General features: G+C 39.4%; 66 protein-coding genes and 1 tRNA gene (1 of these 67 running past the window's edge). 28 read left to right on the forward strand and 39 right to left on the reverse strand.

Annotation, left to right across the window (positions count from 1 at the left end; translation table 11 throughout):
* Positions 1–156 precede the first annotated feature (156 nt).
* Both HYW21_02135 and HYW21_02140 read right to left on the reverse strand, forming a co-directional pair.
* Positions 157–1,449 carry a hypothetical protein gene (locus tag HYW21_02135; GenBank protein MBI2548125.1) on the reverse strand — a complete coding sequence of 431 codons (1,293 nt, stop codon included), beginning with the start codon at positions 1,447–1,449 and terminating at the stop codon, positions 157–159.
* Between the two features lie 28 nt (positions 1,450–1,477).
* Positions 1,478–2,839: a saccharopine dehydrogenase NADP-binding domain-containing protein gene (locus HYW21_02140; GenBank protein ID MBI2548126.1), complete on the reverse strand. Its 1,362-nt coding sequence runs from the start codon at positions 2,837–2,839 to the stop codon at positions 1,478–1,480.
* Positions 2,840–2,923: 84 nt separating this feature from the next.
* Here HYW21_02140 and lysS point away from each other — a divergent pair, with 84 nt between their 5' ends.
* The 3 genes from lysS to HYW21_02155 are packed head-to-tail and all read left to right on the forward strand — an operon-like array spanning position 2,924 to position 6,720.
* Complete coding sequence (lysS, locus tag HYW21_02145) at positions 2,924–4,495, forward strand: lysine--tRNA ligase (protein ID MBI2548127.1); 1,572 nt, start codon at positions 2,924–2,926, stop codon at positions 4,493–4,495.
* Positions 4,495–5,952: a M20/M25/M40 family metallo-hydrolase gene (locus HYW21_02150; protein ID MBI2548128.1), complete on the forward strand. Its 1,458-nt coding sequence runs from the start codon at positions 4,495–4,497 to the stop codon at positions 5,950–5,952. The genes lysS and HYW21_02150 overlap by 1 nt, the downstream gene beginning before the upstream one ends.
* A gap of 30 nt (positions 5,953–5,982) precedes the next feature.
* The gene (locus HYW21_02155) at positions 5,983–6,720 is read left to right on the forward strand and encodes a methyltransferase domain-containing protein (GenBank protein ID MBI2548129.1); all 738 of its coding nucleotides are present in this window, start codon (positions 5,983–5,985) and stop codon (positions 6,718–6,720) included.
* An 18-nt stretch (positions 6,721–6,738) separates the two neighbouring features.
* Here HYW21_02155 and lgt read toward each other — a convergent pair whose 3' ends face one another.
* Positions 6,739–7,506, reverse strand: coding sequence for a prolipoprotein diacylglyceryl transferase (gene lgt / locus HYW21_02160; GenBank protein ID MBI2548130.1), 768 nt, complete (start codon positions 7,504–7,506; stop codon positions 6,739–6,741).
* Positions 7,507–7,661: 155 nt separating this feature from the next.
* Here lgt and HYW21_02165 point away from each other — a divergent pair, with 155 nt between their 5' ends.
* Complete coding sequence (locus HYW21_02165; protein MBI2548131.1) at positions 7,662–7,889, forward strand: Lrp/AsnC ligand binding domain-containing protein; 228 nt, start codon at positions 7,662–7,664, stop codon at positions 7,887–7,889.
* 13 nt (positions 7,890–7,902) lie between these two features.
* Here the strand turns inward: HYW21_02165 and HYW21_02170 are convergent, their stop codons facing one another.
* Positions 7,903–9,153: a dihydroorotase family protein gene (locus tag HYW21_02170; GenBank protein MBI2548132.1), complete on the reverse strand. Its 1,251-nt coding sequence runs from the start codon at positions 9,151–9,153 to the stop codon at positions 7,903–7,905.
* A gap of 85 nt (positions 9,154–9,238) precedes the next feature.
* Here HYW21_02170 and HYW21_02175 point away from each other — a divergent pair, with 85 nt between their 5' ends.
* Together HYW21_02175 and HYW21_02180 are read left to right on the forward strand one after the other, a co-directional pair.
* Positions 9,239–9,724 (forward strand): hypothetical protein, encoded by a 486-nt coding sequence (locus HYW21_02175; protein ID MBI2548133.1) that lies wholly within the window; start codon positions 9,239–9,241, stop codon positions 9,722–9,724.
* A 1-nt stretch (position 9,725) separates the two neighbouring features.
* Complete coding sequence (locus tag HYW21_02180; GenBank protein MBI2548134.1) at positions 9,726–10,010, forward strand: UPF0175 family protein; 285 nt, start codon at positions 9,726–9,728, stop codon at positions 10,008–10,010.
* A gap of 1 nt (position 10,011) precedes the next feature.
* Here HYW21_02180 and HYW21_02185 read toward each other — a convergent pair whose 3' ends face one another.
* The 4 genes from HYW21_02185 to pyrB all read right to left on the reverse strand — a co-directional run bounded on the left by HYW21_02185 (position 10,012) and on the right by pyrB (position 13,269).
* Complete coding sequence (locus tag HYW21_02185) at positions 10,012–10,833, reverse strand: dihydroorotate dehydrogenase electron transfer subunit (protein ID MBI2548135.1); 822 nt, start codon at positions 10,831–10,833, stop codon at positions 10,012–10,014.
* A gap of 71 nt (positions 10,834–10,904) precedes the next feature.
* A complete protein-coding gene (locus HYW21_02190; protein ID MBI2548136.1) occupies positions 10,905–11,816 on the reverse strand; it encodes a dihydroorotate dehydrogenase in 912 nt (303 codons plus the stop codon).
* Positions 11,817–11,836: 20 nt separating this feature from the next.
* A complete protein-coding gene (locus HYW21_02195; protein ID MBI2548137.1) occupies positions 11,837–12,328 on the reverse strand; it encodes an aspartate carbamoyltransferase regulatory subunit in 492 nt (163 codons plus the stop codon).
* Positions 12,329–12,342: 14 nt separating this feature from the next.
* Complete coding sequence (pyrB, locus tag HYW21_02200) at positions 12,343–13,269, reverse strand: aspartate carbamoyltransferase (protein MBI2548138.1); 927 nt, start codon at positions 13,267–13,269, stop codon at positions 12,343–12,345.
* A 352-nt stretch (positions 13,270–13,621) separates the two neighbouring features.
* On the opposite strand from pyrB, the gene HYW21_02205 reads away from it, so the two are divergent.
* On the forward strand, positions 13,622–14,173 hold the full coding sequence (locus HYW21_02205) for a transposase (GenBank protein MBI2548139.1): 552 nt from the start codon (positions 13,622–13,624) through the stop codon (positions 14,171–14,173).
* Between the two features lie 158 nt (positions 14,174–14,331).
* Here the strand turns inward: HYW21_02205 and HYW21_02210 are convergent, their stop codons facing one another.
* The 4 genes from HYW21_02210 to HYW21_02225 form a co-directional block, all read right to left on the reverse strand.
* Positions 14,332–15,561 (reverse strand): homocysteine S-methyltransferase family protein, encoded by a 1,230-nt coding sequence (locus HYW21_02210; GenBank protein ID MBI2548140.1) that lies wholly within the window; start codon positions 15,559–15,561, stop codon positions 14,332–14,334.
* A gap of 123 nt (positions 15,562–15,684) precedes the next feature.
* Positions 15,685–16,464: a hypothetical protein gene (locus tag HYW21_02215; GenBank protein ID MBI2548141.1), complete on the reverse strand. Its 780-nt coding sequence runs from the start codon at positions 16,462–16,464 to the stop codon at positions 15,685–15,687.
* A gap of 78 nt (positions 16,465–16,542) precedes the next feature.
* Positions 16,543–18,006, reverse strand: coding sequence for a radical SAM protein (locus HYW21_02220; GenBank protein MBI2548142.1), 1,464 nt, complete (start codon positions 18,004–18,006; stop codon positions 16,543–16,545).
* Positions 17,996–18,640, reverse strand: coding sequence for a methyltransferase domain-containing protein (locus HYW21_02225; protein ID MBI2548143.1), 645 nt, complete (start codon positions 18,638–18,640; stop codon positions 17,996–17,998). The genes HYW21_02220 and HYW21_02225 overlap by 11 nt, the downstream gene beginning before the upstream one ends.
* 106 nt (positions 18,641–18,746) lie before the next feature.
* Here HYW21_02225 and HYW21_02230 point away from each other — a divergent pair, with 106 nt between their 5' ends.
* Positions 18,747–19,247 carry an Lrp/AsnC family transcriptional regulator gene (locus tag HYW21_02230; GenBank protein ID MBI2548144.1) on the forward strand — a complete coding sequence of 167 codons (501 nt, stop codon included), beginning with the start codon at positions 18,747–18,749 and terminating at the stop codon, positions 19,245–19,247.
* Between the two features lie 5 nt (positions 19,248–19,252).
* Here the strand turns inward: HYW21_02230 and HYW21_02235 are convergent, their stop codons facing one another.
* The gene (locus tag HYW21_02235) at positions 19,253–19,546 is read right to left on the reverse strand and encodes a hypothetical protein (protein ID MBI2548145.1); all 294 of its coding nucleotides are present in this window, start codon (positions 19,544–19,546) and stop codon (positions 19,253–19,255) included.
* Complete coding sequence (locus tag HYW21_02240; protein MBI2548146.1) at positions 19,543–20,895, reverse strand: hypothetical protein; 1,353 nt, start codon at positions 20,893–20,895, stop codon at positions 19,543–19,545. The genes HYW21_02235 and HYW21_02240 overlap by 4 nt, the downstream gene beginning before the upstream one ends.
* A 118-nt stretch (positions 20,896–21,013) precedes the next feature.
* Between HYW21_02240 and HYW21_02245 the strand changes: the two genes are divergently transcribed.
* Both HYW21_02245 and HYW21_02250 read left to right on the forward strand, forming a co-directional pair.
* Complete coding sequence (locus tag HYW21_02245) at positions 21,014–21,160, forward strand: hypothetical protein (GenBank protein MBI2548147.1); 147 nt, start codon at positions 21,014–21,016, stop codon at positions 21,158–21,160.
* Between the two features lie 276 nt (positions 21,161–21,436).
* Complete coding sequence (locus HYW21_02250) at positions 21,437–21,778, forward strand: hypothetical protein (GenBank protein ID MBI2548148.1); 342 nt, start codon at positions 21,437–21,439, stop codon at positions 21,776–21,778.
* Here the strand turns inward: HYW21_02250 and HYW21_02255 are convergent.
* The 3 genes from HYW21_02255 to HYW21_02265 form a co-directional block, all read right to left on the reverse strand.
* Positions 21,775–22,509: a radical SAM protein gene (locus HYW21_02255; protein ID MBI2548149.1), complete on the reverse strand. Its 735-nt coding sequence runs from the start codon at positions 22,507–22,509 to the stop codon at positions 21,775–21,777. The genes HYW21_02250 and HYW21_02255 overlap by 4 nt on opposite strands.
* A 242-nt stretch (positions 22,510–22,751) precedes the next feature.
* Positions 22,752–23,180: a dUTP diphosphatase gene (gene dut, locus HYW21_02260; protein MBI2548150.1), complete on the reverse strand. Its 429-nt coding sequence runs from the start codon at positions 23,178–23,180 to the stop codon at positions 22,752–22,754.
* 153 nt (positions 23,181–23,333) lie between these two features.
* The gene (locus tag HYW21_02265; GenBank protein ID MBI2548151.1) at positions 23,334–23,822 is read right to left on the reverse strand and encodes a hypothetical protein; all 489 of its coding nucleotides are present in this window, start codon (positions 23,820–23,822) and stop codon (positions 23,334–23,336) included.
* 130 nt (positions 23,823–23,952) lie between these two features.
* Between HYW21_02265 and HYW21_02270 the strand changes: the two genes are divergently transcribed.
* On the forward strand, positions 23,953–24,930 hold the full coding sequence (locus HYW21_02270; protein ID MBI2548152.1) for a methylenetetrahydrofolate reductase: 978 nt from the start codon (positions 23,953–23,955) through the stop codon (positions 24,928–24,930).
* Here HYW21_02270 and HYW21_02275 read toward each other — a convergent pair.
* From HYW21_02275 to HYW21_02330, 12 genes are all read right to left on the reverse strand, one after another.
* On the reverse strand, positions 24,914–25,153 hold the full coding sequence (locus tag HYW21_02275) for a hypothetical protein (protein ID MBI2548153.1): 240 nt from the start codon (positions 25,151–25,153) through the stop codon (positions 24,914–24,916). The two genes, HYW21_02270 and HYW21_02275, sit on opposite strands and share 17 nt — an antisense overlap.
* Before the next feature lie 81 nt (positions 25,154–25,234).
* Positions 25,235–25,840 (reverse strand): M48 family metallopeptidase, encoded by a 606-nt coding sequence (locus HYW21_02280; protein MBI2548154.1) that lies wholly within the window; start codon positions 25,838–25,840, stop codon positions 25,235–25,237.
* Positions 25,824–28,847 carry an HsdR family type I site-specific deoxyribonuclease gene (locus HYW21_02285; protein ID MBI2548155.1) on the reverse strand — a complete coding sequence of 1,008 codons (3,024 nt, stop codon included), beginning with the start codon at positions 28,845–28,847 and terminating at the stop codon, positions 25,824–25,826. Before HYW21_02285 ends, HYW21_02280 begins: the two co-directional genes overlap by 17 nt.
* A complete protein-coding gene (locus HYW21_02290) occupies positions 28,834–29,376 on the reverse strand; it encodes an HNH endonuclease (GenBank protein ID MBI2548156.1) in 543 nt (180 codons plus the stop codon). The genes HYW21_02285 and HYW21_02290 overlap by 14 nt, the downstream gene beginning before the upstream one ends.
* Positions 29,373–29,870 carry a hypothetical protein gene (locus HYW21_02295; protein MBI2548157.1) on the reverse strand — a complete coding sequence of 166 codons (498 nt, stop codon included), beginning with the start codon at positions 29,868–29,870 and terminating at the stop codon, positions 29,373–29,375. Before HYW21_02295 ends, HYW21_02290 begins: the two co-directional genes overlap by 4 nt.
* Complete coding sequence (locus HYW21_02300; GenBank protein MBI2548158.1) at positions 29,867–30,706, reverse strand: phage antirepressor protein; 840 nt, start codon at positions 30,704–30,706, stop codon at positions 29,867–29,869. Before HYW21_02300 ends, HYW21_02295 begins: the two co-directional genes overlap by 4 nt.
* Before the next feature lie 90 nt (positions 30,707–30,796).
* Positions 30,797–31,990, reverse strand: coding sequence for a restriction endonuclease subunit S (locus HYW21_02305; GenBank protein MBI2548159.1), 1,194 nt, complete (start codon positions 31,988–31,990; stop codon positions 30,797–30,799).
* The gene (locus HYW21_02310; protein ID MBI2548160.1) at positions 31,987–32,313 is read right to left on the reverse strand and encodes a hypothetical protein; all 327 of its coding nucleotides are present in this window, start codon (positions 32,311–32,313) and stop codon (positions 31,987–31,989) included. The genes HYW21_02305 and HYW21_02310 overlap by 4 nt, the downstream gene beginning before the upstream one ends.
* 32 nt (positions 32,314–32,345) lie before the next feature.
* Complete coding sequence (locus HYW21_02315) at positions 32,346–33,200, reverse strand: hypothetical protein (GenBank protein MBI2548161.1); 855 nt, start codon at positions 33,198–33,200, stop codon at positions 32,346–32,348.
* 38 nt (positions 33,201–33,238) lie between these two features.
* Entirely contained in the window at positions 33,239–33,907 is a 669-nt protein-coding gene (locus HYW21_02320) for a helix-turn-helix domain-containing protein (protein ID MBI2548162.1), read from the reverse strand.
* Positions 33,885–34,076, reverse strand: a complete 192-nt coding sequence (locus tag HYW21_02325) for an SEC-C domain-containing protein (GenBank protein MBI2548163.1) — start codon at positions 34,074–34,076, stop codon at positions 33,885–33,887. Before HYW21_02325 ends, HYW21_02320 begins: the two co-directional genes overlap by 23 nt.
* A gap of 374 nt (positions 34,077–34,450) precedes the next feature.
* Complete coding sequence (locus HYW21_02330; GenBank protein ID MBI2548164.1) at positions 34,451–36,217, reverse strand: SAM-dependent DNA methyltransferase; 1,767 nt, start codon at positions 36,215–36,217, stop codon at positions 34,451–34,453.
* 276 nt (positions 36,218–36,493) lie between these two features.
* Between HYW21_02330 and HYW21_02335 the strand changes: the two genes are divergently transcribed.
* A complete protein-coding gene (locus HYW21_02335) occupies positions 36,494–37,108 on the forward strand; it encodes a metalloprotease (GenBank protein ID MBI2548165.1) in 615 nt (204 codons plus the stop codon).
* 210 nt (positions 37,109–37,318) lie between these two features.
* A complete protein-coding gene (locus HYW21_02340; GenBank protein ID MBI2548166.1) occupies positions 37,319–38,248 on the forward strand; it encodes an IS1/IS6 family transposase in 930 nt (309 codons plus the stop codon).
* 310 nt (positions 38,249–38,558) lie between these two features.
* On the opposite strand, the gene HYW21_02345 is transcribed toward HYW21_02340, so the two are convergent.
* Together HYW21_02345 and HYW21_02350 are read right to left on the reverse strand one after the other, a co-directional pair.
* Positions 38,559–38,644, reverse strand: a tRNA-Val gene (locus HYW21_02345).
* A 175-nt stretch (positions 38,645–38,819) separates the two neighbouring features.
* Positions 38,820–39,536 (reverse strand): hypothetical protein, encoded by a 717-nt coding sequence (locus HYW21_02350; GenBank protein MBI2548167.1) that lies wholly within the window; start codon positions 39,534–39,536, stop codon positions 38,820–38,822.
* A 242-nt stretch (positions 39,537–39,778) separates the two neighbouring features.
* Here HYW21_02350 and HYW21_02355 point away from each other — a divergent pair, with 242 nt between their 5' ends.
* Complete coding sequence (locus HYW21_02355) at positions 39,779–40,954, forward strand: AAA family ATPase (protein MBI2548168.1); 1,176 nt, start codon at positions 39,779–39,781, stop codon at positions 40,952–40,954.
* Between the two features lie 143 nt (positions 40,955–41,097).
* Positions 41,098–41,496, forward strand: coding sequence for a hypothetical protein (locus HYW21_02360; protein MBI2548169.1), 399 nt, complete (start codon positions 41,098–41,100; stop codon positions 41,494–41,496).
* A 196-nt stretch (positions 41,497–41,692) separates the two neighbouring features.
* Here HYW21_02360 and HYW21_02365 read toward each other — a convergent pair whose 3' ends face one another.
* Both HYW21_02365 and HYW21_02370 read right to left on the reverse strand, forming a co-directional pair.
* Positions 41,693–42,298, reverse strand: coding sequence for a hypothetical protein (locus tag HYW21_02365; protein MBI2548170.1), 606 nt, complete (start codon positions 42,296–42,298; stop codon positions 41,693–41,695).
* Positions 42,299–42,347: 49 nt separating this feature from the next.
* Positions 42,348–42,884: an RNA-processing protein gene (locus HYW21_02370; GenBank protein ID MBI2548171.1), complete on the reverse strand. Its 537-nt coding sequence runs from the start codon at positions 42,882–42,884 to the stop codon at positions 42,348–42,350.
* A 100-nt stretch (positions 42,885–42,984) separates the two neighbouring features.
* On the opposite strand from HYW21_02370, the gene HYW21_02375 reads away from it, so the two are divergent.
* Positions 42,985–43,800, forward strand: coding sequence for an NAD(+)/NADH kinase (locus HYW21_02375; protein ID MBI2548172.1), 816 nt, complete (start codon positions 42,985–42,987; stop codon positions 43,798–43,800).
* Here HYW21_02375 and HYW21_02380 read toward each other — a convergent pair.
* Genes HYW21_02380 through HYW21_02390 form a run of 3 tightly spaced genes read right to left on the reverse strand, consistent with a single transcriptional unit; the run spans position 43,797 to position 44,847 of the window.
* Positions 43,797–43,985, reverse strand: a complete 189-nt coding sequence (locus tag HYW21_02380; protein MBI2548173.1) for a hypothetical protein — start codon at positions 43,983–43,985, stop codon at positions 43,797–43,799. The two genes, HYW21_02375 and HYW21_02380, sit on opposite strands and share 4 nt — an antisense overlap.
* A gap of 41 nt (positions 43,986–44,026) precedes the next feature.
* Entirely contained in the window at positions 44,027–44,590 is a 564-nt protein-coding gene (locus HYW21_02385; GenBank protein ID MBI2548174.1) for a DUF99 family protein, read from the reverse strand.
* Positions 44,587–44,847 (reverse strand): hypothetical protein, encoded by a 261-nt coding sequence (locus HYW21_02390; protein ID MBI2548175.1) that lies wholly within the window; start codon positions 44,845–44,847, stop codon positions 44,587–44,589. Before HYW21_02390 ends, HYW21_02385 begins: the two co-directional genes overlap by 4 nt.
* Positions 44,848–44,957: 110 nt before the next feature.
* Here HYW21_02390 and HYW21_02395 point away from each other — a divergent pair, with 110 nt between their 5' ends.
* Both HYW21_02395 and thiI read left to right on the forward strand, forming a co-directional pair.
* A complete protein-coding gene (locus tag HYW21_02395) occupies positions 44,958–45,863 on the forward strand; it encodes a hypothetical protein (GenBank protein MBI2548176.1) in 906 nt (301 codons plus the stop codon).
* 85 nt (positions 45,864–45,948) lie between these two features.
* Positions 45,949–47,133, forward strand: coding sequence for a tRNA 4-thiouridine(8) synthase ThiI (thiI, locus tag HYW21_02400; GenBank protein ID MBI2548177.1), 1,185 nt, complete (start codon positions 45,949–45,951; stop codon positions 47,131–47,133).
* Between the two features lie 155 nt (positions 47,134–47,288).
* On the opposite strand, the gene HYW21_02405 is transcribed toward thiI, so the two are convergent.
* Positions 47,289–48,047: a hypothetical protein gene (locus tag HYW21_02405; protein MBI2548178.1), complete on the reverse strand. Its 759-nt coding sequence runs from the start codon at positions 48,045–48,047 to the stop codon at positions 47,289–47,291.
* Positions 48,048–48,125: 78 nt separating this feature from the next.
* Positions 48,126–49,922: a phosphoenolpyruvate carboxykinase gene (locus tag HYW21_02410; protein MBI2548179.1), complete on the reverse strand. Its 1,797-nt coding sequence runs from the start codon at positions 49,920–49,922 to the stop codon at positions 48,126–48,128.
* Between the two features lie 351 nt (positions 49,923–50,273).
* Here HYW21_02410 and HYW21_02415 point away from each other — a divergent pair, with 351 nt between their 5' ends.
* From HYW21_02415 to HYW21_02460, 10 genes are all read left to right on the forward strand, one after another.
* A complete protein-coding gene (locus HYW21_02415; GenBank protein MBI2548180.1) occupies positions 50,274–50,648 on the forward strand; it encodes a hypothetical protein in 375 nt (124 codons plus the stop codon).
* A 151-nt stretch (positions 50,649–50,799) separates the two neighbouring features.
* Entirely contained in the window at positions 50,800–51,126 is a 327-nt protein-coding gene (locus HYW21_02420; GenBank protein MBI2548181.1) for a winged helix-turn-helix transcriptional regulator, read from the forward strand.
* Positions 51,123–51,629, forward strand: coding sequence for a hypothetical protein (locus HYW21_02425; protein ID MBI2548182.1), 507 nt, complete (start codon positions 51,123–51,125; stop codon positions 51,627–51,629). Before HYW21_02420 ends, HYW21_02425 begins: the two co-directional genes overlap by 4 nt.
* Before the next feature lie 60 nt (positions 51,630–51,689).
* The gene (locus HYW21_02430) at positions 51,690–52,289 is read left to right on the forward strand and encodes a hypothetical protein (protein ID MBI2548183.1); all 600 of its coding nucleotides are present in this window, start codon (positions 51,690–51,692) and stop codon (positions 52,287–52,289) included.
* A gap of 83 nt (positions 52,290–52,372) precedes the next feature.
* Positions 52,373–52,588, forward strand: coding sequence for an SHOCT domain-containing protein (locus HYW21_02435; GenBank protein ID MBI2548184.1), 216 nt, complete (start codon positions 52,373–52,375; stop codon positions 52,586–52,588).
* 10 nt (positions 52,589–52,598) lie between these two features.
* A complete protein-coding gene (locus HYW21_02440) occupies positions 52,599–53,045 on the forward strand; it encodes an isoprenylcysteine carboxylmethyltransferase family protein (GenBank protein MBI2548185.1) in 447 nt (148 codons plus the stop codon).
* Positions 53,046–53,074: 29 nt separating this feature from the next.
* Entirely contained in the window at positions 53,075–53,464 is a 390-nt protein-coding gene (locus tag HYW21_02445; GenBank protein ID MBI2548186.1) for a DUF302 domain-containing protein, read from the forward strand.
* Positions 53,465–53,467: 3 nt separating this feature from the next.
* On the forward strand, positions 53,468–53,794 hold the full coding sequence (locus HYW21_02450) for a DsrE family protein (protein ID MBI2548187.1): 327 nt from the start codon (positions 53,468–53,470) through the stop codon (positions 53,792–53,794).
* Between the two features lie 112 nt (positions 53,795–53,906).
* Positions 53,907–54,281: a hypothetical protein gene (locus HYW21_02455; protein ID MBI2548188.1), complete on the forward strand. Its 375-nt coding sequence runs from the start codon at positions 53,907–53,909 to the stop codon at positions 54,279–54,281.
* 26 nt (positions 54,282–54,307) lie between these two features.
* Positions 54,308–54,517, forward strand: coding sequence for a hypothetical protein (locus HYW21_02460; protein ID MBI2548189.1), 210 nt, complete (start codon positions 54,308–54,310; stop codon positions 54,515–54,517).
* 84 nt (positions 54,518–54,601) lie between these two features.
* Here the strand turns inward: HYW21_02460 and HYW21_02465 are convergent, their stop codons facing one another.
* Positions 54,602–54,707: the 3' portion of a cupin domain-containing protein gene (locus tag HYW21_02465; GenBank protein MBI2548190.1), read on the reverse strand. It continues 212 nt past the right edge of the window; only the last 106 of its 318 coding nucleotides appear in the window; the start codon falls outside the window, past its right edge — the gene reads right to left on this strand; its stop codon occupies positions 54,602–54,604.

Below are 54,707 nucleotides of genomic sequence, written 5' to 3' on the forward strand. Positions count from 1 at the left end.
ATTTTGGTTCGCTTAATTGCTTTTTTCTTAGTCGATTAAGAAGTAAAAACGCTAGAACAAAAACTTTTGCTTGCTGCTTATACAATGAAATTCATCTCTTGGCTAAAGCCAAGTAGGTTTCTTTCATGCAGCAAGCCTAAATGGAGTTTATGGAGTTTACAAATGCGGTCTGAACTCAGCTAAATCGTTTCTCATCCCAACCTGTTCTCGAAGCATTGGATGGAAAATCCTTCCGTCACGAACAACCATGCCGTTTTCAGGAAGCGTTGTTCCCTGCGACACAGCTCGTATGATATTCACAAGATAGGGAAAGATCATTCTAAAATATGCATCAGAGGCTGCTTTTGCGGTTGTTGTTCCTCCGGGAATCATACCTATAGTATTGTAGAGAACACGAGCCCCGTTGCTTTGTTCACGAGGAGAAGAGGCTTCAAAAGTATGTCCATCTGGACCAACCCAATAAAATGCATTGGGGTCTCCCCACTTTGTTTCAAAGGAATAACGAACACCACCAATAACCGGATCTCCTTCACCATCTGGTGTACTGGATCTATCTTGATCACAAGTATCATCGATAAATACTGCACCCTCTTTCATTGCTGCTAAGACATTTCTGGTAACAATTCTTGGATCACCAGGATTCCAAACGCTCGCATTGATAATTCCATCATATTGAGGTGCTACATCAACCATTTTCACTTCATCTCGAGTGATATCTTTGTAAAGAAGATCAAAAGACAAACCTGCAATCCTGAACTCACGACTCGCTCCACTTGAAACCAATCCGTTTGATCCTCCAATAATTGCAAAACGTAATCCTCTTTCTTGGTCACCAATTTTTCCATACGCATGAGAAATCTGATCGTAATTTGCTCCGTGAACCTCAGGAAAAAAATGAAAGGGATGACTATTCGCATACCCTTGTGCTCGGTGAGAAAGATTAACACCTTCTAAGAGAAGATGTACACCGCCAACGCCAGCATAATACCCAAGGTTAACTCCACGACGTTGTTCACCGGTTCTTCCATCCAGAACCCAGATGGTTTCTGGTGAATATGCCGTAACTCCTCCTCGTCCGAGTAATGCGCGCAACTGCTCTGGTCCTTGCCCTTTTTCAACATGAGCATAAAAGAAATTGACTCCATCAGGAAGAACGCCCTCTACTGGTCGTTGTTTGACATCAAGAAGTATATGACCTGTTTCCATAACCTCGTCTAAGTCAACGATTCGTGCACCAACAGCTTCATAATCCTTATCGGCGTATCCTGATTTTTCTCCCGCATCTTTTTCGACCATTACTTCAAGATCAACACGATCTCTGCCATTATCCCACGGTGCATTTTTTAGAAGAGGAACATTCGGTGGTGAAACGGCAACACGAGAGTCACCAGCTTTCATTGATTTTACAACACCTAGTCGAACAACACCATCGGTAATTTCTCGTACCATGCTCCCATCCCCCATTTATTTTTAACCATTATACTCCTTGTTCCCTTGTCTCCTGGAAATGAACAACGCCTCTTCCGAGCTTTTCTAAAAGAGGATGGTAAATCTCCGGCAATGTTGGGATATGGACTCCAGACAAGCCTCGAAGGTTACCTTGAAGTACAAGTTCTGCTGCATAAGCAACAGGTAATCCTACGGTAATTGCCATTGCAGTATCTCCATGAGGGATACCTTCTTTGATAAAAGAGGAGTTTACCTGCTCTCTCTGAGAACCGTATGATGCAAGAAGGGTATGATGCATGACAACCAAATCTGTTTGGCCCGGGGCATATTGTAACTTTTGGTTCACCAAACTCACGAGTGCATCAAAAGGAACATGAGCATCTGCGCTGAGTTGTTCATCTGAGAAGATACCAAGCCACTCCAGACGTTGCATGACCAGAGAGGAAGCATCAATACCGAGATATGCTGCAGCTGTTGCTGGTGTAAACGATCCATTTCGGCCCCCGTGTCTAGCGTGCCTATACTTTTCAGAGAAAATATCTCGATAGGTTTTCACGCTTTCCTCTGTCTTTTTGGCAGTACCATCAAAACATCCAAGTTTCGTAAGTGCCTGTACCGTTTCGCTCCAGCCAGCGTAACGAAGCGTTCCACGGAAAAAAGTTTCTACTTCCCCAGTAAGACCATACGTATCAACGTATGGTAATGAATCGCGATTATAATAGGCTTCAAATGTCCTTCCATCAGGAAGCGTTACGGTAAAGGTTTCAGTGTATAATCTACCTTCTGGAAGCTCTACGATGGTACCAGAACGCATAAATCTTGCTGGGTTTTTTGTTGCCGTAAGCATTCCCCGAGGACTCCAGCTCAACTGATAACTCAAAGGATTATTTGTAGGATCTGAAGGAAGCCCTCCACAGTAGGACTCAAAAGAAAGGACTCTTCCGCCTCGTTGATGGACGTCAGCAATCATTCTCATGGCACTCATATGGTCAATGCCTGGATCAAGACCAACCTCATTGAGAAGTAAAACTCCTGCACGTTCTGCAGCTTCTGACAATTGACGCATCCGCTCTCCTGCATACGAAGGTGTAATGAGATGGATTCCTTTATCAATGCAAACCTCTGCAATATCGGGGTGCATTGGAGGGGGTAGGAGACTAATAACAAGATCTGCTTTTTGACCATCAGATAGAATAGACCACAGATCACCGGCATCGCTAACCCGCGTTTCTAATGCGTGTCCTTCAATTCCCCTTATTCTTTCTGCAATACGTCCAGTAGCTTCTGGATTAGAGTCAACAACCAGAAGGTCATAAGAATGCGCTAATTGTTCAATTGCAGGTCCGGCCACCTGCCCAGCACCTAAAACAAGGACCTTTTGACGAACCATGCTATCGGAAATTGCGGGTTATTTATAAATATTTTGACAATCAAAAACAAAATTATTAAATACCCTCTTTGGTTTCTGGACACTATGCCGGGACAAAGTGAAGAAGAGATTATGGCCCATCGAAGAGCCCTTATCCAACAAATACGTGCTAGCGGAACAAATCCGTATCCTTATCGTTTTGCTTTGACACATACAACCGCTGATGTTCGAGCTGCATATGACGAAAGAGTTAATCCCAGAATTTCTCTTGATGACCGGGTACTTGTCGCTGGACGAGTGATGGTGATCCGTCGCAAGGGTCGCCAAACCTTCATGGATATGTATGACCAGGGGGGGAAATTACAGATTTCTGTTCGTAGTGATAGGGTTGGTAATGACGACTACACAAGAATCAGACAACAGATTGACAGAGGCGATATTGTTGGCATTGAAGGCAAGGTTATGAGAACAAGAACTGGAGAACTCACCGTCGATGCTGACCAAGTAACGCTTTTAACCAAATCATTACGACCACTTCCTACACCAGAGTACACAACCGCTGCTGGAGAAAGAAAAGGAGGCCTTGTAGACCCAGAGCTCATGTATCGACAGCCTGCGCTTCGTTTGATTATGCACCCAGGAGCACGTGACATTCTTTTGAAACGCGCCAAGGCAATAAGTTCTATGCGTGAAATTCTTGAACGCCATGGCTATACTGAGGTTGAAATACCTACCTTACAACCCGTGTATGGCGGTGCAGCTGCACGACCGTTTGTGACAACGATCAACGCATATCGCGGGATGGAGTTGTTTCTCAGTATTTCTCCAGAACTATATCTCAAACAACTCGTGGTCGGTGGCTTGTTTAACGGAGTCTACACCATTTGTAAAAATTTCAGAAATGAAGGCGTTGATCGAACCCATAATCCTGAATTTACCATGATGGAATGCTATAAAGCTTTTTGGGATTACGACGACCTCATGAAATTAACCGAAAACATGTGGGCAGAAATTTTTGACCGTGTTAATGGTTCTCCTACGGTTCGTTATGCTATGCCTCACCATCCACTTGGAAAGCAAACCCTTGATTTTACGCCTCCTTGGAAAAGAGAACGGTTCACTGATCTTATTGCTGAAAGGACTGGATTGGATGTTGAAAAGATGGATGCAGAAGAACTTCGTCAACGAGCAAGAAAACCCTATAAATCTGGAAAACCGTATCTCCAACTTGATGATCAGGATACCAAGAGCTGGGGTGACATGGTACAACTACTTTTTGAGGCGTATGTGGAAGACACCATTATTCAACCAACCCATGTTATCGACCATCCGCGTGAAAGTACACCCCTGTGCAAAGGCCATCGTCAGGATCCACGTCTTATTGAACGATTCGAACCATTTGTCTATGGTGTTGAAATTGGAAATGCCTACTCTGAATTAAATGATCCTCTGCTTCAACGTGAATTGTTAGAAGCCCAAGTCAGACAGTTCCGCAGCGGAGATCAAACAGTACCAAATCGTGTCGATGAACCCTTTTGTCGCGCAATAGAATATGGAATGCCACCAACTGCTGGTCTTGGCATAGGCATCGACAGATTAGTAATGTTCTTAACAGGCTCTGATTCCATTCGAGAGGTAATTGCTTTTCCATTCATGCGACCCGAGGGAAGCCCTTAATGACTACTACTGACCGACGTATAGAACGTGCAATGCACGGACTTAACACAAAGATAGAAGGAGAATTCTTTCCTTTCTTGCGGATAAAGACCATTAGTAATCCTGAGTATGGTCTGCATGACCGTGTGGTTGAAGGTGGAGAATATGTGGCAAAACTGTTAAGGAAGCGGGGGTTTCACGCTGAACTTGTTGATAACACGCCACATCCCTTTGTGGTTGCCAGACTAAACTCTTATGATTCTTCCAAGCCAACGGTTTTGCATTACTGCCACTTTGATGTGCAGCCTGCCTCGCGTGATGATCCTGGAGAAAAATGGATCACTGATCCGTTTGAGCCGTTGGCAAGAACAGAAAAAGTAACCCTCCATGGAGGAAGAAAAGTTACTGATACCAGAATTTATGCACGGGGTAGTGTGGATGACAAAGGCCCATTGATGGCACATCTTTGGGCACTTGACGCCTATAATGGTGATCTGCCGGCAAATATTTTCTTTATTGTCGAGGGGACTGAAGAATGTGGGGATGAAGGCGGCCTGGAAGCGTATATTCAAGATAACGCTCATAATATCCTGCCTACTGTGGTTACGCTTTTTGATTCCATAACCCATGTACCTGGCATCCCTATGATAACCACCTCATTACGTGGAGCAATTGCTGGAGAGTATACGGTCACAACAGCCAATGCTATCCAACATTCTGGTATTGATTCAGGAAATGTTCTTCCGAATCCAATAGATTATGTTATGGCCGTCTGGGGTAGATTAAAAGGTCCTGACGGGCGCGTGCTCATACCGAGGTTTTATGAAGGAAGAACAACGCTTACCCCTGAAATGCGTGCAGGGTTTGAAGCCCTTCCTTTCGATCAAACAGCATATCAAAAAAGTAAGGGAGCACGCTGGTTGCAGCCAAGTGATGAACCAGTATGGGAACGGTTATGGTTTGAGCCAACCTTGGAAGCCCATCGTTTGCGTCCAGGGATGGATGGCTCAATGATTCCTCCTGAGCAGTCACTAAAGTTTACTATCAGAATAGCTCCAGGCCAAGACCCACGGTATCTAGGAAAGTTAGTAGAGCAAGCCATTCGAGGTGCAGCTAGAGAATACAGAATTCCTGAGGGGAGTTTAACTGTTGCGATGAATCTTGCTCATGCACTCCCTGCGTTTAGTGAACAACAAGGACATCCAATTATCCATCTGATGGAAGAGGCTCTGAAGTCTGGTTTTGGAGTAGATGATTTCCACTATGTTGGTGGTGGTGGCAGTATTCCTCAGGCTTATGCATTCCAACATCACATGAAATGTCCTGTTATTGTCAGTGGCCTTGCAGAACCTGGAAGCAATTATCATGGAACCAATGAGAACATTCTCCTTAAATATGGTCTCCAAGCAGGGATTCGATCACATCTACAGTTTTATGAAATGCTTGCGGCTTACCATACAGTTAAAAGTCAGCGTTAGTTTACTTTACTATTTACTATAATCTATCATATGGCAACTAAAAAACTCCTCTACACCAAGAAAAAGGTATTTTATGTGAAAGATAGTGCTCAAGATTACCACACCCAGTTTGGCGTCATTAAAGCAAAAGATCTTCAACAAAAGGATGGTTCAATCGTTACATCCAACACGGGAAAAGAGTTCGTGGTGCTTACGCCCCAATTTATTGATCTGTACGCGAAGATCAAACGAGATGCACAGATCATTCCTCTAAAAGATGTTGGTGCTATTATAACAACAACCGGAATGGGTGCTGAAACTCGTGTTCTTGACGCTGGTGCTGGCAGTGGCGCATTGGCTTGTTTCTTCGCCCATCTGGTGAAGGAAGTGGTAACCTATGACATCCGAGATGATTTTATCAAGATTGTAGAACAAAACATAACAACACTTGGCCTAAAAAACATAACCGTGAGAAAGCAAAACATCTATGATAGCATATATGAAAAGGATACTGCATTTGATGTTGTTTCTCTTGATCTTCCGGAACCATGGAAGGTATTGCCGCACATTCATCAAGCCTTAACCATCGGTGGCTTTCTTGTTTCTTATAGTCCAACAATCCCCCAAGTTCAAGACTTTGTCAATGCCGTACATACGTACGACAGATTAATTCATCTCAAGACCGTTGAGATTATCCAGCGAGAATGGGATGTTGAGGGGAGAAAAGTTCGACCAAAGAGTATTGGCATCGGTCATTCAGGATTTCTGAGTTTTGTTCGGTTTGTCTAACGAGTTGTTACAATTCCCTTATCTCTGCGAGCGAGTAGAGATTTTGTAAATAAAAACAGTCGCAACAATGGCCATGACCAGCGAGAAGTATTGTCCGGTACTTATACCAAATAGAATTCTTGGATCGTCTCTCCAAAAGTTCGTGATAAAGCGCAAAACGCCATAAAGCCAGATGAACAGCCAGAAACGTAAACCCTTAGGAAGGTTCTTTGATTTCCATGTCCAGAAAAGAATGCCAAATATAAAAAGGTTTTTGAGAGATTCATACAGTTGCGAGGGATGACGACATCCTTCAACGCCTTGATATTGCACACACCACGGTACGGTTGTTACCGTACCAATCAGCTCAGCATTGATAAAGTTGGCAATCCTTCCAAATGCCAATGCCAAAGCAGCGGGAATAACGAGAATATCTGCAAGCTCGTAAAAATCTACCTTGTATTTACGACAAAAGAGGTATCCTGCAATAGCAACACCTATCAATGCTCCATGAAAAGACATCCCTCCATGCCAGAGATAGAAGAGTTCTAGTGGATTCTCCAGAAATGAACCAAGATTGTAGAACAAAAAAAATCCGAGACGTCCTCCAACGATAACGGCAAGGGTAAGATAAATCATGAAATCTAGCAGATTTTCTTCAGTTATGTTCTTGATCTCTTGCTTTTTTGACAAAGAACGAAGCATAACATAGGCAACAAGAATGCCAAAAACATAGACTAATCCATAATAGCGAATTTGTAGAGGACCAAGGTTAACCAATACGGGATCGATGTTGTGATAAAACATACAGGTAAAAAAAATCGTAGACTATATATGTGTTTCGTTCTCTGGTAATGCCTTCTGGTAATGTCGGTTTTTGGAAACTATGGCCACCTAAGACCGAAATGTTTTTATGTACGTCTCTCTTTATACTTACCGTAGATCAACAAGGAGGGATAGCTATGTTAGCCTATGTGTTGATAAAATTAAAACGAGCTGAGGAAAAAACCTTGAAAGAGGAGTTAGAGAATTTTCCTGAAGTGGAAGAATCTCATGTCCTCTTCGGTGAATGGGATATGATTGCCAAAGTGAATGTAGAATCACAAGAGCAATTGGCCTCGTTTATGATTGAGAGAATGCGTCGCTTAAACGGCGTAGCACTAACAAGTACGTTAATTGTTGCTGCGTGATTCCTTTAGGGTTTTACGAACGGTTCTGAAAGAAGGGTGTGGCTTTTGTTGTTGTTATCTTTCCATTTGCATAAATAAGTTTTCCATTAACAACGGTTATCACTGGCCATCCCTGAAGGACAAGCCCTTCAAACGGCGTCCAGGTACATTTGCTCAAAAAAGTCTTTCCAGTAACCTGTTGTTTTACCTGAAGATCAACAACAGTAAGATCAGCGTCATAGCCTTCTTTGACATATCCCTTAGTGCGTAAGCCAAAGATGTAGGCCGGTTTTATGACCATCATCTCCTGAATTCGGTGAAGGCTTATTTTTCCTTTACCCACTGCATCAAGCATGAGCGGAAGAGCCGTTTCAACACCAGGAACTCCAAACGGAGGATTTATACTTTTCTTCTCTCCTCGTGTGTGAGGGGCATGATCTGTTCCAAGAGTATCAATCGTTCCATCACTGACAGCATGCCAGAGCGCTTTTTGATCTGCTCGGGTCTTTAAGGAGGGTTTCATCACCGCAAATCCATGCAAACGATCTTGATCATTGTCCATCAAGAACAGGTGATGCGGAGTAGCTTCTGCATAAAGAGGGGCTTTTTTGTCACGATGTTTTTTTGCATGACGAATCATAGCAATTTCTTCTTTACTACTCACGTGGCAGATGTACAAGGTTGTTCCATAGTTACGAGCAAGAAGTATTGCTTTCTGGACATCTTTTCCTTCTGCATGCACACAAAGTACTTTCTTTGCTTTGGCAACCATACTAAAAATCTCCTTGAGAACATCTTCATCCTGAACAAGTAACCCACCGGTTGTTTGTCCCATATACAGCTTTATTGAGCAAATATCGTATCGTTGTAACGCCTTCCTCAGTTCTTCCTGATTATTGGAAACAGCTCCAAAATGAAATCCATAATGTACCACACTTTTTGCTGCAAGTTTCTTTTTCTCTTCGAGGGCTTTAATGGTCGTTGTCGGTGGAATGGTGTTAGGCATATCAAAAAAGCCAGTAAAACCGCCTTTGGCCGCAGCGCAACTGCCTGAGAAAAAATCTTCTTTGTACGTTAATCCTGGTTCTCGAAAATGAACGTGAGGATCAATAAGCCCAGGAAGAATAATACGATTTTGGCAATCAATGATAGGTATATTCTGCTTGGCAGGATTAATCTCCGCATTTATCTTCACAATTTTCCCGCCACCTACAAGGACATCAACGAGAAAAAGCTTGCTTTCTTTCAAGATCTTACCCTTTTTCAGAAGTATTAATGGAGACATACCTCTCAAAAAAAGGTTGCTAGATAAATACTTTTTGTTTGTTTTGTCAATACCTTTATATATTACAAATGTTTACAATAGTAATATGTTTGTCTCAAATGCTTCAACATTAATACTCTTAGCCAAAATAAACTCACTACAAACGTTTGTGGAGAATGCACCAAGAATCGTAATTCCTGAAGTAGTTCAAGCTGAAATATTTGCAAAAAAGACATTTGATACAATGCTCATCGCAAAGGAGATTCAAAATAAAAAAATTTCCGTTCAAAAAACAAACCCTAAAAGATGGGAAGCTGTAATCGACCAATTCCGGCTTGACGCTGGAGAGGCTGCAACCTATGCTTTATTTGATAAAAGAAAACATGGTGCAATTTTGACTGATGACGGCGAACTTATGAAGGTGTGCAAACTTAAACAGATTCCCTTTATTTGTGCACTCGCAATTGTTGTTAGGCAGTATGAAAAAAAAGTTATAACAAAAGAGCAAGCATTGCGAAAACTGCAAAATTTAGTTGAAATTGGAAGATACAGTCAGAGAATTTACGATCATTTTAAACAGGAGGTAATCTAAAATGGAAACAATATCCGTAAGAATGGACACTGAAGATCTTACCTTCTTCTCTCGGGTTTTAAAAGAAAAAAAATCAACCGTTCTTCGTGAGCTTGTACAGGAAGGAAAAAAATATAAGGCGATTGAGCTATTCCGCCAAAAAAAAGTAAGTTTAGGGTTAGGAGCAAGATTGGCCGGGGTAACCTTAAGCGAATTTATTGATTTGTTACGGGAACAGAATGTGACGCTCAATATCGAGGAGAATGATGTTGAAGAAGCCTTGAAAACAGTAAGGAAAACGTGGTAACTTAAACTTTATGATGTTCTGCTAAACTTACTTTTCTTCCACTTTTGAGTCTGGCAGTTGCTCCAAATTCTGAAAGTGTTGACAAAACTTTTCCTGAAAACACTGGCCCGTCAATACAGGTGATTTTATCATTAACCATACACTTGCCGCAAACACCAAACCCGCAGGACATATAACGCTCAAGTGATGCTTCGCAGGGAATCATGTATTGCATACACAGGGCAACAACCTTTTTCATCATAATCTCTGGCCCGCAGGTGTAGATCATTTTGATTGTTTTATTTGATGAAAGAACTTCTACAAGAACATCGGTCGTAAAGCCTTTTTTTCCGTGGCTGCCATCATCAGTAGTAATTAACATTTCTTGCTTCTTGTAGCGCTGAAGATAGATAAGTTGTGCTTTTGATCGTGTTCCATAGATAATAAGCGGATCTTGTAGTTGGTCTATTAAGGTAGCAACTGATGCAATGCCAACACCACCAGCAACAACACAAGCAGGATTTTTTATCGTAAAGCCTTTCCCGTATGGTCCTCGTATTCCCAAACGGTCTCCTCTCTTTAATCGAGTTAATGCTTGGGTGAAAGGCCCAACACTTTGAGCGGTAAACGCAAATTCATTATCAGTAGAGTAAGAAATAGCCATAGGTTTTTCATCAACACCCGGAAGCCAGACCATGACAAACTGCCCTGGTTGGGGAGGTTTGTTAGATCCATTAAGAAAACTCTTAAAGAAAAAACTACACTGTCCTTTTCCCTCCTCCAAAATACGATGGATGGTCATGACCCGAGGAACATCTGTTTTACACGAACAATTCGTTTCCATAACAACACCTTATACTCCTTATACTCCTTATTGTGTCTTTTGTATCCTTTTTGCTATTTCTTCTTGTTGTTTTACTTTTTCTGTTGTTGGTGTGCGCATCCTCTGATTGCATCAAGCGAGGATATCTTATGCTCTTTCATCCACGATTCCATCTCTTCACAAATCTTGAGGAAGACCTCATCACCATGATAGTAAACTGCCGTACCAATGCCAACAGCAGTAGCACCAGCCATAATCATTTCAATGGCATCTTTACCCGAGGTTACTCCACCAGTTCCAATGATCGGAATCTTAACCGTTTCATAGATTTCATACACGCATTTCACTGCTATTGGCTTTAATGCAGGGCCTGAAATGCCACCTATTTTGCTCGCTAATAGTGGTCGGCAGGTTTCAAGGTCAATAACCATACCAGGATAGGCATTAATGGCAGTAATAGCATCTGCGCCAGCCTCTTCAACTGCCTTTGCCATTGCTTTGATATCATAGATTTTAGGACTGAGTTTAATGCTTACAGGGATCTTTCCAACATTTCGTTTAACCTCTTTGGTTACCTTTGCTGCTAAAGCTGGATCTGCGTCATAAACCTGCCCGTAATCCATATGAGGACAAGAAATATCAACTTCGATCATTGCTGGCTTCAACGAAGACATTTTTTTTGCAACACTGCCAAACTGCTCCAGAGTATAACCAAAGATACTTCCGATAACAGGAATAGAAAGGTCATCTAAACGCTCAAATTCTGTGCATGCACTCTCAATACCTTGTCCGGGAAGACCAACACCGTTCAGAAATCCACCGGGATAAGCAAACATCGTTGGATTGGGATTACCTTTTCGCTCTTCATGGCAGAGTGATTTAAGCGTAACTGCGCCAGCACCTTTTTTACCCAGACGGTCAATCGATTCTTTGGTTACGCCAAGAATTCCTGAAGCAAGGATAGTAGGATTTTGCAGTCGTATCCCACAGAGTGTTATGTTCATGGCCATTTTCTTAGCAGTTTTTAGAACTGAATTTCATCACCAACCATCGCTCGTTCACAATACCAACATTTGATAGTTAGTGGATGTTTCTTGATCGACACAAATTTCGTTGGTGTAGTAAGATGGTTCGTAATACAATTAGGATTTGAACATCGAAGAATTCCTACAATCTCTTTAGGAACCTCTACCGTCATTTTCTTAAAAACACTATGGTTCCGAATGATATTAATCGTTGCGGTTGGTGCAAGCATGGCTAATTTATTTACTTCTTTGTCCGTTAACTCCTTGCCTTCAATTTTAACAACATCCTTGTGGCCATGTTTTTTGCTTTCAAGATTCATACCAACCGTCATAATATGTTCAGTTGTTTTGGTAGTTAATCCGAGGACTTCAAGCGCCTTCAGGGCCTTTCCGTGGGGAATATGGTCAATAACCGTGCCATATTCGATAGCATAAACTCTGTACGGACGTAAATCGCCTTCTTTACTTGCTTGTTCCTTATCTTCAGGCATCGCTTTTTCGGTTTTCATGTTATCGCATTCAGGATTAATGCTAAAAGTGCTTGACGAATCGGAACGCCATTATATGCTTGTTCGAAGTAAACTGCATTTTCACTCGAATCTAATTCTGGGTTAATTTCGTCTACTCTCGGGAGTGGATGTAAGATTTTCAGATCTTTTTTAACATGAGTTAACATGCTTTTATCAAGTTTATAGATACCTCTTACCTTTTGATACTCAACAGGATCTGCAAACCGTTCCTGTTGAATTCTCGTTGCATACAGAATGTCAAGTTCTTTGCTCACGTCATGAAGCTGCGTCACTTCGACAAATGAAATCCCTTTCTCCCGTAGTTCTTCAAGCTGCACGCGGGGCATGCGCAAGGATTCTGGCGCAATAAAATACATCTTGCATTTGAAATGCGCAAGAGCAGAAACAAGAGAATGGACTGTTCTTCCATATTTTAAATCTCCTAAAAATCCAATATGGAGATCAGTTAATTTTCCTTTATACTTCATAATCGTATAGAGATCGAGGAATGTCTGGGTTGGATGTTGATTGGCACCATCACCTGCGTTAATAACTGGCTTGATTGACATCTCGGCAGCAATACGGGCAGATCCCTCAAGAGGATGTCGGATAGCAATGACATCACTGTAACCGGTGACAATACGAATGGTATCAGGTAAACTTTCTCCTTTCGATGTTGAGGTATTCTTTTGATCTGAAAATCCAATGACCTTTCCGCCAAGCTGGAGCATAGCGGTTTCAAAACTCAACCGTGTTCGTGTCGAAGGCTCAAAGAAAAGAGTTGCAAGAACTTTGCCGTGAAGGAGTTCTGGATGAGGTTTTTGCTCCATCCGTTTGGCAATTTCAAGGATATATAAGATATCATCACGAGAAAAGTCTTGAATAGAAATAATATCACTGTTTGCGAAGGATTGATGCGTCATCTTAAAAAACAAAAGAAGTGCCTTGTTCTTTAAATATCTTTTGCTTTTTGTTTCATCATGTTTAATTTGATTATTAGTTTACACTTTAATAATAAGCCGAGATTTCTGCACTTTTGGTGATTTAAATGGAAAAATTGAATGAAAAAAAAGAAAGTGGGTAGTACAGCAATACAGAAGCGGTAGAAGTGCTACTTCTACTAAGAAGGTAGGGAAGCCAAAAACGAGTGTTAATCCTTCTTTTGTAAAGAAGGTTGTTGAGATCAGAAAATCTATGGACTATGGGAGTGAAAAAATACATTTTGTTCTCAAGAAGTTTGGATTTGGGGTCTCGCAGCATATTATCCAAAGGATATTGGATGAACAAGGCTTGACAGAGCCATGTGAAAATAGAAGGGGTCAAAGAAAATACGTGAGATATCAATGGCCTCTAATCAACTATATGTGGCATACTGATTGGAGCCAGTACAAAGATAAATGGTATTTATCTTTTATAGACGACAGAAGCAGGAAAATCATGGCTTCTGGAGAGTTTAACAATGCTTATGAAGAAAATACTATTTTCTTGCTTTACCAAGCCATACTGACAAACGAAGTTTGTCCTGCTATAGTATTAAGCGATAAAGGAACGCAATTCTATAACAGTACGCCTAATAACAAGGGTGAATTGACACCAAGTTTATTTGAGCAAGAGCTTAACAAGCTTGGAATAGAGTTCTGGACTTCAAGAAGGAACCATCCACAAACAAATGGCAAGATGGAGAAATGGTTTGACACATTCAAGAAAAGAAAGAAGAAGCATCCTGATGAGACTTTACAAGAATTTGTAAAGTGGTATAATGAGGAGAGAATCCATCATGCTTTGGAGTATAAAACCCCAGAAGAAGTTTACAGAGAAAATCTGTAAACCAATTACCGAATTGTAAACTGATTTCCGAATTATACGCTTTTGTTGACGATAGAATACCTCACAATTTGAATATTAGTTGACAAACTGAAAAACTATGTGAAGGGGTGTCTCATTTATAAAGTTTAAAAATAACCTATATACTGCAGAAGCGACAACTAATATAACCGTTTCATGGTATGATGATCTGTTCCACAACAACCACCAATGATCTTAAGATCAAATCTATTTACTAATCCGGTAACTCGACTCGCAAAGTCTTCAACGGGAATGGCCTGTTGTGTTGTCATAGATTCATACTTTCGTGGATCATTTTCAGAGGATGCATTCGGATGTATTCCTATAATCCAATCACTATTGCGAGGTCTATCTGGACTGGCCAATCCTCCAAAAGTGGAACCCCCATCTCGTTGTAATTGTTCAAGAGCACGTTCGGTAACTTCAGGGCTATTACAATTGATAGAAATCCCGACAGGAGGATACAATCCTCTGCTTGCAATAAAATGCCGCAAAGCATTTAATGCCAACTCTAAACGCTGAGGACCATAAAGATTATGCTGATCACAATAAAGCCTGCCCTGTTCATCCAAACAAAGTGAGATAACATATTCTTTTTGAGGCTCAATTGCTTGGAAGGTACTGGTCGTAGGATCATAGGATGGTACCAAACGACCAAATGCTTCAGATCCCATGTATCGTACCTTGTTAAGTAAACTCTCCATATACTTTCGTGTTCCTGAAGTCGTGAGACGGTCTTTTGAATCGCTGATATGCAACACTTTATGTGCTCTGGTAAAGGCTACTGCAGCACCAATTGCTGCATGTAAGGAGGGGACCGTTTCAAACATAAGATAATCTAATGGATGTCCAAATCTAATGGCTGCAAATACTTGTGGAAGATACTTATTGTCAATATCTGGAGGGGTTCTTTCTGCTTCATAACATTCAAATGGCGGTCCAACACTCATCGCAAGTAAGGTATTTTCTCGTGATCGTTGAGCATGTGTTATTGCACCTTGTGCAATAGTTATAGAATCTAAACAGAACTCTAGACCAAGTGCAGGTAAATTAGGATCAACGCCCCTTACTGACGCAGCTGCTTCAAGAACTTGTTTGGCTAATCGAAATGAGGGAGTAACAACAACAAGAGGATGATCATTTGGAACGCTAGCTACATAATCTAGTGCAATTTGTTGCAAATAGGCTTGACCTTTTTCGGTAAGTAAGGCAGAACAACCAGCTCCAAGAGATTCTAAATTTGGCACTCCTGCTGCCATTTGGGGACTTTCAACAACATCTCGAGCAACTCGTTCAGCAACTTGAGTTCCATAAGGACCAATAATCGAAAGTCTTTGTCCAGTATTAATGAGATCCGATAATCGTGGCATAGTATCTCATCAGAGAAAATCAGGGGTTTATAAATGTTTGCTTTGATAGCATTTTTAAGTAGTTACAATCTAGTGGACGTGGCCCATATTTGCTCTGTCTCAATGAAGGAAAAGATACCTTCGCTAATAGAACTCCTGAAGCCTACGTTCGTTTCTCTGTTTTGGCGATTCGCTTTGTCCTTTCCTTGCTTCTCCCTTATCTTCGGTAATAAGACTCATAAATTTCTTCTGCGATCTCTGTGGAAGCACATCACGCACAAAACGGACTAATGTCTCTGGTTTTCCAAGTGGGGAGGTCTGAAAGATAGGTAAAAGTTTCTCTTCAAAGGAAGGCTTGCTGACTATTCGTTGAATTTCTGCATTTGTCAGAAGAAGGCTGAGAAGTTGTGCTCTGCTGTTCTGCGTAAGGAGTTTCTCATCCTTGTCAGTGCTTATCAGCTGGGCAAGTTTTTCTGCATTACCAAGGAATACATATTTCAAGAGCTGTAAGGTCCTGATCACTGGGCTCTGATAATTCTGTTTGTCAAGGGTAGTAAAAACATCGTAAAGAACATTCTCAAATCGAAGAATTTGAATGCCTGGAAGCTCTTGGGGCACTTCATTGACGCCAATAACCAGAACTCGGGTATATTCATAGACTTCTCCGAGGTGTTCTTTGATACAGGCATTAACGGTCTTGACAACCGCACGACTCGTAAACTTGTTCAAGTATTCTTCAGAAGCTAAGACACTAGAACTTACACTGCAACTTAATTCTATATGCTGGATATGCTCTACTTTTTTGTCTTGCAGCTTGATGGCAAGAATATCAACAGTTCTATTTTTTCCTGCTTTAATACTGTTAATAGTAAAAAATCCCTGTCGGTGAAGCCACCAATTCATGATCTCCTTTTCAGGATGCATGAGCACACCCCCTAGACCAAGAAAAAGGACGTGAAGTATTTAAGGTTTTCGAGTAAAGTCATTTTACGTTAATGGTGTCTATAAGCACACTCCTAACTTTGTTGCCAAAAATTCAAGTCTTTCTATCACACCTTTGTTATATCGTCTAAATCCTTCCTCTAATTCAGACCTTTTTTCTATGAGCTGATCTCTTCTAATCTGATATGTAGGACTGGTTATGAAGTTATAATACTCTCTCATAACACTTTCCCAAATCTGTTTCTCAGTTAAGTGAGGATGATCATAAACTAACCTTGTAGTATCGAATAATCCCCAATCAGGAGAAAGCCTTCTCTCCTCATGAGCCCACACTTCCCATACTTGAGTCCCAGGCATAGGAGTAAAGCAGGTTAATCTTAATTCGTCATACGGTTGCTCTCCAGATAAGCCCTCATTTCTTTTTAAATCTTGTAAAGTATAATTTGGTAAACCTGTCATCCTAAAACCCCAACCCAAAATTCCATGTTCTCTTAATAATCTAAAAGGTTCATAGAAATCGAGATGTTTTTGTGCTCCTGGTTTCCTTAAATAAACTCTATCTTCACCAGCAGGAGACTCAACACCTACTGCTATTTTTACAAATCTTCCTTTCGCAAGTTTTTCAACAAAACGAGGTGTCAAAGCTGCTGCCATAGTTTCTGCTGCAAAATGAATACCTATATCTAAATCTCCCAGTTCTCGAACTAATCTTTCAGCCCATTGACCAAAAAAGTTTTCTCCTTCAAAGAAGATAGTTTTAACTCCGTTTTCATATAATTGTCTAATCTCTTCTAACACGGAATCTGCTGATTTGACCAATACCTTAGAACCATAATAGCTTGGAACTTCACAGAATACACATTCCATCGGACATCCAGCAGATTCTTTAATAGAACCGTAATAACCGGGAGGATAAACACCAAAATTTTGAGATTGCCACTTGTCTGAGAATATTCTCCCGTCATAAGGCATTCTCGACGATATAGCATCCAAATCGAGACGATCATTTTTTGTCCAGTTAGGATTAATTATCTTCTTTTGAGGATCTCTCTTATTGCCGTGTGGACTGTATTGTTTCAGAAAGTCTTGAAATCTACCGAGATTAGTTCCTCTAAACACAAAATCAACGCTCTCCATCTCACAAAAATCACTAGGCCTAAATGTAGCGTGGTAACCCCCCACTACGGTAGTTACACTAGGATTTCTGGATTTAATTTCTTCTGATAATACTCTTACACCGGGCACATGTAAACTTAACGCTGAGAAACCAACAATAGTTGGATTATGCTGTAAAATATCATCAACAACGTCAACTATATCTGTAGTTTGTGGCTGAACAACAACGCCATTCCAACCAGCTCTTCTTGCTATATCAGCTACAAAACTTGGTCCTAAACTTGCCTCAGGAGCGGGATCCAATAGTTGTCTAAAGGTTAGTTGTATTTCATCTACTTCTGGAATGGTCTGATGATTTGGTAATTGAGGATAGGTAACCACTATTGTTTCAAGACGTTTATTTATCATTTCTTAGAACGATTTTACAAGCTGTTGAGAATGGATTATCACTTTCGTATCTTTCATCAGATTCGACAGTTATTGGTAATCCTGAATGATAGAGCAGTCTATCATAATCCATTAAAGAATTCCATACAATCGTTTCTTTTGGAAATCCAACGTTGGCTGCGTGATAAGCAATAAGTTCTTGCCATTTAACTATGTCTTGGTTTCTCGATTTACAATAATCGAGAATGGCCATTTTAGATCCTGGCTTAGTTACCCTTAACATTTCTTCTAAAGCTTTTCTTGGATCTTTAACAACACACAAGGTGAACGTAGAAACTGCCCCGTCAAAATAGCTATCTGAAAAGGTCATGGAATGTACATCCATCTCTTCTAGTTGAATTTGAGCTTCTCCTTTTTTTTCTCTTGCTACCTCAAGCATTCCTGGTGTAATATCAATGCCAACAACACTAACTCCTCTACAAAAATAAGGTAAGTCTAATCCGGTGCCTACGGCAGCTTCAAGAACGTTGAATCCAGGCTTAATTCCTAAAGACCCAATAAACTCTTTTCTGTCAATATGCCAATATTTTCTCATAACTGTTTCATAGGTTCTTGCTCCAGAATTGTAAGCCGTTAGTATATGTTGTTGTTCCATCTTGTTGCTCCATAAAAATAGTAATATGCTATAGTTTAAGTATTTATTCAAACTATTTTTACCAAAAAACGAAATATTTATATATTAATTTACCATAATAGTAAGTATGAAAGAACTATTTTCTATAGAATTTGGAGAGAAAATAAAGTTAGACAATAAAGACAAAAAAATTATAGAATTAATTCAGAAAAATGCAAGAATTTCGATAAGCCAGATGTCTAGAAAAACAGGCATTCCTCGAGATAGTATTAAGTATAGATTAAGAAGATTAGAAAAAGAGAAAGTGATTAGATTTTATCATGCCTTTTTAAATCCTTCAAAATTGGGTTACCCTATGTATACTTATGTTACCTTTGTTCTCTCAAATGTCACACAAGAGAAAGAGAAAGAATTTATCTCGTTCTTGGTGAGTCACCCAAATATTATTTATGTTTCAAAGAACTCTGGTAAATGGGACTTCACTATTGGTATATGTTCAAAAGAATTTAAAGAGTTCGATGATATCATCAGAACTGTTAGATTAAAATTCTCAGATATAATAAAAGAATTTGAGTCTAGCTCGGTAATACAAGAATATAAGTATGATTATATGGCAGATCTAATATAAAAAATCTATTCAGAAAGATTTGCAAGGAGTTCGAGTTCGGCAAGTGCGTCATCAAGGCCATCGTCATACAACAGCTCAATCTCATCAGAAGATACTTGCCCTGGTATCTCTTCTGGAATGACATTGTCATCTCTTTCGAACGTCGTATTTTCGCGTGGTGGTGGTATCATACCTTCATCAGGAAGAATTTTTTCTACAACCTTTTCCTCTCGTTGTTGAGCGCATCCGAGGCTCGTAACTACCAAGAGGATAAGAAGAATAAAGACCAGTGGTTTTGTAATCCATTTTACCTTGTTCATGATGTATCCCCATTCATGCTCTTCACACTAACGCTCTTGATAAGCTCACGCCATGACTGCTGTGTATCTTTGATGACTGCCTTTTTCTCCTCAAACGTTTTTGCTTCATGGAATGCTACTTTGCTTGCTTCAATATCCACAACAAAAGAGATGACGGCATCCTCAGATAATTTGTTTTCATCAAGCAACCGCTCTGCCTCTTCCTCAAGATTGTATAATCGAAACTCAACAAGATCGTAGACTTTCTCAGTTACGTCATCCATACAACTTCTTTGCTCGTCTCCACTGAAACGATCACATGCTGCTTTCTCTGTTGCAATATCCCCAAGATGAAGTTGTTGCTTGACGCAAGAAACGCGAGGAGGTCCGTTGGGGAAAGACCAACATTTGCCGATAGCCCGATAGGTTGCAACACAGTCCCCCTCATCTTCATCAACCGAACGACAATATTCCGGGAAAAAGTTTTCGTATTCATCCTCTTCCTCTTCTCTGAGATTGAGACGACATTTTACTCTATCAGTAATAGAAAGATATCCTCCACATTTGAGTGCATTTCCCTGGTTTGTTTGGCTTACTTCCTTACCTTCCTTCTCTAGCCCTGTCCCGTCTGCTTGGTTACCTGTTGTTGCTTCACTGCACGCTGAGGTTGCATACACATAGTACCTTCCTATACAATTCTGATGGCTAATTTGAAGCACGGTTACGGGTAAAGAATCATTCAAGGAGAGATGATATTTTTCCTTATCGTTACTCTCTTGTTCTACGTGCAGGTATTTCAGCTCCGGGGAGTATGATGCTGACCCATAACTCAGGATCTCTCTGCTCGAGTTAATAGTAAATGAATAGGTAAGGTCATCAAGCGAGGCATTGGCTAAGGTAAACGTAGCTTTAATACCTGTATCGAGCTTTTGGCAGTTTTCAATGGAGAGCGCAACAACCTTACAACTAAATACTAATCCTGGACAGGTAAAGGTTACGTTTCCATTACGCTCATCGCCAATAAGGTATGATCCGGCGCTTGTTAAAATTGCCTCGTCAGAGGTAAAGGTTGTTCCTTCCCAAATTCCAGAGAGATTATGCAAAAGAGTTCCGTCATCAAGGTTGGTAATCGTTACTGGAGTTATGGGTGGGTTCTGTCGGAAAGTTACCATGCCTTTATCATCACAGCTTGGCGTGGTGAGATACGGCCCTGTGCCACTTCCTCCTGAGTTTCCTCCACCTCCTGAGCCACCGCCATCTCCTCCCCCTCCACCGCCCTTTGCTACCGTGAGAGGTGTTATGAAGAGCATAAGAAAGAAAGGCACGAGAAGGAAGATAAAAACGGTCCTAGAAGCGTATTTTTGGTCCATACATTCACCATTTTTGTGATCAAACTTTACAATTGTGAACTTTTTGCTATTTAAACTTTTCGGAAGTCAAAGCTTCATCCAAAAAAAGGGTTAGCAGCCTCAGGCAAAGTCCCATCAAATGATTGAATCCAACCGACAAGGGGGATGTCCCTTACGGGGAATGTCGGCGATCATAGACGACATAGAGGACTTTGAAGCTGCTAACTTGAGCGTTACCAAACTGTTGGATGAAGCTGAAAGTCAAAAGGAGTTGCCCAGAATATAGATTCCAGTAGCTAAATTTATTTATATATGGAGGTCGTGGGAACAGTATCATGATTAATTTCCAAGCCACACCTGTACCTAAGAGTGTTATGTCTATTCTTTGTCCGATGGCTTGGGCTAAATGTCTGCGTACAGTGGTCATTACTGGCGTTATCTGTTAAGTTCCTGCCGTAGGCGGTTCTTAACAATGCACCGGTAATGACGCTACGTTCTCGCTTTACCTGGTGTTCGTTGGAACCGCCTCCTTTCCCATTTCATAACCAAGGAGGTGAAGAACATGCAACCACAAATGCACAACTACCATTGTGTAGTGTGCCAGGAGGTTATAACAAACCCCCTCTGTGCAGATTGTATTGGGGAAGAGATAAAAACCTGGAATGTGGATCTTCAAGTAGGTCTACCTCTTCCGAGTACCGGAGAGTTCATCACCCTGAAATCTCCATGGTGCGTCATTTGTGGAAAAAACGTACATGTTTGCCCTTATTGTTCAACAGCAGAGCTCTTTGATTACCTCGAAGAATTTCATCCCGAATTAGTCGAGATCTTTCTCTCGCTGTTTAGTTATGACAATGAACACACAGGGTATGAAAGAGTAAAAGAGCACCATAACGTCCATTAACTTCTTTTCTTTATTATTTTTATTCTTAAGTTAGGATATTTTATCAAGCAGGATGCACGCAAATGCTGCATAAACGTAAAGGAAGGTGCACGAATCTTTTGCATGCGTAGGGGCATTACTTTTGTCGGTTGAAAAGCCTCTAAGATCCAGGTGCAATGCATACCATCAATGCCTGAAGCAATCTTTAAGAGGTCTTCTTTTCGGTACAAGAGCCCTGGAACAATGCTTGTTTTGACCTCAAGAGTAAAACGATCATGGATTGCATGTAACAATAGCAGGCTTTTCCTTACCTTAGCCATGGTCTCTTCAAGAGGTGTGAAGAATGTTTCCACGTTGTTGATTCGTTGGAAAAAGGGTGCTTCAAAAGGGCTATTCAGGATGAGACGTATTCTATCAATAAGCTTTTGTTGAACGAGATAGTTAAGTACCTCTGGTTTTGATCCATTAGTTTCAATACCTACTCGTGCATTGAAACGCTTAACAAAGCCAAGCAACGAGAGAAGGGCCTGTCGCTGGATACACGGTTCGCCTCCAGTAAAAACAATCTCTTTTGTATATGGAACAATTGATTTAAGTTCTTCTTTAATAGGTTTAAGGTCTACCCGACATTCATCAGAAAATTCAAGATACATCGGAGTAGGACTAAATGCATATTTAAAATTTGATCCACAGAAAACAAGTCCATGCACTTGACGAGAAATAGGGAAGATGCCAACAATATAGGCTTCCATAGCATACGAAAAAGCAAAGAGCTATATTTTGCTTTCGCTAGGTATCAGAAGCGTCTTGCTCTTGCGATTGTGCTTTTATTTGTCGTACTTTATGAGGCGTAGTCCCAAAATCAGTAAGTGTGTCGGTAAGTGTTTTGTTTTTTAAGATAGTACGATAACTGATACTCATAGTGTCACCTCTTTTTGCTGCCAGCGGAACATACCATCAATATCCATCAGTCAAACACGCTTACAAATGATGTCTAATGTAATCCTGTACTTCCAAAGCCGTTCCCACTCCGCATGGTCTCGGCAAGGGACTCTACTTCCTGTACTGTTGCATGAACAACTGGCTGGATAATCATTTGAGCGATACGCATGTGTTTGGTAACCTGGAATGCTTGATCACTAAAGTTTTTAATAACAACGCTGATCTCACCGCGGTATCCTGAATCAATAACTCCAGCAAAGGTATGGAGTTGGTGTTTAGCGGCTAAACCACTACGATCCCAAATTAAACCGACATGCCCTTGAGGAATTGCAAGATGTAATCCTGTCTTGATAAGACCCAGTTCCCCGGGTTTGATTATGATTTCTTCGGCAGCCCTAAGATCAAAACCCGCATCCCCTTCATGAGCATAGACTGGTAGATCAACCTCCTTGTTATTGCGCTGAATCTGAACGGTTGTCATTTTCTTCTCTCCTGTGCTACGAGTAAGTTCTATTTAAAGTCTATGGAGTCAAAACCTATAGGTTTGAGCCCTTATGTCGTCACTGAGAAATAATTGGAATTTGCTAAAACGACATTAACGGCAGCGTAAATTCAGGTGTAGAAAAAGAAATATCTAGTGCTTAAACTCAAACAGTGAAATTTTCTTTTGCGAGAGGAGTGTACCATTTTCAGCATTTATTTTGAGATTAATAGTATAAAATCCTTTAGTCACCAGGGTTATGTTCCAAACTAAGCCGAGCGGAAGATGCTGAATAATGTAGATCTGCCTGAGGGTAGGCTCATTCTTGTACGTCTCTTGAAGAACCTGTAATGCTTTTGCTTTTGCTTGGTCAAAGGAAACCTTTACTTTGCTTGGTGTTAAGGCAATGATTTTATCTCCGGGATGCTTAAAAACCTCATCATCAGGAAGCTGCTGCATGGGTTCGCTTACAATAAAACTCGTTACCTTTTCCTGAGTTTCATCATAATAGCCGAACTGCCATGGCGCATTGGCATCAGTAATCAGCACACCATGGATGAGATAACTCTGTTCATGAGCCTGTTTCCAGCTTTTAAATACAGGATCTTCTTCTAAGCGATGAAGTGCATCTACAAAGTCCATTCATTCAGGAAATAAGCGATGATTTATTAATATAGTGGTGGGAAGGCTATGGGGTAGAGGAAGTATACCTCTTCTCGAATCTACTGGTCTTGCAAGTACCTTTTTAAAGACAGACCAACTTTCCTCACTTATGCGTGTTATTGATATTCTTCGACATGGACAAGGGAAAACTCTTTCTGTTGAAATAGAACCGCCGCTTTTAGGAAAAACAACCGATGCAGTCTTTGCTACCCTTGATGCTCTTGTTGAACTTGGTATCAGCTATATTGATGTGACCTATCATGCACAACAGGTTAAAGGACATCATACTGATGCTCTCGGGAGTAAGGTTCCCATCTATGGGAGAGCAAAACCAGGAACCGTAGGTATTGCAGGAACATTAACCGAACGTTATAGAACACAAGGAGTTGCTGTTGTTCCCCATGTTATCTGTACAGGGTTTAGTGCGTATGATACTGAAGGATTTCTTGTTGATCTCTCTTACTTAGGCATTGAAAATGTCCTTGCGCTTCGGGGGGATCCTCGGAAAGATGGTGATGGAAAATTCCTTCCCTTTGTACCTGAACCAGGAGGACACAGCTTTGCAAAGGAACTAATGCGACAAATTCGTGATTTAAGAGAAGGTACGTATTGGCCAGGAGAAAAAAACGGATCCAAAATGGATTTTTGTTATGGGGGAGCATGCTTTCCCGAGGGGAATTCTCAGGCGAGTTTAGAACAAGAAATAACCTGGCTTAAAGAAAAAGTTGATGCAGGAGCAGATTATTTGGTCACGCAAATGTTCTTTGACACGCAAGTATATCTTCGTTTTAGAGATGGGGCAGTTCGTGAAGGAATTAATGTCCCTCTTGTTCCTGGGTTACGACCATTATCTACTGTACGACATCTAACCATATTTCCAGATACCTTTCATTGTCGTATTCCTGATGAACTTAGCACACAGGTCCTTGGTTATAGTAATGCACATGATGTACGGCAAGCTGGCATTGACTGGTGTGTTCAACAGAGTGAAACATTACGCAAAGAGGGAGCACCGAGTCTACATTTCTATGCCTCACGCAATGCACCTGTTGTAGAAGTGATTAGGCAACTTACTTCATCTGCTTAAGGGCTTTCTGCATGAGCGGTAATGCTGCTTCAGCTTCGTCCTTAAAAAGCCTGCCTAGTTTGCTAAAGACCCAGTCACCGGTGTTTTGGTCACGGTTTTCGCGAGAAATCTGTAATTTGGGCTGACCGTCATTATAGGAAAAAACACTGACGGTAATCCGCGTTGTTTCGAAGGCTACAGTTTCACTGAATAATTGTTTATCAAGACTTTTGTCAAATGCCATGTACAATCACCTCAATACGGAGTTTGCTATTGTTTATATAGTTTTGCACCTGCGTAACCTGTAGATTTTAAGTGACGGATGTTAAGAATTCGGCTGTTTTAACCTTTTTAAAGGAGAAGCCCATTTATTCAGTCGTTCCTGAACCAAGAACCAATATAAAAACAGCTCTTTTTCCATCTTCTGATGATCTTTGTACTTTCCTTTGATAATCTTCCAGAATCGTTCATTGTGCTTTCTTTCTTTTAGATGAGCAATTTCATGATAAACCACATAATCTACCAAATGCACTGGCAAGTATCTTAACAAACTATTTACCATCAAATTTTTGCTAGAACTACAGCTTGCCCATTTAGATTTCATTTCCTTGAAATAGACTTTGTTGACTGTTAAATGTAAGATATGAAGATTTTTCTCAATTATTGAATGAACAAGTTCTTTGAATTCTTCTTGAGTTCTATGTGTGCTTAACTGTTTGTTTTTGCTGGCTTTGAGAGAATTAAGTATCTCTTTGTGTTTCTTGTAAATCCATTCTTTATGAGTTTCAATAATCTTCTTTTCTGATTCATAGTTTTTTGGAAGAATGAGCATGAGATTACCTGTTTTAAACTCTAAACGAGGATAATGAACTGATCGATAGTTCACTGCATATTCAACATCCATGTCGTAGATTTTAATCTTCTTTTGCATAGGCTTTCACTCTATCCATGAGTTTATCGAATAAAATATTAAGGTTATCAATCCCTAAACTGTGACGCTTGAGATATCGTCTAATGAATAGCCTTACCGTCTTTTCGACTTCTTTTTGTGCTGTTGGCTGAGATATCCATCCCGCAAATAGTAATTCATTCAATGAGATTGACAGTTCTCTGATATCCTCAATTAGTTCCGTATCCTCCCCAAACTTATCTTCAAGAACAAGTAGCAACGAATAATCCAATTTACTTAATTTAAGCTCTTTTTGCCTTTGCGAGAGTTGCATGAATTCTTTGATTGCTTTAACTCCTTCTTGGTATATTTTTTCATAGTCCTTTGTTTTTTCTTTCCATAAATGAAGAAGCCTTTGAACTTTCTCACTAAGACTTTCTGAGACTGGATTTTTGAATTTATCAACGAGAACAAATCGGTTTAAGGTAAAGACTATGTTTGCTGCTTTTTCTTCTTTGTTCTTGACGTGCTGCTCAAGTCTTCTGAAATAGTCTTCATCAAATTCAATTATGGGAAGAGATTTCTGGATTTCTTCAAGCTCAGTTGTTTTGTGAATGTACTTTATGGTTTTCTTGAAGTATTGTTCTAAGTATCTATTGTCTTTTGGTTGACTTCTCAGAACAAGTCGTGTATAGTAGGTATAAATTGCGCTTATCCACTGATATTCTGAGAAGAGTTCTGCTTTTATTGTGTCGGGGCCAAGCAACTCAAATATTTTCGTCATGTGCTTGTAGTCTTCTATGAATGCCTTGCTTTTTTCTTCATTTGAAGTGAGTATCTCCACAGCTTTCAGCAGAGTTTTACGATTATATTGGTTCTTTGGAACGTCTTTGAAAATGTCTAAGATTTGGTTCACCAATCTTACAAAGTCCTTTCTGATTTCCTCAATGCTAAAGAGTGCACCATTTATCTCTCCTTTGCTGTAAATTTCAAATGCCCTTCTGAACTCTTTTAAAATTCCAATATAATCAAGAATCAACCCCGCTTCTTTTACATCTTTGTATGGCCTGTTTGTTCTTGCTATTGCTTGCAACAGCTTATACTCTTTCAATGGTTTGTCTAAGTACATTGTTTGAAGTATGGGAACGTCAAAGCCAGTCAGAAGCATATCAGTTACAATAATAATCTTTGGCGAGTCTTCCTCTTTAAATTTTTCAATAACATCTTTTCGAATATCTTCATACTCCTTGCCGTATTGAGCAGTTTCTTCTTTGACATACATAGTAATCCTATTGGGTTCATCCCGTGCGCCATAACTGAACACAATATCAGAATATTCTTCAGGAAGATACTTGTCAAGCTCTTTTTTGTACAGTACACAAGACTCTCTGTTTACCGCAACAACCATTGCCTTGAATTTACCCTCAACATTTTCTTTGAAATGCTCAGCGATATCTTTCGCCACTTTTGCAATTCTTTGAGGATTCTCAAGATACGCCTTTAGCAAGCCAATTTTCTTCTTAACGTCCTCTTTAACAACTTCTCTTGCGTCTTCGGGAATTTCTTCATATTCAACTTCCAAAAATGTATCAAGCATTTCTTTATTCAAATGAACTTCTCTTTCAAGTCTTGGTTGATACGCTATCTTTACAGTAAAGCCATCGTTAATCGAATCTGTAATGAAATATTTGTCAAGGTACTTCTCTTCTGGAGGATAACTGAATACATCATATGTGTCAACACCTTTCTTAGGTTTTGAGATAGGTGTTCCTGTAAATGCGAAAAAGAACGTGTTCTTGAGTATGGCTCTCATTTGAGCTGCTAACGTGCCATATTGTGTCCTATGGCCTTCATCAACGAATGCGACAACATTCTTCCTTGTAAGAATTGTTTCTTTGTCTGTTGAAATTTTCTCAAGCTCTTTTTGAAGGACGTGAAGTTCTTCAGCTCGAAATTTATGAATTAAAGTGATGAAAATTCCTCGTTTTCCTCTGCCTTGGTCATGCTGAAGAACTTTCCTCATACCACTGACCGAACCAATGAGTTCTGGAAGAGTCATGTCCAGAGCATTAAACTCATCATAAAGCTGTTCTTCTAAATCCTGCCTGTCGATAATAAGAAATATCGTAGGATTAGCCATTGCCTCAGAACGATATAGCTTGTTTGCTGCAAAAATCATTTCTAAAGTCTTTCCAGAACCTTGCCAGTGCCAGATCAGGCCTTTATTCTTTTCTTCTTTACCTTCAATGTTATTGATGACTCTCTGAACGACTTTTCCTACTGCTCGATATTGCATGTATCTTGGAAGAACCTTTGTGGCTTCTCCATACTGAACCCTGACATAAACAAAGTTATTGATAATATCGAGCAGTGTTTCCGGGATAAATAGTTGAATAACCGAATCGATAGAGTCAAGTTTTTCTGACTTCCATTCATCTATCTTTACATTCTCATTCCAGGGAACAATGGGAAAATACTTAGCTATTTGCTCTGCAGCAACGCCTATCTGCACATATTTGTAGAGCTCAGGGATATCTTGTTCGTAACTTTTGATTTGTTTGAATGCGTCATACCAATTTTCGGAAAAACTCGCTGGATTCTTGCACTCAATGTCTACTAAAGGAATGCCATTTACATACAGAAAAATATCTGTTCGTATTTGCTTGTTGCCTCTCGTGTAAACGGCCTGTCTTGTGACAATAAACTCGTTATTTTGGACATTATCATAATCGAACAGCCTGATTCTCTTGAGCGTTTTATCCTTCTCAATCTTTATGGAGATGCCTTCTTTCAAGTAAAGCAGTATCTGTTTTATACCCTCTTGATTGCTTGGCTTAAACCTGAGTTCATTGAGTAAATTCTTAATATCCTCATCTCTCAAATCAATAGGATTTATGGCCTTTACTTGCTTGATTAAATTCCTTATTAAAAGCGGCTCTTCGAAATTATCTCTTTCTAAAGCGTTACCTGGGACAAAAATCCATCCTTTACTTTGAAGCTGTTCAACGATATAATCTTCCACGACTGATTTTTCGTTAAAGCGAGGCATTTTTTATCATCCTTTGTTTTTTATGATATTCTAACCAGTGATTGTACATATCATCCTCTTCTTTGCTTTTTCTTGATGTTACAAAACCGAATACGCTTTTTAGATAATCTCTATCCATCTTGAAGTCTACCTTATTTTTTAGTCCTAAATGCGCTTGTATTTCTGCATCTGATGAATCTTTATCTCTCATTTCCCTTGTTATTTTCATAATATCATTTTGGCCGTATTTTGAAACCTTAAATAGGTCAACCACTCCAGTTATCTCACAACCCATGCCAGAATGTTTTATTAGATTGCACATTTGGCAAACAATTTGGAAGTTCTTATCGCTATTATTCTCAGGGTCCCCATCAATATGATCTACAATTTGGTATTTTTCAGAACGAAAACTACAATAGGCACAGGTATAATTATCTCTATTAAGAATTAGCAACCTCATATTTTGCCATGCTTCACCCTTCAAGTTATTGGTTTGCTTCTCATTTCTCCATTTTGCAGGCGGAGCGAAGGATAAAATGAGCGGCTTCATTGTTTTCCTCCAGTTCTCAGTTCCTCATATATCTCTTCCAAAGTATCCTTATGTCCCCATCCCTCACAACTTCGCTCAATAATTGAGTCAAGCCTTGCTTTGAATCGAGGTATCAACTTTTGGTTATTATTCAAAGTTTTAACAATCTGTTCAAACATGGATTCCATACTTGAATAAAACGTCTCATACATGTCTCCGTATTCTTCTCCTAGTTTAACGCCAGTCTCAACATAGAAGGTCATCAATTCTAAAAGATGCTCTGGCTGTTTTGATATTCTCTTAAAATCAGAAATAACTTTTCTAGCATCACGAAGATTTATTCTTTCGCTCCAAAGAATATTTTTCAGCTTTTTCTTGTAATAATCAATTGCATTTTCCGGATTTTTCTCAAGTTTCAGCCTCAAAAAGTCTGCATTTTCCTTGTTTAGGCTGGATAACTCAAGCAGAAGCGAATACAGTTCTTCTTTTCCAAGCTGTTTTAGTGTTGGGTTCATTTTCCTTTTAGCCGCTTTCTCTTATCTTTTTCAGGTTCTGAGAGATAATTATCTGGCGAAACGACTTTTGCTCCAGATTCGATTTCGAGCTTTCTTCTGGCATCTCCAGCTATTTTGCCGCCTTTTCGTGCAGCGTCTTTGCTTTCAACGAACCCTTGTACATTCTTGCCTCTTGTGATTTTTGTTGTTGAGGCTTCTCCAAGCATGGTAAAGATTAGCTCCAAATCATCCATATGATCTCTAAGATTCTCCTTTTTAAGCCCCTTGAGTTCTTTGTACTCTTCAATAGTCTGACCAAATGTTGCTTTGCTTATCTCGTTAGTAAGAATTGCGTATTCTCTGTCTTCTTTGACTCCTCTTTTCTTCCATTCGTCTGTCAGTTCTTGTCTAACCGCGATGCCTCTAACTCTCTTTTCAATCCAGTCATCAGAATAGCCTTTTGCCTTGTAAAGCTCTTTCATTCTTGCCTGGGCAAGCTCTGGGTTCTGTATTTCCTCAACACGCTCATAGCCTACCTGAGCGAGCCACTGCTTGAACGGCTCAGCTTTTGGAGAGGGGATAGATTGGATTAGCCTGAATATTTCCTTTACATTTCCTACGTCAGTCAGTCTCATCTTGCCATCCGAGGCAGGCATTTTCAAAGCGTTACAATTTGTAACGGTTTCATTTCCTTCATCTTTTAGCCTTTTTTTAAGAACTCTCCAGTATGTTTGAGGGTTCTCACTCTCCGATAAGACCGCAACAATGTCAACTATTGAGAAATACCATTCCTCATTATGCCAAATTCTTCTAATCTTCTTGTCCTGAAAGACAACTAAAGCGTTATGATCAGTCATTTTGCAGCCTCCTCATTGAATAATAGCACCATATATTATGTGAGTAAGTACATATTTCCCTAAAAAGTACGAAATTATCGTACGGTTGCATCATTGTGTCACCTTCACTCTTTTCTTGCCTGTCAAAAGATCATTCATGAGGCTTTTCTTGATGCTTTCAAGTTTTGATTTCTTGGATTTTTGAATTGAAAGTTTTTTGTCTATTGTTGACAACATTAACGATATCTTCTTCTGCTCAGTTATCGGTGGTAGAAAAACTTCAAGTTTTTCCAGCTGATTTTTTGTGATTGCCTTAAATGTCGATCCTCCTGATATGGAGTCCAATTTAGAATTGACAGATTTTAAGTAGAAGAATAAGAATTGGCTATCCACACCATCCTTTGCTCGAATAGCTCCAACTCCCCTGCCAATACAACAATCAGTATTAGCCATATTTACTTCTCCAACGGGAGCTCTAACTGAAATCAATATATCTCCTTCTTTCGCCACTTTCAAAGGCTTTGAACAATAGATCGTAGGCGAAGGATGCAAATCGCCAAATTCTGCATTTCCCTGCAAGAAAGGAAGTCCGATTCCATCTCGATTGTATAATTCTGAAGGAGGGGACTGCCCCATGATCATCTCGAAGAATTTTTCATCTCCCAAAAGAACGGAAGGCCACTTCTTCCCGTCGAACAGCTCCTTCATGAGGCCCACCTTGAGCCGTTCGACTCGCTGACTCTCTCTCTCTACGATGTCAAGACGAGTGTCGACGGTGGAGAGAACTTCTGAAATTTTCTTTTGTTCTAAAATAGGAGGAAGTGGTATGTTTATACGTGCAACTTGTGAGCTATTAAGTGCAGGATACTGTCCTCCAGTCATCATTTTAGTGCATTGATTTATCACTCCCTTAGTAAATAAAGAATACAACAAGTATTTCGGGTGAATCTTATCTTTCGATGTAAGAACCGCAAAGCCCGTTGAGCATATCTGATTTTCATACTTTTTCTCAACAATGGCAAAGGCTTTCAAGTAAGGTCTCACAGTTGACATTATGACGTCGTTTTCATGAACGACTCTTCTAGCCCTTGATGGCGCTTCTTTTCCAATTAGTCTTTTTACATTTTTTATATTTCCACTTTCATTTTCAACAGACTCAATATCTATATAGAAGAAAGGAGTTTCAGGTTTATTAGAAGGATCTCTGCTTTCTTTGTTTATTTCAGTAGTCTCATCAAGAGAAAATACTCTCCAATCTTGGGGGATCATTCCTATTTCAGTTTGCTTTAGTTTCTGTTGTGTCATTTTGTTGCTCTTTTCGCCCAAAACTTTGAGCTATCTCCCATGTGAAACCTTATTTCACCTTCTGCTGTTCCATCAGGATTTACTTTCATCCAACCATCACCGTTTGTGGGATCGCATTCATCACTGCCTTCAAATGTGAAGTCATACACTAAATTTTCTCCTGATTTTTTGAAGTCTCCTGACATTGAGCATTGAACGTAGCCGAAATGAAACTCTCCAATTCCTGATTTTTCTATTTTAATAAATGCCCTTACTTCTTCATTGACATAATCATTATCCCATTCGCTCATTTTAGTTATGCGCCATGTGCCAATGAAATCCATTTTTTCTCTTCTAATTTGTTTTAGTTTTTGTTTCATTTTTTCATCTGCCCAAAAAAGTGTGAGATAAAATTCAAATACCCTCTGTTTCCTCCAATTGATCGGTGCAGTTTTGCAGATTTAATGACGGAAGATAATGATAATGACAAATCGCGTTCATCATAGCTATTCAAGAATAAAACCAGTTTAATTTTGCTGATGATCTCCTCTTCAAGCCCGTTGAATGACGCTTTCTCAGATAAGATGTTGTCCCTAAGATTTTTTAGTAATTCAATCACTTCAGAGTCTTTTAGTGAACTATTTTTTGAATAATGCGACCAAATTGTCTCTTCAATCGCCATAATTATCGGATAAAATGCTTCTCTATTTTTGTCATTTATTGCTTCGAATCCACTGCCTATGTCTCTGCATAAGTTAATGACAGCATGCTCATCAGGATTGAAATCCTCTAATTCATCTGCAGCGTCATCTTCTTCGCTATCGCTTAAACTTTCTTTAAACCTCTTGTAATGTTTTGGCAGCCTCTCAAGGAATAATTTGTCCTGCATAAGAACTTCCTTAAATAGGTTCAATACATTCTCAGAATGTTTTGTTCCTCTCCCAGTTAATTCAAGTATAGGACCTTTTAAGTGGTTAGCCATGCTTTTATCATCAGCCCATTTTTCATAAAAATCAAGGTCTTCCCAGCCAAAGCCAATTGTTGCTATAGGTTCCTCTTCAAAAATCACATTAATGAAAGCCCTTCTGCAATCGCATTTCTTATCGTTGCAGAAGCTTTCTGGAAAATAATAATGCCCTTCTGGCAAATCTTTTCCTTTAGGCATAAGAATACACCTTGTTTCCTTTTCGGCTACATCTGGGAACCTATTTGCAAACATTTCCATCATCATTTTATTGACCTCCACCGATAGTGTGAATCTTTCCTATTTCAGTTTGTTTCATTTTGATTCTCTTTTTGCAACGCTGCAAGCACGCACCTAATTTCATCATAACTTACCTCAGGCAATAATTCTTTTACTTCTTTGACTGTTGGTGATGGCAGTTTCTTGGCCGTCTCATTTATCATCAGGATTGTTTCTTTTGGAATAACGTCCGAACATGCTAAATAATCATTTGAAATAAGCCTAAAAATATGTGTGTAAATTGTTGACTCCACAAGATTCCTTTCTTTTGCTACTTCAGAAACAGTTTTGCCATCCTGAATTAATTTTAGAGTTTCTTTTTCTGATTCGCCTACAGTGGCAGGCTTAATTTGCTTGATGATTTGCAAAGGTATCTGTTTCTTCTCATCTATGACTAGCTTGCCTGCTTGAGTGAGCTCTAATATAGGATAATCGCGTGAATATCCCTGAATTATCTTTCTTTGAATAAGTGTCATATTCTCTAATTGTTCAATAAATCCCGTAATAGTAGGTATATCAAACCACATCAGTCCGCCATAAACCACTTCATTAGAAATAGGTTTTACCTCTTTTGACTTTGATCCTTTAAGAAATTGGGCTAGCTTGATCTTTCCGACATGCAGATGCTTAACTGCATTAAGGATTATCCATGTAACTTGATACATCTGTGTTTCAGATTTTGATTGCTTTACCATATTTCTTGATATCCTCATCTAAGCAGCACTTTTTGTATTTCTTTCCAGAGCCGCAATGACATTGCTCATTTCTTCCTAATTTAGCATTTTTATGTTCATGATCTTCAAACTTCTCAATCGTTTCAGGTCCGAAGAAGTCTAAATTATAGTTCTGTAATATTTCAGCCATTTTATTAGAATTTTCTTCATTTGCAGAAAACATAATCGTGTTGGGAAAGACATATGAGAAAAAATTATTTCCAAGAAGTGCAAAGCACATTTCAGTTTCTTCTTCCCAAAAAACGCCTTTTTTATGCTTTAGCGACTCGAGATTCAAAACGATATCCTTGCGAAGCATATCAAAAATTTCTACTATTACACCATCATCAGTTTTTACAATCTTTAAATCCTGGTCTTTAATAAACTCAAAAAGTGATTTTACAATATCTTCATGATTTTGGTCTTTACCTGAGGATAATCTGTCTTTTAATTCAATGTAATGTGTGAATCCTAGTTCTTTCTCAAGGTCATCGTTATCTTTTCCAACAAATGATTGTAACTCCCTCATGTTATCTCCTTCAGGAAACCTTCAATCTTCTTGTCGACTTCGATTTCCTCTTTCTCGATAGCTTTCAAATCAGCCCATTCTTTCATGACATCGATTACTTCTGTTTTTTCTTCAGGGTAAACGTAAAGAGAGACGTTCAGGTTGTAGTCATTCTTGCGTATCTCATCAAGCGGAACCATGCGAGAAAATCCTGTTTGTTCTTTCCAGCCTTTGTAGGTGTCAACAAGCTTTTTGATGTTGGAAGTAGAAAGCCAGTTTAGCTTGCGCACGTCAGGATGCTGTTCGTATTCTGAGGAAGCATTAATGAAGAGAACTCCATTCTTGTGCTTCTTGTTTTTATTGAAAATAATAATTGCCCCAGGAGCTCCTGTGTTGTAGAATAGTTTCTCTGGTAACAATATCACCGATTCAATTAAATCGCTTTTGAGACGAGCATCTCCATCAATAACAAGCATTCTGATGGCCCTTTCCTTGCCTCCCCTAAACAAGCAACCGTTGTCAATGACAATGCCTACTTTTCCTTTGGAAGAGGCAAGCATGTGCTGTATCCATGCCCAGTCTGCGGATTGTTTTGGCACAAAACCGTAATTGAAGCGTTGCTTCCAGAAATCTCCTTTCTTCAAGACAACTTCGTCGTAGCCATCCTGATTCCAGGGCGGGTTTGCAATAACATTATCGAATTGCTTAACTCCATCAGGTTCCTTAAATTTAGGGTAAAGAAGGGTATCCCCGAAGGCAAGTTTAGCATTCTTAATATCATGAATATAGAGATTCATTCGACCAAATGCTAGTGTTTTATGATTTGCTTCCTGTCCGAATAAAAACAATTTGTCAGCTTCTTTCTTTCCTTTCATCTGCTCAATGTGTTTATACGAAATAATGAGCATCCCATTTGAAGCCGAAGCAGGATCATACACACTCTGGCCTGGCTGAGGATCTAAAACTTCAACAAGCAACTGAATGACTTCTCGTGGAGTGTAAACCTCACCTTCCTTAGCTTTATCTGGTGCAAAGTAGCGCAAGACCCATTCGTATGCATCACCCAAAACATCTGCTGAGACGTGGTGAAGTTTTCTTTCGCTAAAAAGCTCAACAAGCTGCCTAAGCATTTCTGCATTTTCCCTGTTGGTAGTGAATTGAATGAAGTCCATGTTATCAAGAACGTCTTTGAGGTCCTGATTCTTATCTGCCAAGACCTTGAGCGCTTCAGAGAATTTTTCTGGTAACTTGCTTACTTCCTTTCTGATGTTTTCCCACAGAAAGTCTTCTGGAATAACAAAGTCGTGGTAGGTTGCATTTTTTGCCTCTTGCTTTGCCTCTTTTTCTTTGAAACCATCTTTTAATGCTTGCTCGTAAGCGTGCTGATACTCAAGCTCCCACTTATCGCTTATTCTCTTGTAAAATAACAGAACAAGAATAAATTTGTAATCAACACGAGTTCTAATAAGGTCTGCCGCTTTTTTGAGAATGCCTTCAATATCAGAACGTGAAAGAGTCTCGGCACTAAAAATACTCTTGATGATGTCATCCTTGCTCTTAAGATGGTAAATGCTTTTGCGTGCGTCTTTAGGATCAGGCACAACAACAATCCATCCTGCCTTTCTAAGTTCTGATAGGACAACGGCAACGCCTTGAACTTTTTCTACATCACCTCGCTGCAGTATTTTTTCAGCATCCTCCATCCTAAATGTTGCTCCCTTAAACTTGTCCCAGAGGACAGTGTATTTGTTTTCAAGCCAATTCGGAAGCTTTGATTGTGTCATAGCAATGAGGAGATTTCATCATACTTATAAAGTTATCGCTTATTAGATAAGTTAAAAGAAGAATTAGCTTATCTATTATCCCCGCAGTTGACAGAATGGTGACCAATACGTTGCACCTGATAGATTTATAAATCCCCGGTGTTTCAGACGAATATTTGGGAAAATATAATAGAGGACAATAGTTTTTAATATGTTTTTCCTCAATTATATACTAGAAAACCTAACAAATTATTAAACATTTAGGTTTTCTATTATAGAAAGAATAAGCGGTGGGATGTGACCTCTTTCAGAAAATTTCGGCTCAGGTTTTCACCTGAAGAATGGAGAGATCTTGGTGTTGCTCTGCTTGTTGTCAGTCTTGCATTTACCTTTGCACAACGAGCATACTTGCTACCAGACTTTTCCTTTTTTTCGTTTTTAGTAGTCTCCATCATCATCGTGGGGGTTGGCTTTCTGTTGCATGAGCTTGCCCATAAGATCGTTGCCCAACGATTCGGATGCGAAGCAGTATTCAAGGCAGATTATAAGATGCTCATGGTTACCATTCTTTTGTCTTTTTTTGGTGTTGTTTTTGCAGCTCCTGGTGGGGTCTTTATTACCGGACATCTCAAAAAGCGAGAGCATGGATTGATCAGTGCAGCTGGACCGGTAACCAACATCATCCTTGCATGCCTCTTCCTGAGCCTCTCTGCAGTAGGGTTTTCTGCTTCAGGGAAGCATATTCTTCTTGTTGCTTCACTCATTAATAGCTGGCTTGCCCTCTTTAATCTGTTACCGTTTTGGACGTTTGATGGTGCAAAGGTTATACAATGGAGCAAAAAAAATTATGTCTTCCTTGTCCTTATCGCACTGGCACTACAGTTTTTCACCTACTTCTTTATAGGTCAATAAGCATTGGCTGTAAACTTAGCGGGGTATATTCTTGTCGAGTGGAAAGTCTAGTGGTTTATAGCCTCTGTAATGCCAGAATTTAATGGTTTGAGACAGTCATTTCACCGTCGGTGCACTCGACATTTCTCGACGTGAAGTATTTAAATAACTCATTCTTAGAAAGAAATAGCCAAACGGTGTTAGAGCACCGAATGGCTGGAGAGATTCAAAATGCCCTGTCAAGAACAAATTAAACCTCAAAGGGATGTAAAGACTTCTGACAATAAAAAACCTTCGATTTGTCTTTTCTGTAAGAGCCAGAATACAGTAAAGAAAGGATTCATAAAGACAGAACATAGAGGGAATATCCAACGATATATCTGTAAAGATTGTAAAAGATCATTTTGTATTGACGAAGGATTTTATCGTATGAGAAACAACGAGAACAAAATAACCAAAGCAATTGATCTTTACTTCTCGAACTTGTCCAGTCGTAAGGTAAGGAATACCTTCAAAAGACATGAAGAGACTAAGATAAGCCATGTCTCAGTGCTTGACTGGTGTAGAAGATATGCTCTCAAGGTTTGGCAGTATGTAGATAGCCTTGCTCCTAAGCTCGGTGGTAAATGCTATGCTGATGAGACTGAGATTGATTGTGAACAAAGAAATGATATTTTCTGGTGTTCTGTCGATTGGGATACTCGATTTATCAGTGCGACGCTCTATTCTCCAACAGAACAGGATACCGATGACGCTATTGAGTTCTTTGAAAAGATTAAGGCAAAAGGTAAGCCAAAGTATATTCAAACCGATGCAGCTCAGTTTTACCCAAGAGCATTTAACAAAGTGTTTTATTCAAACAAAGGTAAAAGAGAAGATTTGACACAACACAGGGTAGTCAATACCAGCAGAACAGGCAAGTACAATGTAAGGATAGAAACGGTTTTCTCTAAGATCAAGGATAGAGTAGAAGATTTCAGAGGATTAAAGGCTCTATGGAGTGCTCCCATACTCTTGGCGGGTATTATTCTTCAACATAACTTTATAGAAGCCCATACTACGACGGGAGAAATACCTTGTGAATTGGCTGGATTGCAGATAGAAACAGGGATTAATAGATGGTTAGGGATGATAAGATTAACTCATAAACTAATTAATTAACTTTGTGTGGGTAATCAAAAATATATAAAGGGGGAGTATATATCTGTGTATATAAGAAAGATGCAGATACAAACGTTCTTTCTAGAAAGAAACGATTGTTAGGACACTGCATCTTTTTTTAAATTTGAATCGAAGAAAAATTAAGCTTTTTTCTTTCATTTTGTTTTCATCCCAAAATGAATTATATTTATATAGAATTGAATCTCTATATAAACATAATTCAAAGTATTGTGGATTTCTATCCATTATACCTTTGATTTAAAACCAAAGAGCCACGAGCAATCGTGGTTTCTTTTTATGATAATAAGTCCGCCACCGCCGAGATTTGAACTCGGAAATCCCGTGAAGGAAACCAGTGTGTTAAACTGGCGAAATGCCAGATTATCCGACGGTGGCGTGATTGTGAAAAAGGGACACAAAGGTTAACATCTGGCTACCACCGATTCATCCGTGCAGGGCGTTCGGATTGGATGCTAACCTCTGTGGCAGACTCCCTCACCGTCTGCAAGTGAGATTTATTCTAAATTTTTAAGCAGAAGTAATCACCTCTCCGCTTACACTTTCACTCTTCTTAGATTATTTCTTTTATTAATTTTTTTCTTTTGTCGTCGGGCAAAACCCATACCATATCTACAATTTCGTCTTTAGTAATCCCTATTTTTAACAGTATCTCTTTTAATCCATGATTAGTAAAAAATGTTTGTTGTTCCTCTGCTTTTTCAGTTTCTTTTAAATTTAAATCTATTTCAGCTAACAACTTAGTATCTCTGTTTCTTTTTACTCTTCCTCCCTTTGTTCTTATTCGACCTATCAATCCAACCTCAAAAAGCATATTCGAAAGAGCCATTGCTGTAAGTTTATAATGTGATTCTTTAAATTCATTTTCGTCTTTACTCATCAAAAATCCTATAAACTCCTTTCTGGATACATTTTCACTTTTTAAAAAAGAAATAATCTCTTTAAATTGTTCTGATGAATGAATAAGAGGTAAAAGTATTTTTCTTGAAGGTTTATGCGTATCTGTATCTTCCTGTATTCTATTAAAATATTCTCTCCATTCCTGTTGTGGGCTTTTGCGATAACCTCCATTGGGTTTGGTTATCATTCCCAAAGCCATAGAAAATTTTAATAAGTTTCTTATTTTTGGTAATCTTGTAATTGCTGATTTACCGACGAGAAGTTCATCCCGTGTAAACTCCTCTTGCACTTTTGACAAGTCCTCTTTTACAAACCTTTCAAAACTCGTCAAACTTACATAATTGTAGTTAACATCTAATATTTTTTCCATTTTTTACCTTTATTTTAAAACCGAAAATGATAATGAATGATAACTATATAAAGGTTTTGGTGATTTTTTGGAAAAATAATTTTTGTGCAGAAAACCTACTTATTGTGCAATTGGCACTTTTTAGGGACTATTTGTGCAAAGCTGGTTGGGTTTGGATTAGAAAAAAAATTGCTTATACCCCTCTTACCTTACAGCCCAAATAAGCACAATATTTTTATAGATCAAATCCATCCTCAATAGCTATGGTAGAGAATAATAAAGCAAACGGACATGAAACTAAGGATGGGAGACTTTCAACCGATGATGTTTTTTATAGTTACGCCATTAGCAAGAACCCTCTTGAAGAGGAGAACAAGGCATTAAAACTCACGATTATGCAGCTACAGAATGAACTTGACCGTCTGAAAACTCCTCCCCTGATGGTTTGTGAAGTACGCGACTTAATGGAGGATCGTGCAATCATAAAGATCCCTAATGGAAACTTGTTCTGCGTTAACATCTCACAGCAGGTGAATGAGCTCAAAAGTGGGGATTTGGTCTTAACCGATCAGAAAAATCTGAACATTGTTGAGCGGATAGGGAGGTATAAACGCTTTAATGTGGAACAGTTTGTCATTGTTGAGAAACCAAAAGTTCCATGGAACGATATTGGCGGACTTCAAGATCAGATTCGAGAGATTGTCGAGGTTATCGAGCTTCCCTTAAAAAAACCAGAGCTGTTTAAGCGCGTGGGAATTCAGCCGCCTAAAGGAATCCTTCTCCACGGCCCCCCAGGAACAGGAAAAACATTACTGGCAAAGGCAGTTGCTACCTCAACCAATTCAACCTTTATAGAGGTTGTTGGATCCGAACTTGTCCAGAAATTTATCGGCGAAGGTGCACGTTTAGTCAAAGAGATGTTTGACCTTGCGAGAGAAAAGGCTCCTTCCATTGTCTTTATTGATGAGATTGATGCCATCGCAGCACAGCGTGTTGAAGTCGGGACTTCAGGAGAACGAGAAGTGCAACGAACCTTTATGCAATTCCTTGCTGAAATTGATGGGTTCAAGAATCTTGATAATGTCAAGATCATTGGCTGTACGAACCGGAAAGATATCCTAGATCCAGCAATCCTCCGTCCAGGACGATTGGATAGACTTATTAGGGTCCCTAATCCAGACAAAGACGGTATCAGAGAAATTTTCAAGATCCATACAAAACCTATGAACCTCGATCAGAAGGTACGGGTTGAGGATCTCTTGGTAAAGATGAAAGACTTTTCGGGAGCTGAAATAAAGGCCGTTGTTACTGAAGCTGGCTATTTTGCCATCAGAAAGAACCGTGAAAAGGTTTGCGAGGAAGATTTCCTCAACGCGATCAGGAAAGTAAAGCGGGAAGAAGAGCTTGAAGGCCAGGACTATATCAGGATGTTTGGCTAGTATCCAAATTTTAATAGAGGGAGAGGACTAACTAAAAGAGACATTTTTGTTAGAAACATTTATATAGACATGATACGAAAGGCTTAAAGGTGACGATAGTGCTTAAAAGAACTGATGTTGTTATAATACTAGCGTTGATTTCTATGGTCGTTTTAAGTGGTTGTAACAGTTCAGAAACAAATACCTCCCAACAACCAAAAGTAACGCCAACAAAAATTGCTGAACAATGGGTTAAAGCCCTTATCAAAGGCACCGGTTCAGAAGAAGTATTTAATTATTTACACTCAGATGTGCAATCATACTATAATTCATACGATCAATGGAATGATGAGTTAGCTAATATGAAATATTCTTGGAATTCTCAAGGATTATATTTTGAATATATTGGAGTAGAAAATGAAATCGTAACTAACGATAATGCAACCGTTGAGGTGAAGTATAGATCTAAGGGTATACTTCAAAAAACGACAACACAGAAATATGAATTTCTGAAAGTAAACAATGAATGGAAATTAAAGGAATACTATGAATTACAGATTTGAATGAGAACTGATACGTTATTTATCTTCAATCAACTTCTCCTTTTTATCCCCCAGCCAAAAACAAATAATTTTCCGTTGATACAATAGATTCTCCTGTCTTTTCTTCCAACGCCTTTAGGAGATTTCAGTAATACTTCTTTTCGTTCCATATGAGTATTCACGCACTGAAAACATTAGAGTTTGTCTCAAAAAATGCCTATCGAAAGATGTGTCTCTTAGAATCTCCTAAGTCTGCCCAATCAATGATTTGCGAGAAATTCTTCCCTGCAATTGGTGATATTTGTGTTTCCGGGTTATATCTCTTCAGAAGTAATGCAAATGCCTCCCAAAAATCTATCAAACGAGCTTCCGTTGCTCTAATGTATTCGTCTACACCTGTTTTTGGTGGTTCAAGGTCCCTATCCGGAAAAGATGAGCTGTAAAATACGTGCAAAACCTCTGTTTGAGTTCCGTCGATAGCCCGATATCCACATACAGATTTAAATAACACTTGTAAACCAATATCAACCTCAATACTTGCCATATCTCTTCTGAATGCTCCAGCTCTCTCCCCTAATCCATGTTCTTGTGAAAAATCAATCCCTAGTCTGATGTCATGGGGGTACAAGTATAGACCTCCGGGGAGTTTCCCATATAGACTACAACTGTTACCAGCATTATTCGTAACAATGTGTCCGCTACATGTTTCAAAGGTATCAACAACAAAAGGTAATCCCCATAGTGCATTTACTACTTCACGAATCGGATCTTCAATACAAGGTAAAATTCTCGCTCTGTAATCTCTAAGTAAGTCTGGGTGCATGTCTTGCGATCATTTGAGCATTTTATATATAGTATATAATATAAAGAATCTAAACATTCGGCCGCTGTTTTAATTCTCTTCTTTTTTTCTCTAACCATCGGTAAACAGAGGAGTGAGGGCTTCCTGAAAGCAGTGATTCAATAGCACGACGGGCGGTTGCAACATTCTCAGGTAATCCAAGAATAGCTATTGTTTTGCCATAGACACATAAATGAGTTTCTGTCAATGCCTCAATCGTTTTTCGTGATTTGCCTTGCGCTCCAATGACTCGTCCTTTGAGTCGTAAAATATTACCTTTGTTCTTTATAAAATCAGTAAGAGGGATCATCTCGAAGGTATAATCTTGTTTAAGGAGTAATTTAGCCAGTTCTGGATTAAATCCTCTTCCAATGGCCTTAATAATCTCTCTAACAGTAAACAACTGGATTGCGTCATCCCCAGAAACAAAAACATCACCTTCAGTAGAATCTACTTCAATAGAAGTCTTTGTTTCTTGTTCTAATTCTTTTTTGACCTCCCCATTCTTTCCAATAAGGACAGCAACCCTGTCTTTTGGGATTCTTAATTCGTATACATAGTTTGCCATGAGCTAAAGAAAGTAGGTTCTTTTTAAAAGGTTATGGCAAAACCTTATAAATGGTGTTCTTTTTTATGGGTTACTCAATTCGGAACATTTGAGGTTTGTTATGCTAATCAAAAATATTCTCGTCGTGTATATGCAGCCCCAAAGTCCGGAAGAAAGGGCTACTCTTCATGTAGTTACCTCATATCTAAAGACCTTGCCCCTTACCCTTACCTCGATTGAACGTGAATATCTGAATGAAACGATTGTCAAGGGCCGTGACCTTATTTTAACGCTTGGTGGTGACGGAACGTTTATCCGTACCAGCCATCATGTACTTGATACGACTCCTCTCTTGGGGGTCAATACGAACCCTCTGCAAAAAGAAGGATTCTACATGGCGTGTACTAAAGAAGATTTTGTCGCTAAGATGGAGATGGTTCGTCATGGTAAAGCCAAACTCATCTCGTACTTAAGGCTAGAAACAACGATAAAAGATCCGCATAAAAATGAAAGAGTAAGAAAAACAGCCTTGGCTACCAATGAAGTCTATATTGGGCCGGTCAAACCAAGTCATGCACTTCGCTGCCTTCTAAAGGTCAAGGGAAGAGAAGAACGACAGCTGAGCAGTGGTGTTTTAGTGGCCACGCCAACCGGATCACATGGATGGGTAAAATCTGCTGGGGGAAAACCCATGAATCTCTCGCGAAAAGCCCTCCAATATTTAGTACGAGAGCCACATGTAGGAAGAGTAAACAAGGCAACGCTTGTGAAGGGCATTCTCCCGGCAAAAGAATCTGTCCACGTAACCACTATCAGTAGTAAAAGCATGGTGGTTATCGACTCTTTGAGCGAAGAGTACTACTGTGAAAGAGGGGCTATTATCACCGTAAGGATAACTGAAAAGCCGCTGTATGTCTTTACCTTTCCAAGGAATTAGTCCAATAACAGCATATCAATACTTTCGTACGGTGCATAGTTGTGCTCTTCATTGATCTTTCGTGCTGTCTTAAATTCTGCCGATGTTGGCATTCTCCTCAGTCCATCAATAAAGCCGCATTTATTGCACTGCCCGCCTATGGGTACTTTATTTTCTCGACAAAATTCACATTTTTTGAATGCCATAAAAAAGAGAGGAAGAATAAAAATTTTTAAATGTTTCGTTCTTAAGCTTTTCCACGACTTTCGCCAAAAACAAGCCCGCTACCGATAAGATGTGCAACGCGTAAGGGTTCAGGAATGTCTGCATGAGTGGTTGTAATCTGAAGCATCTGTGCTACCGTGGTTAAATCAATACCACAGCGTTGTATATAGATCTTTCCTACCCGTTCTATAGGGCCCGCATGTTCAATCAAGGGTATCTTTGCGTCCTTGTGGAGTTTGTGCAGTGTTTCCTTTATCTTTTCTATGTTTGGAAATTTCCGCATGACAACAATAACGGGGAGTCTTGTTTCTTTATGAAGGGTTTGCACATCGATGACATTAAACCCTGCTACAGCAATGCCATCTAAAAGAATTGCTTGAAGTTGGGCATGAAATTTTTTACTTTTGCAAATCATGGTCACGAGCTTTGTTGTTGCGTCATCACCGTCAACTTTTACCATCGTAGAAAGGATACCATCAATAAAAGAGCCACCACGAAAAACAACCCCAATGACTGGTGTTTCGTGATCATGCCATTTGTCAAAAGGGGCATCATCAATGCCAAGAACCCGTATCTCTTTTTTCATCGCTGATGTAACCACCATTTTTTGCAGAGGGGGAGGGTCAATGTTGACACAAAAAATGCTGTTGTTGGAACAAGTGCATTGAGCCATGGCTCGGGAAGCTTTACGGTTATAAAAAGAACCACCATGACAAGATAAGTTAGTATTGCAATGATCACTTTTCTCGTCCAGGACGTCTCCCACGCCTTATCTGCCTCAACTCGTCTATTGCGCTCCTTAACCTCCGCAATGTCTTTCGCCAGTTTGGTAAGCGTCGTCATAGACCTCTCTGAGACAAATTCCTATAAAAAGATTTTGGAGATCTTGGAAAATAAACACAACGATAAGTATTTATGTCCATCCTGTTTTTATGATGGTATAGTATTGCACCATGGCACGGTCACAACGCTTTTGTTTAGGGGGAATTTATTTAGTGACACTTTTTCTCGTTGCTCTGAATGTTCGTGCTGCAGAGTGGAAAGAGAATAGCATAACTACACGTGTCTTTAATCATGGAGACGTACAGGTCCAAATCATGAATTATACTAGTTTTGATGGTGCGGTTCTTGATGTTGCTGTTGCACAACCGCCGGACTTTAATCCAACCATGCCTTATGATGTGGTGATCCTTGCACACGGTGGGGTAGAGAGGGCATGGGACGAAGAAAATCGCTTTGCAAGTAATTTGTTTTGGATGGTACGATTAGCACGGAACAATTATGTTGCACTTTATCCAGATGCTCGTCTCTTGAGTTATCGAACCTTCGGACCTAAGGACTTAATGACATTAATCTATCTTCTACGAAATAATGAAACAACCGTGCTCGTGGATAATATTGCGTGCCATGGAGAAAGTGCAGGGTATCTTTCTGTCTTTACCTTGGTAACCGATTATCCCTCTGCCTGTGATGCTTTTATTGGACTCTATCCTGCACAAGATCCAGATAATAGAGAGTACTTTACTGATCCAGAACGCTTAGCAAAAATAACCGCAAAAACATTTTACTCAGTAGGTACTGAAGACGATCCCTATACTGGCTATGTCGAGGAGTATGATCTCCTTCTTCCTGAAGCAAACCCTGGCGTTGATTATCAGAGCAGATACTATGAGGGGAGTGGGCATGGATTCTTTTTTCAGCATGGCAAGTCATTCTCGTATCATGGAAGAGAGTATCAGGCACGCTATGACCCTCATTGGCAAGAGGCAGAACGAGATATGCTTGATTTCTTAGCCTACAGTCTTCAAGGCAAAGAACCGCCAGTATGGTGGAATACACCGAATGCCCGAAGATCGTAAACAAGCCCATACTACGGGAAATCCGGGAGTATCTTCTTTCACAACGCAGCGGTAATTTTATAAAACAAGCAACATTGCTCAGGGTATGAATGAAAGCAGAGAGATTGTTCGTACAGAGAACATTCTGGTTATCCACTATAGTGAAATTGGAACAAAAGGGGATAACCGAAGCCTTTTTGAACAGTGCTTAGTCCGCAATATTAAGGAAAGATTAGGCACGTTAATCTCGGGTGTGCAACGGGAATATGGAAGGATTATTGTAACCCTGCCTGTTGAGGTGAAACAGGAGGAGATTTTCCAGAGAATGCAATTGTTACCTGGAGTAGCATTCTTTGCTTTTGCGTATCGTTCTTTGCTCGACACTGCTGCTATGAAAGAGATTAGCATTGCATTGTTGAAGCAAAAATCTTTCATCACCTTTAAGGTTGATGTCAAACGCTCCAACAAGCTTTTCCCTCAAACGTCGCAAGAGATTGCGAATTCTCTCGGAGATCATATTCGAACAACGCTTCAGAAAAATGTTAACCTCACAAAGCCAGATCAAAAATTATTCGTGGAAATCGGAGAAAAAAATGCTTACCTTTTTACTGAAAAACACTATGGAACCGGAGGACTTCCTGTAGGAAGCTCCGGAAAGATTATTGCATCTCTCTCCGGCGGTATTGATAGCCCAGTTGCATCCTTCCTGATGATGAAACGAGGATGTACGGTTATTTTTGTTCATATCTATAATGAGACTGCCAGTGCGCAAAACAACAAGGAAAAGATACAAGAGTTAGTAACGAAACTGGCATCATTCCAAGGAAGGTCAAAACTCCATATTGTTCCGTTCGGCGAGCTTCAACGATTGATCATTGCAGGATGTCCAGCAAAATCTCGTATGATTCTCTATCGGCGTTTGATGATGCGCATTCTTAACAGCATAGCAAAACAAGAAAAAGCTCGTGCAATTGTTACTGGAGACAGCATCGGGCAGGTTGCATCACAAACATTAGAAAATCTTCAGTGTATCTATGACGCCTCAACCATTCCCATACTTACGCCCTTAAGCGGTATGAATAAAGATGAAATCATTGCCCTTGCTCAAAAGATAAAAACATATGACATTTCTATTCAATCGTCATTGGATTGCTGTTCATTTATGATTGCAAAAAATCCAGAAACAAAAGCACGATTACAGAACATTATTGCGATTGAGCAACAGATAGCATTTGCTTCTGCATTAGAAGCATGCTTGAATGCCAAGGAGACGATTGTTATAGGAACCTAGATTATTATTTGCCTTAGAAAATGATACTGTTTTGATGAAGAAAGTCACAAAAGAAGGGAAAGTAGACTACCTCATATCAAGAGACAAAAAACATCTTCTGGTGTTAAAAGAATTTGAAGGCATAAGGATAATAAGCCCTGAAGAAGAAGAATTGGTTAAACTCTTTCTCTAAAGTTTAAATTATTAATCTCAATTTTTTGATTCTGTATATTACTTCTTATTCGAATACCCACGATCAATTTTGGACACAATTTCTCTTTTTTCATATGTTGAATAACATCTTTATGACTTTCTGAAACGAACTCACTGTCCTTGCGAATTGCTTTTTCAAAATGAATTATTCTTTCGTTACGGTCTTTTAAAATATGATCTTTAACTAATTTAGGGTTATTAGTCAGATTATACCATCCAAACGAACCATCATCATATTGAAGGATTAAATATAGACAATACTTTTTGTTTTTAGTACGACGATAATCAATCTTATACTTCTCATCTAATAAAACGGCTTTCCTAAAAATAATATCTTTAAATTGCCAATTATTCCATGTGAGACTCCTCTTTGATTCCGAATTTCTTAAATTTTTAAATTTTAAATATTTCCAACTAATGTACAAGTTATAAAGACTTATAAAACTAAATAATAACAAACCTATAATTATGAGCATTGAAAAGAAATCTGCTGTCATAAGAAATTGAGTTATCGTTTGAAAAGAAATCACAATACTAATTTTAAAAAATGCTAACGCCACAAGTGACAATAAAACAATATTCACTATAACAAAAGCTTTCCTTCTCCATCTAAGATGGGATCTGAATTGATTATATTCAAAATCTCCTTCATATCTGTCTCTTAACAAATCTTTCTCGCCGTTTAATATATCCTTTAGTGTAGTTAGTATGATTTCTACCATCGTACATTAGGAAAACGTTTGATCTGCTTAAACATAGAAAAATTTCTCTTCCTATATTTGCCTCTCAAAGATTTGAACTTAACTCCTTCTCTCTGCGATAACCTGGAATAATGCCTTTGCTGCTTCTTCTGGTCCTTTAGTTTCATAACCAGGAATTCCTAGTCTCGTCCTAAGTTGAGCAACAATAATGCCGCTCCTGAAAAATGCTTCAAAGAATTTGATTGCGATTGGTTCATGTAGTTCCTTATATTGTATGGGCCCAAAGATATTTGCAAAGTAAGTTGTACTCAATCCCTTCTCGGTTGTTGTTCCCTTGGCCATCCGTTTTCCTTCACGAAAAACACCAAGGGCGTCCTGCGGAGTATGGAGTTGTTGAAAGAGAGGATGAGTAGCATCAACATTTTCATAATTGTTTGCATACAAAAAATAATCAACGGTATATCCCTGAAGAACTTCTTGAAGTGTGGTAATGGGCAATATTGCTCGGGCATTTATTTTTTGTGGACTCATAATAATGCTTCTATCAAGATTTCCAAACGCAAATCCTGGTTGAAGATCATCTAAACGGACAAATGCACCAGTCTCAGTACCATATGCTTTTATTATATCATACGGAGTTAACTCCAGAGAGCCCATATCATCAAAAATAATCGTCATATCTCGGATGTAGTCCTTTGCTAAAACACGAAACGCCTCCAAAGATTCAGACTTTCCTGCACCGCTATCACCAAAGATAACGACGTTTGCTGACTTTCCATTCTTCAGCATGATGTTAACCATAGCACCGTGGACAGGTAATCTGCCACGCTTGATCATGATGCTGTTGTGCAATGTTAGCATCATTTTCTTGAGGTAGCCAAAATACGCATAGGTCTCATGATCTGGAATCAAACCAACAAAATAGTTATGGACTTTGTCTTCATAAAAAATCGTTTGATCCTTATATCCATCAAACACGTCATGAGGAATGCCATAGAAAAATATTGCATCTGGCTTTTTTCCTAACTCTGTTTCGTCTGCCAGTTCAAAGAGATTTGCCAAGGACATGCCTAACCCGATAAATGTAGTGTTGAAATAAACAAGAACAGTAAGATCTGCAACCTTCGCTGGATAACATAACCATTCTGCTGGTGACAAATGAAGGGATTGCAAAATTGCTGAAGCAGTACTCCCAACAACCTGAAACTGACCTGTTCGTTTGTTCATTGGAGGATCAAGAATTAATGGGGGAACAATAAGGACTTGACGAATGACAGGAATTTCTTTTAAAAAGGTATATGGCTCTTGGAGATGCGCCATTGGTTTCTTGACGGCAATCGCTGCTGTCTGACAGCCTGCAGGTAGTTGTCGATAAATTTTTGGATGATCTCCGGTTATATTCTCACAGATATCGCGGTAGACGCCAAGCACCAAATGATTAAGGGATTCAACAGTTCTATTGAAGGTACGGTATGGCCGTTTCTCAAAAGAGTGTTCGCTCTCCATCCCGGAATAACAGACCAAGAATCGTTCATATGACCTCCAGAAGTTGTAAAGGGATTCAACCAACTGGTGAAGTAGATAACTATCCTTAAAATAAGGGGAAAATGCTGGTTCTTTTTGTAAAAGGTCATTTTTTGGTTTTGAGGATAAATGCAGAAGCAGTAAACAAAGCTGGTCGTCCTGCTCATATGCAGATAATCCTTGAGGAAAAACACCTAGGTATTTGGAGTTATGTCCCCGTAAATGTTCAAGAAAGCGATGAATGGTCTCTTTGAAAAGAGCAGAACTTAACAATTCATGGGCAGTCTGACAAACATTCCCGGTTGTTTTGATTATTGCTTGATTGCCATGAAATGAAAACGTATCATACTCTCCCATAACCACCCCACCCATGCTTAGGAATGAGAGTCGATTTATATAGTTTCGCATGTGTATGCTCTTGGATCAGAAATGTAAAATGAGCAGTTAACTCAGCGCCAATAATGGCAGTGCGACGGTCAAAACCTCACGTATTCGGTTTTGCCCTACGAGCCACTCCGTAGGAGCCTCGGCTCGCCGCACGCCACGTTGGCGCTGACGAAGCGGGCCCCCTTCGGGGTGCTTCGTAGGATTGCTCGCAAGCAATCCGTCAGCCGCCATCGGCGTGGCGTGCTTTTTATGGATTATATATTTGGTTAGACAACTTGACTTTACAAGAAAGTAATCTTTATAAGGTTGGCTTATTTTTTCTTGAAGGGTGAGATGATGAAACAAATAACTCCAGTACTTGCTCCGCATGCAAAAACCATTCGTGCATCGTACGATCCTTTACGAGATTGGCGTATGGATAAAAAGGGCTATTTTCTCATTCGCATCAATCCTGATACCAAAACGCTTGAAGTTGGCCACTGCAAAAAGAACAATGTCATTGAAACCCTTGTTATTGGAGATACGCCAGAAGAGATTTACATGACAATTATCCATGAAAAACTAAGTGATTTTCCACCACATTGTGCATATCTTGGCAAAGAACTCCAAAAGGCATTTATTGCTCGTGCACTAGGAATTCCCTATGTACAAGATGATCCGCTCGATCTCTCGTCAATTACTTCTCGCAAAAAGAAGTCTCCAAATCCCTAATATTTCGCCATATTCGCGTTCAATGGTACGGCATATTTTGCCGCACTTTGGACAAGTGCCGGTCTTTCTGCGGCTTTTCAAGCCGATTATCACATCAGTTTCCCAATCCAGAACGTAAAATTTAAATATAAGAATATTCTAATATGATACTATGAGAGAATTGTATGCCCTTCATGCGGAGATGTGCAAAGTGTTTTCAAATCCGACACGATTGGAGATTCTGAATCTCTTACGAGATAAAGAGCGGTCAGTGACCGAATTAATAAGAAAAACAAGTTCAAGCCAAGCAAACATTTCCCAACATCTATCGGTAATGAAATCTAAAGGGATTTTGCTATCAAAAAGAAAAGGGAAACATGTTTACTACAAACTAGAAAATCCAAAAATCATCAAAGCCTTTGATCTCATCAGAGAGGTTTTAGGTGAAAGATTAAAGAGAAATGGCAATCTTGTTAAAGAAGATAGGCAGAGAACATGAAACCATTGAATCTAAAAGAACTGGATGACGTATCAAAATTAGTGCTTATTGTTTTAGCTGCCATTGTTGGGTATTTTCTGGTTTTTGCAATCGTAAGTCCATTCGGGGCGCCACAAGAAACATCGGTGATGCAGACGATGAACACCATGATGGGAGCAAAGATGATGAATTTTTCTACAACGGGTTCACGTACCATAAATCTTCTTTCGTTGATTTTCGCTGGAGGACTTGGATTCGTAATCTCATTATATCTGTTCGGGACAAAAACAGAAGATAAAGAATACCTTATCTTAAGAAAAGCCTTGTCAGAAGACGAAAAGAGAATCCTCGATGAGATAAAAAAGGCTGGAGAGATCACGCAAGATTCATTACGATTTCGATTGGATTGGAGCAAAGCAAAGACTTCAACGATTTTGACAAATCTTGACAAAATGAATTTAATTCAAAGGGAAAGGACAGGAAAAACCTATAAAGTCTATTTGCAAAAAAAACCGTCGGTTTAAAACGGTTTAAGGGGCAAAATAGTTATTCCTGTAAAGATGACAAGATCATGGTGATGGCAAATGAAAAAAATAATACAAATAATACTGATTTTAGGAATATGGTTACTGTCAATGGGTGTAGTCGTTGTATCGGCCAATGAAGACCATCAACAGGAGATTGAAGAAGGTAAACTGTTGGTAGAGAGTAAAACAAGCTGTGAGGACCTCAATGATGAACAACTGGAGGCAATAGGGGAATATTCTATGGAACAAATGCATCCAGGGGAACAACACGAAACAATGGATTCCATGATGGGTGGAGAAGGCTCAGAAAGTTTACGAGAGATGCACATCACGATGGCAAAACGGCTGTATTGTAACGAGGACACCAACGGAATGATGGGTTCTGGAGGGATGATGGGAATGATGAATATGATGGGAGGCAACATGATGGGAAGTTCTCCATCATATTACGGTTATGGCTATAATGGTTTTTGGAATATTATAGTCTCGCTGATTTTTTTAGTAGGAACAATTGCCTTAATCATTTGGCTTATTTATAAGTTTACAAAAAAAGGAAAAGAGTCTGAAACTCCAATGACTATTTTACAGAAAAGATATGCAAAAGGAGAGATAAACAAAAAACAACTTGATGAAATGAAGAAGGAGCTAAGTAAGTGATAACCATGGAAAAAGATAAAAACACATTGATATGGATCTTCATTGCTGTAATTATTGTGCTCCTTCTGATAGGAAGCTTTGGAATGGGTGGTTATGGTCTGATGGGATTCGGCATGGGTTTTGGGTTTATTTTTATGCTGCTTTTCTGGGGAGTATTAATATGGCTGGTTGTTGCTCTTATCAATGCAGGCCAGTCAGGCAAGAAAGAGGAAGATCCACTAATCATACTTAAAAAAAGATATGCTTCTGGGGAAATCACAAAGAAACGATATGAAGAAATGAAAAAGGGGATACGTTAAGGTGGTCGCTATGAAAATACGAATCTATCCCCCAATTCTTGCAGGAATGTATCTCTTATTTGCTTTAGGGCTAGATTATTTTTTCCCAAGCGTGAATATGGTTCAACCGCCGTTTAATTTCCTCGGCATTGTTATTATAGTTGGAGGCGTTATTCTTATGGTCTGGGCTTTTCGACGATTTAGAAAAAAAGGCACAACTCACCACCCTTATGATGAGCCAACCGTTTTGGTTACTACTGGGCCTTTTAGATTTAGCCGAAATCCTATGTACTTAGGACTTTCTTTTGTGCTTTTGGGAATAGCTATTTTTATAGGAACTATTCCTTTGTTTCTTGCACCACTTATGTTTTTTTTGACAATAAACGCAGTAGTTATTCCTTATGAAGAAAGAAAGCTTATGAAAATTTTCGGTCAAAAATACGCAGATTATAAAAATCACGTCAGAAGGTGGTTTTGACATTTGGATAAAAAATATGGAGGTTAAAAATGAAAACTGATGATTTTGCATATATTGTTGAAACTGAAAAGAGTTTTGATGAAGCAGTTGTTTCAGTTTTGAAAGCCGTTGATCAAAAAGGATGGGGACTATTCCAGATTTATGATGTCAAGGAGAGATTAGCAGCAAAAGGATTTGAACAAAAGCCTTTGAAAATAATTGAGATCTGTTCAGGGAAATATGCAAATCAATTCCTGAATAAAAATAGGCTGATCTCTCTTTGTATGCCTTGCAAAATCAATGTGATAGAAGAGAATGGAAAGGTAAAAATTATTGGAATGAAACCGACTATGATCTCTCAGTTCTTTCCAGAAGTAAGCAAAAGAGAAGCTGAGGGTGTAGAAAGAGACATTATTGAAATGGTGGATACTGCGAGATAAACGATGAAACTAGGGATAATAGTAAACACAAATGACGCAGAAACCTGCTGGAACTGTTTCAGATTAGGTAATGAAGCTCTTAAAATGAATCATTCGGTAAAAATATTTCTGCTTGGCAAGGGCGTTGAGATCGAGCAGGTGAAGGATGCACAATTTCCACTTCTTGAAGGTTCAATTAAAAAGTTTGTAAAAAATAAAGGCATCATTCTTGCGTGTGGAACCTGCTTGCAGATAAGAGGAAAAGAAGAAAGTGGTATCTGCCCCATCTCTACAATGGAAGAGCTGTTAAAATTAGTGGAAGAATCTGACCAGATTTTGACGTTTGGCTGATAAACCGCCTTATTGGTCACGTTCTTTTGCATTTTTTCATGTTGCTCCAGTAGAAATTAGTTTCACCAGTATCTTTAAATGGTGTTTCATTTTACTTTGGTGTGGTGAGATTATGAAAAAACTCTATATTGTTTCACTTGTACTGGTGCTTATGGTCGGCAGTTTAATCTTTTTCGCTGCCAGGAATACAACGGGTAGTGCTGTTCGTTCAACATCAGCGGCAAGGGGAGATACCTTTGTAGGAAGGATTAGCAATGTCGCTGTTCAGGCAGGAACCCTGAGTGGTATGGGGGTTTATGATCGAAGTTGCAAGATGGGAACTGATGGACTTACGTCTTGTGATGCAGGAATCGAAACTAAAGAGTACGGACTTTTGAATTTCAAGTATCGCCATGATATGACCAGACAACCGTGCCTTGCTCCTAATGACTTAGTAGAAGTGCGTATTTTAGATGCGCAAGGAAACGCTGAAATTCAACGACTCTAAAATAACGCAGAGGGTTGGTGGGAGACATGGGTTTATGGCAGCAGATCAAAAATAATCATCTTGTATTGATGATGGTTACTTGTATCTTGCCGTTTGCAGTTCTTGCTATTCTCATGTTTGGATTTGGTATACAATCAAAGTGGTTTACTTTTATAGCCTTAGGCGTTTGCCTTGGCAGTCATCTCTGGATGATGAAATCAATGCACCAACAGAAAGAAGGGGGTAGTTGCCATTGAATGATACGCTAAAAACAGTGCTTACTCTTGTCGTCTTCTTAGTTGGCATCTTTTTAATGCTCCTCGTCATGCATCCAGCATGGTTTAGCTGAGGGAAAGCAAAAAGCTGGTGTTTTCTTCTGCATGTAAAGAATGGATAGCATCCATTTTCAGGAAGATAATAACGCCAGGCTGCATGGATATGGGTTCT

It is taken from the genome of Candidatus Woesearchaeota archaeon, from assembly GCA_016187565.1.
Classification (GTDB): Archaea; Nanobdellota; Nanobdellia; order Woesearchaeales; family JACPJR01; genus JACPJR01.

Excerpts from the sequence above, each read along its gene's own strand:
- HYW21_02255 (MBI2548149.1), bottom strand. The coding sequence starts at position 22,509 with ATGGAAGCCTATATTGTTGGCATCTTCCCTATTTCTCGTCAAGTGCAT.
- HYW21_02285 (MBI2548155.1), bottom strand. The coding sequence starts at position 28,847 with ATGCCTCGCTTTAACGAAAAATCAGTCGTGGAAGATTATATCGTTGAA.
- HYW21_02170 (MBI2548132.1), bottom strand. The coding sequence starts at position 9,153 with ATGTCTCCATTAATACTTCTGAAAAAGGGTAAGATCTTGAAAGAAAGC.
- HYW21_02270 (MBI2548152.1), top strand. The coding sequence starts at position 23,953 with ATGCGTGTTATTGATATTCTTCGACATGGACAAGGGAAAACTCTTTCT.
- HYW21_02180 (MBI2548134.1), top strand. The coding sequence starts at position 9,726 with ATGGAAACAATATCCGTAAGAATGGACACTGAAGATCTTACCTTCTTC.
- HYW21_02195 (MBI2548137.1), bottom strand. The coding sequence starts at position 12,328 with ATGCCTGAAGATAAGGAACAAGCAAGTAAAGAAGGCGATTTACGTCCG.
- HYW21_02210 (MBI2548140.1), bottom strand. The coding sequence starts at position 15,561 with ATGCCACGATTATCGGATCTCATTAATACTGGACAAAGACTTTCGATT.
- dut (MBI2548150.1), bottom strand. The coding sequence starts at position 23,180 with ATGACAACCGTTCAGATTCAGCGCAATAACAAGGAGGTTGATCTACCA.
- HYW21_02325 (MBI2548163.1), bottom strand. The coding sequence starts at position 34,076 with ATGGCTGAAATATTACAGAACTATAATTTAGACTTCTTCGGACCTGAA.
- HYW21_02445 (MBI2548186.1), top strand. The coding sequence starts at position 53,075 with ATGAAAACTGATGATTTTGCATATATTGTTGAAACTGAAAAGAGTTTT.
- lgt (MBI2548130.1), bottom strand. The coding sequence starts at position 7,506 with ATGTTTTATCACAACATCGATCCCGTATTGGTTAACCTTGGTCCTCTA.
- HYW21_02310 (MBI2548160.1), bottom strand. The coding sequence starts at position 32,313 with ATGGATTTCATTGGCACATGGCGCATAACTAAAATGAGCGAATGGGAT.
- HYW21_02220 (MBI2548142.1), bottom strand. The coding sequence starts at position 18,006 with ATGATAAATAAACGTCTTGAAACAATAGTGGTTACCTATCCTCAATTA.
- HYW21_02300 (MBI2548158.1), bottom strand. The coding sequence starts at position 30,706 with ATGACTGATCATAACGCTTTAGTTGTCTTTCAGGACAAGAAGATTAGA.
- HYW21_02395 (MBI2548176.1), top strand. The coding sequence starts at position 44,958 with ATGGCACGGTCACAACGCTTTTGTTTAGGGGGAATTTATTTAGTGACA.
- HYW21_02430 (MBI2548183.1), top strand. The coding sequence starts at position 51,690 with ATGAAAAAAATAATACAAATAATACTGATTTTAGGAATATGGTTACTG.
- HYW21_02290 (MBI2548156.1), bottom strand. The coding sequence starts at position 29,376 with ATGAAGCCGCTCATTTTATCCTTCGCTCCGCCTGCAAAATGGAGAAAT.
- HYW21_02425 (MBI2548182.1), top strand. The coding sequence starts at position 51,123 with ATGAAACCATTGAATCTAAAAGAACTGGATGACGTATCAAAATTAGTG.
- HYW21_02185 (MBI2548135.1), bottom strand. The coding sequence starts at position 10,833 with ATGGAAACGAATTGTTCGTGTAAAACAGATGTTCCTCGGGTCATGACC.
- lysS (MBI2548127.1), top strand. The coding sequence starts at position 2,924 with ATGCCGGGACAAAGTGAAGAAGAGATTATGGCCCATCGAAGAGCCCTT.
- HYW21_02455 (MBI2548188.1), top strand. The coding sequence starts at position 53,907 with ATGAAAAAACTCTATATTGTTTCACTTGTACTGGTGCTTATGGTCGGC.
- HYW21_02240 (MBI2548146.1), bottom strand. The coding sequence starts at position 20,895 with ATGGACCAAAAATACGCTTCTAGGACCGTTTTTATCTTCCTTCTCGTG.
- HYW21_02450 (MBI2548187.1), top strand. The coding sequence starts at position 53,468 with ATGAAACTAGGGATAATAGTAAACACAAATGACGCAGAAACCTGCTGG.
- HYW21_02355 (MBI2548168.1), top strand. The coding sequence starts at position 39,779 with ATGGTAGAGAATAATAAAGCAAACGGACATGAAACTAAGGATGGGAGA.
- HYW21_02460 (MBI2548189.1), top strand. The coding sequence starts at position 54,308 with ATGGGTTTATGGCAGCAGATCAAAAATAATCATCTTGTATTGATGATG.
- HYW21_02350 (MBI2548167.1), bottom strand. The coding sequence starts at position 39,536 with ATGGAAAAAATATTAGATGTTAACTACAATTATGTAAGTTTGACGAGT.
- HYW21_02215 (MBI2548141.1), bottom strand. The coding sequence starts at position 16,464 with ATGCATCCTGAAAAGGAGATCATGAATTGGTGGCTTCACCGACAGGGA.
- HYW21_02370 (MBI2548171.1), bottom strand. The coding sequence starts at position 42,884 with ATGGCAAACTATGTATACGAATTAAGAATCCCAAAAGACAGGGTTGCT.
- HYW21_02230 (MBI2548144.1), top strand. The coding sequence starts at position 18,747 with ATGAAAGAACTATTTTCTATAGAATTTGGAGAGAAAATAAAGTTAGAC.
- HYW21_02135 (MBI2548125.1), bottom strand. The coding sequence starts at position 1,449 with ATGGTACGAGAAATTACCGATGGTGTTGTTCGACTAGGTGTTGTAAAA.
- HYW21_02295 (MBI2548157.1), bottom strand. The coding sequence starts at position 29,870 with ATGAACCCAACACTAAAACAGCTTGGAAAAGAAGAACTGTATTCGCTT.
- HYW21_02155 (MBI2548129.1), top strand. The coding sequence starts at position 5,983 with ATGGCAACTAAAAAACTCCTCTACACCAAGAAAAAGGTATTTTATGTG.
- HYW21_02245 (MBI2548147.1), top strand. The coding sequence starts at position 21,014 with ATGATTGAATCCAACCGACAAGGGGGATGTCCCTTACGGGGAATGTCG.
- HYW21_02410 (MBI2548179.1), bottom strand. The coding sequence starts at position 49,922 with ATGGGTGGGGTGGTTATGGGAGAGTATGATACGTTTTCATTTCATGGC.
- HYW21_02385 (MBI2548174.1), bottom strand. The coding sequence starts at position 44,590 with ATGAAAAAAGAGATACGGGTTCTTGGCATTGATGATGCCCCTTTTGAC.
- HYW21_02140 (MBI2548126.1), bottom strand. The coding sequence starts at position 2,839 with ATGGTTCGTCAAAAGGTCCTTGTTTTAGGTGCTGGGCAGGTGGCCGGA.
- HYW21_02315 (MBI2548161.1), bottom strand. The coding sequence starts at position 33,200 with ATGATGATGGAAATGTTTGCAAATAGGTTCCCAGATGTAGCCGAAAAG.
- HYW21_02440 (MBI2548185.1), top strand. The coding sequence starts at position 52,599 with ATGAAAATACGAATCTATCCCCCAATTCTTGCAGGAATGTATCTCTTA.
- HYW21_02165 (MBI2548131.1), top strand. The coding sequence starts at position 7,662 with ATGTTAGCCTATGTGTTGATAAAATTAAAACGAGCTGAGGAAAAAACC.
- HYW21_02320 (MBI2548162.1), bottom strand. The coding sequence starts at position 33,907 with ATGGTAAAGCAATCAAAATCTGAAACACAGATGTATCAAGTTACATGG.
- HYW21_02340 (MBI2548166.1), top strand. The coding sequence starts at position 37,319 with ATGCCCTGTCAAGAACAAATTAAACCTCAAAGGGATGTAAAGACTTCT.
- HYW21_02250 (MBI2548148.1), top strand. The coding sequence starts at position 21,437 with ATGCAACCACAAATGCACAACTACCATTGTGTAGTGTGCCAGGAGGTT.
- HYW21_02190 (MBI2548136.1), bottom strand. The coding sequence starts at position 11,816 with ATGAACATAACACTCTGTGGGATACGACTGCAAAATCCTACTATCCTT.
- HYW21_02280 (MBI2548154.1), bottom strand. The coding sequence starts at position 25,840 with ATGCAAAAGAAGATTAAAATCTACGACATGGATGTTGAATATGCAGTG.
- HYW21_02305 (MBI2548159.1), bottom strand. The coding sequence starts at position 31,990 with ATGACACAACAGAAACTAAAGCAAACTGAAATAGGAATGATCCCCCAA.
- HYW21_02415 (MBI2548180.1), top strand. The coding sequence starts at position 50,274 with ATGAAACAAATAACTCCAGTACTTGCTCCGCATGCAAAAACCATTCGT.
- HYW21_02365 (MBI2548170.1), bottom strand. The coding sequence starts at position 42,298 with ATGCACCCAGACTTACTTAGAGATTACAGAGCGAGAATTTTACCTTGT.
- HYW21_02405 (MBI2548178.1), bottom strand. The coding sequence starts at position 48,047 with ATGGTAGAAATCATACTAACTACACTAAAGGATATATTAAACGGCGAG.
- HYW21_02435 (MBI2548184.1), top strand. The coding sequence starts at position 52,373 with ATGGGTGGTTATGGTCTGATGGGATTCGGCATGGGTTTTGGGTTTATT.
- HYW21_02235 (MBI2548145.1), bottom strand. The coding sequence starts at position 19,546 with ATGAACAAGGTAAAATGGATTACAAAACCACTGGTCTTTATTCTTCTT.
- HYW21_02380 (MBI2548173.1), bottom strand. The coding sequence starts at position 43,985 with ATGGCATTCAAAAAATGTGAATTTTGTCGAGAAAATAAAGTACCCATA.
- HYW21_02175 (MBI2548133.1), top strand. The coding sequence starts at position 9,239 with ATGTTTGTCTCAAATGCTTCAACATTAATACTCTTAGCCAAAATAAAC.
- HYW21_02420 (MBI2548181.1), top strand. The coding sequence starts at position 50,800 with ATGAGAGAATTGTATGCCCTTCATGCGGAGATGTGCAAAGTGTTTTCA.
- thiI (MBI2548177.1), top strand. The coding sequence starts at position 45,949 with ATGAATGAAAGCAGAGAGATTGTTCGTACAGAGAACATTCTGGTTATC.
- HYW21_02275 (MBI2548153.1), bottom strand. The coding sequence starts at position 25,153 with ATGGCATTTGACAAAAGTCTTGATAAACAATTATTCAGTGAAACTGTA.
- HYW21_02375 (MBI2548172.1), top strand. The coding sequence starts at position 42,985 with ATGCTAATCAAAAATATTCTCGTCGTGTATATGCAGCCCCAAAGTCCG.
- pyrB (MBI2548138.1), bottom strand. The coding sequence starts at position 13,269 with ATGACGCATCAATCCTTCGCAAACAGTGATATTATTTCTATTCAAGAC.
- HYW21_02390 (MBI2548175.1), bottom strand. The coding sequence starts at position 44,847 with ATGACGACGCTTACCAAACTGGCGAAAGACATTGCGGAGGTTAAGGAG.
- HYW21_02265 (MBI2548151.1), bottom strand. The coding sequence starts at position 23,822 with ATGGACTTTGTAGATGCACTTCATCGCTTAGAAGAAGATCCTGTATTT.
- HYW21_02225 (MBI2548143.1), bottom strand. The coding sequence starts at position 18,640 with ATGGAACAACAACATATACTAACGGCTTACAATTCTGGAGCAAGAACC.
- HYW21_02150 (MBI2548128.1), top strand. The coding sequence starts at position 4,495 with ATGACTACTACTGACCGACGTATAGAACGTGCAATGCACGGACTTAAC.
- HYW21_02360 (MBI2548169.1), top strand. The coding sequence starts at position 41,098 with ATGGTCGTTTTAAGTGGTTGTAACAGTTCAGAAACAAATACCTCCCAA.
- HYW21_02330 (MBI2548164.1), bottom strand. The coding sequence starts at position 36,217 with ATGACACAATCAAAGCTTCCGAATTGGCTTGAAAACAAATACACTGTC.